This is a genomic window from Paracoccus sp. (in: a-proteobacteria), assembly GCF_032007265.1.
Taxonomy (GTDB): domain Bacteria; phylum Pseudomonadota; class Alphaproteobacteria; order Rhodobacterales; family Rhodobacteraceae; genus Paracoccus.
Genome location: NZ_DALZMB010000008.1, coordinates 1 through 56725, shown reverse-complemented (window position 1 = coordinate 56725; position 56725 = coordinate 1). Strand labels below are relative to the sequence as shown.

The following is a 56725-nucleotide window of genomic DNA, read 5'->3' as shown; positions in this document are numbered from 1 at the left end:
GCGCTTGCCGAAAGCAGTTCCTCGGACCATAAGTGACATGAAACGCGGGTTCAATCTGGTGTGGGCGATTATGCCTGCGGCAGGAAAGGAAAATGAATGCAATTTGAACCGATGGTTGCCGAATTCCGGCGTCTTGCCCTGCTGGCAGGCGAAAAGATCATGCAGATCTACGGCGCAGAAGATTTCGACGTACGCGCAAAATCCGATTCCTCTCCGGTCACCGAGGCAGATGAGGCCGCCGATGCGCTGATCTCTGCCGGTTTGCGTGCTGCATTTCCCGATATTCCGCTGGTAACCGAAGAGCAGGCCGCGACCCATGGTCAAAATGTCAGCACTTTCCTGATCGTTGACCCGCTGGACGGGACCAAGGAATTCGTGCAGCGCCGTGGCGATTTCACGGTCAATATCGCTTATGTCCGTGATGGCATCCCGGTTCTGGGCGTGGTTTATGCCCCGGCCAAGGGGCGCCTGTTCTATACTTTGGCCGATGGTGGCGCCGTCGAAGAGGTTGGCCCCTTTGGTCCGACCCCGGGGCAGACCCACCCGATTGGCGTGAACACAACGCCCGACAATCGCGCGCTGATGGTGGTGGCTTCGAAATCCCATCGCGATGCCGCGACTGACGACTATATCGGGCGCTATGGCGTCAAGGACATGACCTCGGCCGGATCGTCGCTGAAGTTCTGTCTGGTCGCGACGGGCGAGGCGGATCTTTACCCCCGTCTGGGCCGGACCATGGAATGGGATACGGCAGCGGGCGATGCGGTCTTGCGCGGGGCGGGCGGCAAGGTCGTGCGTTTCGATGATCACACGCCTTTGCTTTATGGCAAGCCGGGCTTTGAAAATCCGTTTTTCATTGCCTTCACCCCGGGTGTCTTGCTGGTGAAGGGCTAAGTCATGTCGGTCGTGATTGTCATTCCAGCGCGCTATCAATCCTCGCGCTATCCGGGCAAGCCCTTGGTCGAGCTGAAAGGCGCCTCGGGGCAGGCCCTTAGCCTGATCCGTCGCAGCTGGCAGGCGGCCAAGTCGGTCTCGGGCATTGACCGGGTTCTGGTCGCGACCGATGACGCGCGCATTCGCGATCATGCCGAGGCATTTGGCGCCGAGGTCGTGATGACCTCGCCCGAGGCACGCAATGGCACCGAGCGTTGCGCCGAAGCCATCAGCAATCTGGGCATCAACCCCGAGATTGTGGTGAACCTGCAGGGCGACGCCCCTTTGACGCCTGCCTGGTTCGTCGAGGATCTGGTCCAGGGCTTGCGAGGCGATGCTTCGGCCGACCTGGCCACGCCCGTGCTGCGCTGCAACGGTCAGATGCGCGCCGATCTGATTGCGGATCGCACGGCTGGGCGGGTTGGCGGCACGACGGCAGTCTTTGGCCATGACATGCGCGGGATGTATTTCTCGAAAGAGGTGATCCCCTTTGCAGCGGGCGATTTTGCTGCCGATGCGCCAACGCCGGTTTTTCACCATGTCGGCGTCTATGCTTATCGTCCCGCTGCATTGGCAGAATATCCGGGCTGGGGCGAGGGCCGCACCGAGGTTCTTGAAGGGCTAGAGCAGCTGCGTTTTCTGGAACGGGGCCGTAAGGTGCTTTGCGTCGAGGTCGAAGCTCGCGGCCGCGAGTTTTGGGAGCTGAACAACCCCTCGGATGTCGCCAAAATCGAAGAGATGATGCTGCGTATGGGGGCGGATTGACCGATAGCGGGGCATCTGCCCAAGGCGCGGGCCCGATTTCGTTAAGCATTATCGTCGTGTCGCGCCTGCGCCGCGGCCATCTGGGCTTTTGCCTGATGGCCCTGGCCGCCCAACGGCGTGCCCGAACGGAAATCATTCTTGTTACAGATCCGGCCTCGCTGGATCTGCGTCCTGACCTGGCGATCAAGCGCGTTCCCTTTGACGAGGCCAATATTTCGGCGGCGCGGAACGCCGGCATCGCCGTCGCATCCGGCGAGGTCATCGCTTTCATCGATGATGACGCGCTGGCCCTGCCGGGCTGGGCCGAGAGGATTTCAGCACCATTCAGCGATCCACAGGTCATCGCCGCAACGGGCTATACCCGGGGTCCAGACGGCTTTGGCTGGCAGGCGCGGGCCGAGCGTATCACGGCGGCGGGCACGACTATCCCGGTCGAGGGTGTGGCGACCGGGCTGAATTCGGACACGGGCATTTATAAATGCCCCGCAAAAGACGGCGCTCCGGTCAGCACGATTGGCACCAATTGTGCCTTTCGCAGCGCCTCGTTGCGCCAGATCGGCGGCTTTGATCCGGCCTTTCGCTATCATCTGGATGAAAGCGACGTGAATATGCGTCTTGCGCAGCATTTTCCCGATGGACTGACCGCGATCGTGCCGCAGGCCGAAGTGATCCACGGCGCAGCGGCAGGCCCGGTTCGCGCGCAGTCGGGTGTGCCATCTGATCTGACGCAGGTTGGTCGCTCGGCCGCGATCTTTGCCAGACGCCACGGCAATCCCGCTTTGCTTGCGGATGCCACGGCGGGGCTGATTGTATCTCAGCGCAAGCGATTGTTGCGGCTGATGGTGTCGGGGCGACTTGACCCGTTTCGGGTCGGGCCTTTGCTGGCGGGGCTCAAGCGCGGCATTGATCAGGGTCTTGAAACGGATCTGCCCGATCCGCCATCTGAGCCCATCGCACCCAGCCAGTCCCCGCTGTTGGCCTGGCTAGACCCGAAAGCGGCGGGACCGGACGATCAACCGCATTGCTATTTGTCGGGATGGCATTGGCAGGCTGCCCGCCTGCGTCGTCAGGCGGCACAGGCGGTGGCCGAGGGGCGAATCACCTATTTGGCGCTTTGGACCCCCTCGCGCTTGCCTGCACGGCTGAAACTGGCCGAGGGTGGCTGGTGGGAGCAAAAATCCGGCGTTTTTAACGATTTAAAGCATCGACATATTGGGTCGGAGCAGGCCAATCTGGCTGGCACTCGGCGATGGAATATGCCTATTCATGCGGCATTCTGCCGAAAAGATATTGCGGATTAACTTTGACCTGATTTTCAGACAGATCAGGAATATGTACAGATACGATAACTCTTCACTGACATGACGTAATGTTCAGTGATAAAGCACGAAAAAATTAACTCTATTGCAGTCAGGCGATAGGGCGCAGGAGTGAGATTATGACGCGTAAGGTCACCAAGGCTATTTTCCCGGTCGCAGGGCTGGGCACTCGTTTTCTGCCGGCAACGAAAAGTATCCCGAAAGAAATTATGACTTTGGTTGACCGCCCGCTGATCCAATATGCGATCGACGAGGCCCGCGCCGCTGGCATCACTGAATTCATCTTCGTGACCTCGCGCGGCAAGGGTGCGCTGGAAGATTATTTCGACCACGCCCACGAGCTGGAATCCAACCTCAAGAAAGCTGGCAAGACCGATCTGCTGGAGACCCTGCGCTCGACCAATATGGAATCGGGCGCGATTGCCTATATCCGCCAGCACAAGGCGCTGGGGTTGGGTCATGCCGTCTGGTGCGCGCGTCGCCTTGTCGCCGACGAGCCTTTTGCCGTGATCCTGACCGATGACGTGATCATGGGCGAGCCGCCCTGCCTGCAGCAAATGATCGAAGCCTATAATGAGACCGGCGGTAGCATGGTTGCGACCATGGAAGTGGCTCTTGAAAAGACCAAATCCTATGGCGTTCTCGACATCGCCGAAGATATGGGCGCTATCGTGCGCGCCAAAGGCATGGTTGAAAAGCCGCAGTCAAACCCGCCCTCGAACCTTGCTGTGATCGGCCGCTATATCCTTGCGCCCACCGTGATGCAGAACCTGAACAAGCTGCGTCAGGGCTCGGGTGGTGAAATCCAGCTGACCGACGCAATCGCTGACGAGATTGAAGAGGGGCGCGATGTCTTTGGCCTGCGCTTCCGTGGCCAGCGTTTCGATTGCGGCTCGAAGGCGGGCTTCTTGCAGGCGACGGTGGCCTTTGGTCTGGCGCGCGATGAGCTGAAAGACGAGTTCGGTGATTACCTGAACGATCTGGCTGCGATCCGCAAAGCGGCAGAGTAAGGGTTTCGACACATGGCAGACCGGGTTTTGGTCACGGGTGGCGCGGGCTATATCGGCTCGCACGCTTGTAAAGCATTGAAAGCGGCGGGCTTTGAGCCCGTCACTTATGATAACCTATGCACAGGCTGGCAGGATGCGGTCAAATTCGGCCCGTTCGAGCAGGGCGATCTAAGTGATCGCGCACGACTGGACGAAGTTTTGGCCAAGCATCGCCCCGTTGCCGTGATGCATTTCGCCGCGCTTAGCCAGGTTGGCGAAGCCATGCGCGAGCCGGGCAAATACTGGCGCGGCAACGTCTCGGCCTCGCTGGTGCTGATCGAGGCCGTGATCGCGGCAGGGATCCGCGATTTCGTCTTTTCCTCGACCTGCGCGACTTATGGCGATCATGATGGCGTTGTGCTGGATGAAAATACGGCCCAGACGCCCTTGAACGCCTATGGTGCCTCTAAGCGCGCCATCGAGGATATGCTCAAGGATTTCGGTGCCTCGGATGGCCTGCGTTCGGTGGTGTTTCGCTACTTCAACGTTGCGGGCGCTGATCCCGAGGGCGAGGTTGGCGAATTCCATCAGCCCGAAACCCATCTGATCCCGCTTATTCTTGACGCAGTTGACGGCAAGCGCGGCGAGTTGACGATTTTCGGCACGGATTACCCGACGCCCGATGGCACATGTATCCGCGACTATGTCCATGTCATGGATCTGGTCGATGCGCATGTCCTTGGGCTGAAGCATTTGCAGGCTGGAAAAGTCGGACCGGGCATCGAAGTGTTCTGCCTTGGCACGGGCAATGGCTTTTCCGTGCGCGAGGTCATTAACCAATCTCATCACGTCACCAACCGTCCGGTGCCGATCGTCGAGGGTCCGCGCCGCGCGGGCGATGCGGTCAAGCTGGTCTCGGGAAGTGAAAAGGCGATGACGCTGCTGGGTTGGGATCCGCGTCGTTCAACCATGGATCAAATGGTGACCGATGCATGGCGCTGGCACCAGAATGGTGGATATGAGCGCTGAGCGCGGGTTCCTGCTGGATGTCTCGCGCCTCGTCTCACGCCTAGGCGGAGGTCCCCTGACGGGGATCGACCGCGTTGAACTTGAATGGCTTTTGCACCTTCAGTCGCGTCCGCATCTGCTGTTATGCCGGGTTGCGGGCGGGCAGGCGCTTTTGCCTGCCGAAGCCGGCGCCGACATTCTGCGTTGGAGCGCGGGTGAGCTTGGCGATCTGCCCCAGCCCGGCCTTTTGGCGCGACTGACTGGCAAAGTGTCGCTGGCTGATCGCGCCGCCCAACAGCTTCGCAGTCGTGCGATCGCTTTCACGCGCGGGCGCGTCGAGCGGCTGGGCCAGATCGCGCAGGCCCGTCTGGGGCAGGGGGCAGCCTATCTGAACCTTGGCCACTCGAATTGGCGCAATGAGGTCTTTGCCGGTCTGTCGGCCTTACAAAGGGTCGTGTTGATCCATGACGTGATCCCGCTGGATTACCCCGAATTTACCCGGAGCGGCCAAAGCCAGAAATTCCGGGATCGCTTTTTGCAGGCGGCGGGATTGTCGGATCTGATTGTGACGATTTCACAAGCCAGCGCAGTTCAGATCAAGCTGTGGCGCAAGCGTTTGGCCATCCATCGCCGCGTGCCGGTTGTCGTTGCACCGATCGGGACCAGCCTAAGCGCAGCCGACCCCTCGCAAATCCCCGCGGGTCTCGCGCTGGATCGGCCCTTTTTCATCAGCCTTGGCACCATCGAGCCGCGCAAGAACCATGCTGTGCTGTTGGATGCTTGGGCGATCATGGCCCGACAAAGACCAGCCGCCGATCTGCCACAATTGTTCATCATTGGCCGGCGCGGCTGGGAAAACCACGACACTTTTGCACGGCTGGACAATCTCGCGCCATCGGATCCCATCCACGAGCTTTCGGGGCTGAAGGATGGGGCAGTCGCTGCATTGATGATGCAAAGCCAGGCGCTTTTGATGCCAAGCCGCGCCGAAGGCTTTGGTCTGCCGCTGACCGAGGCCGCGGCACGTGGTATCCCGGTTCTGGCAACTCCACTTCCCTCTACCCAAGAGCTGCTGGCAGAGGGGGCCGAGTATCTGGACCCCGACGATGCGGCGGCTTGGGCCAAGGCGATCTTGCGCCTTGCCGATGCACCCCCCAGACGTTTGCCGCCCTTGCAGGTTCCCGATTGGCCCGGCCACTTTGCCGTGGTCGAGGCCGCATTGCTGCAACGTCAGGTTTAGTCTATTCCTAAGCTCGGGAAGGGGCCGGTTTGTCGAAGATCATCAGGCAGTTGAAACGCAGAATCCGCTTGCGCACGATGCGGCAGTGGTTGCTGGCGCGCGCGATCAGGCGTCGGCGGCGGTTGCGGGTTTTGTCGGATCAAACCGCCAAGATCAGGCGCGGCAATATTCTGCTTTTCGTAACCTTGCGAAATGAACGGGTCCGGCTGCCGTATTTTCTGGAATATTACCGGAAAATGGGGGTTCAGCACTTCTTTGTGGTGGACAACAACTCGGATGATGGCAGCCGGGATTTCATGCTGGCACAGCCGGATGTGTCGCTGTGGCTGACCACCGCCAGCTACAAAGAATCGCGCTTTGGCATGGATTGGCTGAATTGGCTGCTGCGCCGTTATGGCGCGGGGCATTGGTGCCTGACTGTCGATCCCGATGAGTTTCTGGTCTATCCCCATTGCGACACCCGTCCGCTGCGCGCCTTGACCGATTGGCTGGACGCCTCGGCCATCCGTTCATTTTCATCGATGCTGCTGGATATGTATCCGCGCGGGCCGATTGCCGCGCAGCCCTATAAAGAAGGGCAAGATCCTTTTGAGATCGCGCGTTGGTTCGATCCGGCCAATTATGCGATCCGCAAGAATAACGAATTCGGCAATCTGTGGATTCAGGGCGGTCCGCGCGCGCGGGTGTTTTTCCCCGATGAGCCGGAAAAGGGTCCGGCGCTGAACAAGATCCCGCTTGTGCGCTGGGAAAAGTCTTATGCCTATGCCAGCTCGACCCACATGCTTTTGCCAAGGTCGCTGAACCTGGTTTACGATGAACATGGTGGCGAAAAGGCCTCGGGGTGCTTGCTGCACGCCAAGTTCCTGTCCACTTTCGTCGAAAAATCCGCCGAAGAGCTGGATCGCGGGCAGCACTATGCCAATAGTCAGGAATATCGCGCCTATCAGTCGGGCCTGCAGGAGGATGTCGATCTGTGGTGCGACTATTCGCGGGAATTGCATGATTGGCGCCAGTTGGAAGATCTGGGGCTGATCTCGAAAGGGAATTGGGCATGAGCATGCGCGTCAGGATGGGCGTGGTGATCTTGTGTCACGACGAACTGCATCTGGCCGCCCGAATGGTGCGGATCTGGGCTGACGGCGGTGCGGCGGTTGCGGTGCATATCGACGCGCGCGCCCCCGAGGTCGATGTCCAGAAAATGCACTCTGACCTTGCCGATCTGCCGGATGTGGTCTTTTGCCGCCGCAGGCCCTGTGAATGGGGCATGTTCGAGCTGGTCGAGGCAACTCAGGACGCCGCCAGCCTGCTGCTGGAGCGCTTTGACGATGTCACCCATGTCATGCTGGTTTCGGGGTCTTGTCTGCCGCTGCGTCCGGTGGCGGATCTGGTGGCCTTTCTGTCTCGCCATCCCAAACGTGATTTCATCGAAAGCGTTACCGCCGAAGATGTCGGCTGGACTGTGGGCGGGTTGAACGAAGAGCGTTTCACCCTGCGCTTTCCTTTTTCGTTTCGCCGAAAACGGCTGCTGTTTGACAAATATGTGGCACTTCAGCGCAAGCTAAAGCTGCACCGCAAGATCCCCGACGGGCTGGTCCCGCACCTTGGATCGCAATGGTGGTGCCTGACCCGAGAGACGATTTCCGCCATTCTGGAGGACCCGCGCCGGGCCGAATTTGACCGCTATTTTTCCAAGGTCTGGGTGCCCGATGAAAGCTATTTCCAGACCTTGGCACGTCGCCATTCGGTGCGGATCGAAAGCCGTTCGCTGACGCTGGCCAAATTCGACGGGCAGGGAAAGCCCTATATCTTTTATGACGACCATCGACAGATGCTTGAGGAATCGGGCTGTTTTGTCGCGCGCAAGATCTGGCCACGTGCAAGCGGGCTTTACGCCTATTTCCCGCGCCCGGTGATGGTCTGGCCCTCGGCTGCTGAGCCCCAGCCCGCACGTTTGGGCCGGCTGATCAACCGCGCGGTGTCGCGGCGAGACCTTGGGCGGGCGGGCCTTTACATGCAAAGCCGCTATCCGCTGAAAGATCGTGAAAACGGTAAAACCAGCGCCGCCTATGGCGTGCTGCACGGCTTTACCGATCTTTATCCGGATTTCGAAAGATGGCTTGGCAAACGTCTTGATGCGGATGTGCATGGCCATATCCTGGCCGAGGATCGCGTCGAATTCGCTGATCGCGCTACGGTTGGGCCGGGGGCCTTGGCCGATAGCGCAGCAATGCGCGATCTGGATCCGCGCGGCTTTTTGGCCAATCTGATCCGGGTCTCGCACCGGATGCAGGTATTTCAGCACAGCCCCCGCGACCGCGTCGAGCTGAACTGGTTCATGGCCACCGATCCCAATGCCCGTATTTTTGTGATTACGGGCGCTTGGGCGGTGCCGCTTTTGACCTCGGGGATGCCCTTCGACAATATCCGCCGCATCGCCGCGGTTTTGCAGCGCACCGAAGTCGAGCAGATCGCCACATTGCAATCGGTCTGGCTAAAGGCGCGCGTGCAGACCTGGGATCTGGCCGATTTTACCGCCCGCCCCGTTGGCGCGCTGCAATCGGTGCTGCAAGCTTTGGGCGGCGATCCCGCCCTTGTCGGCGCGCCACCTGCCGCGCGAGATCTGACCGGGATCGGACGTTTTTTCCAGCGCCTGCGCAATGCTGGCCTGCGACCACAGATGATGGGCGATTTCCCTGTCGATGAACCCAAAGAAAAGAACCAGCTTCAGTGACACAGAATCAGACTTTCAAGCGCTTTGTCATCTTCGCGGAAATGCGTACGGGCTCGAACTTCCTGGAAGCGACGCTGAACGGCATCCGTCGCGTCACCTGCTTTGGCGAGGCCTTTAACCCCTATATGATGGGCTGGCCCGACAAGACCGAGCTGCGCGGTGTCACCCAGGCCGAGCGTGACGAGAACCCCAAGCGCTTGCTGGATGCGCTTTTTGCGATCCCTGATCACCTGCCGGGTTTTCGTTATTTCCACGATCACGATCCGCGGGTTTTCGATTTGATCATGCAAGATCGCGAATGCGCGAAAATCATTCTTTCTCGCAATGTGCTGGATAGCTATGTCTCGACCGAGCTGGCGCGTACGACCAATCAGTGGAAGCTGAACGAGACCGAAACCCCAATTCCGGCCGCAATCCACTTTGATCGCGCAGAATTCACCCGTGTTCACGGCAAGATCAGCGAGTTTCAGCAGAAAATCCAAAGCGGCTTGCAGCGCACCGGTCAGACGGCTTTCTGGCTGGGCTACAGCGATCTGCGCGATACTGGGGTTATGACGGGCCTGCTGCACTGGTTGGGGCGCACTGATCTGGAGAAGGTCGAACTGGCCAAGGATCAGGTGCCGCAAAATCCGAGAGCCTTGTCGGAAAAAGTCACCAACTTTGCGCAGATGCAGCGCGATCTGGCCCGGATGGACCCCTTTGCCCTACATGAGGTCCCCAATTTCGAGCCCCGGCGCGGCGCCAATCTTGGCAATGTCATCGCCTGCGAGGCGGGGGCGGGTGTGCTTTATCTGCCGATGTCCAGCGGCCCGACGCGAACAGTCACCGACTGGCTTGCCGCGCGCGGCGCGCTATCGCGTGACTTTGCCCATCAGCCCTTGCGCAAATGGAAAATCGCCCATCCCGGTCACCGCAGCTTTACGGTTCTGCGCCACCCTCTGCATCGCGCCTGGGCGGTTTTCACCGAGGTTATTGAGGGCAATCGTGGAAAGCTGCGCCAGATCTTGCGTGACATCCATCGTGTGCCCTTGCCCGCCGAAGACGCATTGGCCGAGATGGATCAGGCGCTTTTGCTGCAATGTTTCGAAGCCTTCCTTGGCTTTTTACGCCGCAACCTGAACGGTCAGACCAGCTTTCCGGTCCAGCAATACTGGGCCTCGCAGGTGGATGTGCTGGCAGGAATGGGCAATTTCGTCAGCCCGGATTTCGTCTTGCGCGAGGACAGGCTGAACACCGGGCTGGGCTGGCTGGCGGCGGATGCCGGTCTGGGCACCGTGCCCGAATGTCCCGCCGAGGTTATGCCGGAATTTTTGGCTGATGAGGGGTTGGCCAAGATCGTGCGTCAGGTCTATGCGCGCGATTTCATGGCCTTCGGATTCACGTGAAGCGCGTGAGCCGGTGATCTGCCTTTGGGCATTTGGGCCCAAAGGCATCATTCACCCCTGTGGGGTCATGGCCTTGCGTTGGCGGGTCCGTTCAATGCCCAACTGTCGCTCGCGCAGAATGATTGCGATTCCGGCAGCGACCACAATGGCCGAGCCAAGCAGCATGGTCAGTGTCGGAACCTCGCCAAAATTCACATAGCCGATCAATAGCGCCAGGATGACCGAGGCATATTCAAAGGGTGCCACCACCGAGGCGGGTGCGAAACGGTAAGATGAGGTCAAAAGGATCTGCCCGACCCCGCCCAAAAGCCCGGTGGTGATCAGCAAAACCAGCGTCCAGCCCTGCGGCATGATCCAGCCAAAAGGCAGGGTGGTCAGCGACAGCAGCGCCGATGTGACCGAGAACCAAAAGACGATGACCGAGGTGCGCTCTTCCATCACCAGTTTGCGCACGAAAATCTGTGCCAGCGCGCTACAGGCCGCCCCGCTTAGGGCCAATACCGCGCCAAGCGTCTGGGCGGTGCTCAGCGCCTCGGCGCTGGCACTGAAGCGCGGCAACAGGACGATGACCACGCCGATCAGCCCGGTCAGCACGGCGATCAGGCGAAAGGCGCGTACATCTTCGCCCAGAAACATCGCGGCAAAGATGACCGTCAACAAAGGGGCGGCATAGCCAAGGGCAGTGACCTCGGGGAAGGGCAAAAGGCCAAGCGCCGCGAAGTTCAGCCCCATGGCCGTGGTGCCGATGAAGCCGCGATAGAAATGCTTGATCGGTCGTTGGGTGCGCAGGCCCGTGCTGACCTCGTGGCGCCAAAGCAGCCAGATCAGGATCACGGGAATGGCAAAGAAAGAACGGAAAAACACCTGCTCGCCGGGGGGCGTGACGTCGGCCGTCAATTTGATCAGCGCTGCCATGATCGTAAAGACCACGACGCTGCACAGCTTTAAAAGGATGCCGGTGCCTGGGTTCATTTCAAGCGGTCCAAAGCCCAACGGGCTGCATCCGCAACCGAAGGGTCCTCATCTGTGATAAGCCTTGCGGCATCGTCGCGCAATTCGGCGCGACCTGAATTGCCGATGGCATAAAGCACGTTTCTGACAAGTCGGTTCCGTCCGATCCGTTTGATCGGGCTGCCGGAAAATCGCTCGCGAAAGGTGGCGTCATCCAGACTTGCCAGATCGGCCAGATCCGGCGCGCGATGGGGGCCAAGATAACGCAGCTCGCTGGCCTCTTGGGCGAATTTATTCCAGGGGCATGCGGCCAGACAATCGTCGCAGCCATAGATTCGATTGCCCAGCAGGGGGCGCAAAGCCGGGTCGACTGGGCCTTTATGCTCGATCGTCAGGTAAGAGATGCAGCGCCGGGCATCCAGCTGATAGGGGCTGGGAAAGGCATTGGTTGGGCAGGCGTCAAGGCAGGCGCGGCAGTTGCCGCAATGGCTGACCTCGGCGGCGTCAATGGGCAGCTCGATGGTGGTAAAGATCGAGCCGAGAAAGAACCAGCTGCCCAGACGACGTGAAAGCAGATTGGTGTGTTTGCCCTGCCAGCCAAGCCCCGCCGCCTGCGCCAGCGGCTTTTCCATGACGGGGGCGGTGTCGACGAAAACCTTGATCGCCTCGCCCGGGGCCTGGTCCAGCAGCCAGCGACCAACCCGCTTTAAGCGTTTCTTCACAAGATCATGGTAGTCCTTGCCCTGAGCATAGACGCTGATCGCGCCTTTGTCGGGGATCTGCGTGACCGCCATGGGATCGTGAACGGGCGTATAAAGTTCGGCCAGCATGATCACAGATCTTGCCTCGGGCCAAAGGGCGGCGGGATTGGCGCGCCAATGGCTGCGCTCGGCCATCCACTCCATCTGGCCGTGGCGTTCTTCCTTGAGGAAGTGCTCAAGCCGCTCGGGCAGGGCGGGAACCGCGTCGGGGCGGCAGATGCCCATATCGGAAAAACCCTCGGCCAGCGCGGTCTGGGTCAGCCGCGCCTTGAGGGCTGCGGGATCAGAAGTCGAGTTCGGCATAATGCGGCGCAGGCGGCACGCCGGGCAGATGATCGGCCAGAAGGCTGCGGAAGGCCGGGCGCGACTTGATCGTCGCATACCATTCCTGCAGGGCGGCAGAGCGGTCCCAGTCGATGTCCGAGATGTAATCGAGGCAAGAGAAATGCGCCGCGGCCGTGAAATCGGCCAAAGACATCGTATTGCCCGCAAGCCAGCGCCGGGTTTCCAGCAGGCTGGTCATGTAGTCCATATGGTCCTTGATCGCCTTGAGGCCCGATTTGACCGCGCGGGAATCGGGATAACCGGCTTTCATGACCTTTTTCCAGACGCGCTCATACATGACCGGCTGGGTGGCTTCGGTGTTGAACTTATCGTCAAACCAAGCGCAAAGGCGACGAACCTCGTAGCGGTCAATGGGCGAGCTGGGCATCAGGGACGGCGTCGGCATGATCTCGTCCAGATATTCGCAGATTGCCTGGCTTTCGGCCATCAGGCGGCCATCCATGCGCAGGACCGGCAATTTTCCTGCGGGGTTACGGCGCAGCAGTTCGGAACCTGGTTCCCAATAGCGGTCTTCGACCAGCTCGATCTCGATCCGCTTTTCGGCCAGCACGAGGCGCACCTTTCGGCAGAAAGGCGACAGGGCGATGTGATAGAGGCGGATGGTCGAGGAGGGGGAAGGCGTGTTCATACGCGGACGGCTCGGGTCTTGTTGGCTTGCCTGGGGTGATACGACGCGCAGGCGCGCGTTTCAACTCTGTGCGGCCTCCGGCGGGGATATTTGGGCATGAAAGACGTCAATCGAGCCTGAGGCAGCTGTCGCGACCGTCGCGGGCGATTGTGGCCGCTCCATCCTGGATCGCGCGGGCGCGCCGTGAGCCGGGCTCGGGCTTGCGGGTCTTGGGCGAGGGCAGGATGGCGGCAAGGGCCGCAGACTGGCGCGCCGTGAGCTTGTCGGGGGTGGTTTTGTAATAGCGCTTGGCGGCGGCGTGGATGCCAAAGATGCCCGGTCCGAATTCCGCGACATTGAGATAGACCTCGATGATGCGGCGTTTGGACCAGAGCGCCTCGATCATCGGGGTATAGGCGGTTTCAAGCACTTTGCGTGGCCAGCTGCGACCCTGCCAGAGAAAGACATTCTTGGCCGTTTGCTGGCTAAGCGTCGAGGCGCCGCGCGATGAGCCCGCAGCAACCACCTTGCGGATCTCGTGCATGTCAAAGCCCCAATGGCTGCAGAAATTGGCGTCTTCGGCAGCGACGGTGGCGCGAATCATGGCAGGGGAGATCTCTCTGAGCGGGGTCCATTCATGCGGGGTCCCGGGGTAGGTCCGGCTTTCGCTGAGGATGGTCCAGGTCGTTGGCGGGTTGATGAAGGAAAAGATCAACACCAGCACGACCATCAGCGCCAGAAAGCGCAGCCCAAGCCAGCGCAACCAGCCACAGAGCCAAAAAAAGGCCCCTCGCAGCCAGTTCTGTCGGGGAGAGCTATCGTCGAGGTCCAGGATTTCGGGGCGTCGCGGCATGGGATGGCTCGTGTCATGCCCATGCCGCTTACGTCAAGTCTTGTCTGGCCTTTGGGTCAGAAAAACCGAAGTTATCAGCCAGCGGTGGTGCTGGGGGTGCTGGGTTCCTGAGGGGCTGACTGTACGGTTTCAGCCAGATTGCCACCGGCAAAGGCCTCGCGCAGGCGGGCCTCGTCGCTGTCCGATAGCGAGGTTTGCAGCACCCGGCCGCGCTTGTGGAAGGCATCGAGGCGGGCCAGCACTTTGTCGGCCGTCATCTTGCGCACCAAAATAAATACGGCCGAGCCGCCCGGAACGATTGCATGGCTGACATCGCGCATGAAATCATCATTGATGCCGATATCGGTGAAACGGCCAGCCAAGGCGCCGGAAGCTGCGCCCACCGCAGCGCCAATCAGCGGGTTCAGAAACAAAAGCCCGACGAGGGTGCCCCAGAAACCACCACCCAATGCGCCGGCTGCGGTCATGTTCATGGCCTGATGCAGTTTGATGTCATTTTCTGCACTGCGAGTGGCAACGACCACGTCTTCTAGCTCAAGAAGATATTCCTTTTGCATCTTTACCAGCTCGGCGCGCAGCTCGAATCCGGTGGCTTCATCCTCAAAGGCAACGACGATCAGGTCTGACATGGTTCAATCCTTTGCATATGCATATTGCAGCGCTAACGCGCTTGCGGCCCTGCCTGTTCCAAGGGGGCAGAGTGGCCACCAAGCGAATTTGTCACCAAAGAGCTGTGCTGTCCTTGATCCAAAACAGGATTGGGGGCTGCCCGTCGCATGTCATGCAGACGAAAAAGGGCGGCACATGGCCGCCCTTTGATGCTTTGTCAGGCCGGATTACTCGGCAGGAACTGCGGTTACATCATCGACCGGGGCGATCGGATGCTTGAGGTGGGGCAGCATTTCGCGCGGGCAGATCTGCAGGAAATGGGCGCGTTCTTGTTCCCAATTTTGCAAGATCTCGCAGGCGCGCTGCGAACCCGTTTCTTTCAAATGCTGCTCGAGCAGGCCTTTCAGCTCGGCCTCCCAATGCGGTTGGGTCACAGCACATAGGACCAGCGACTCGGCGTTGATATATTGGGGTGCAACGGCTTGGGGATCATAGAGATAGGCCATGCCCCCCGTCATCCCGGCACCAAAGTTTGCGCCGATCCGACCCAGAATCACCGCGACGCCGCCGGTCATATATTCGCAACCGTTCGTTCCGCAGCCCTCGATCACCACCTTGGCGCCCGAGTTGCGCACGCCGAAACGCTCGCCCGCGCGGCCTGCGGCGAACAGATAGCCATCGGTCGCGCCGTAAAGCACGGTATTGCCGATGATGGTATTATCGGCTGCGACCAGCGGGCTGCCCATTTGCGGACGCACAACGATCGTGCCGCCCGAAAGGCCCTTGCCAACATAATCATTGGCATCGCCTGAGACTTCGATCTTGAGGCCGGGGGCTGCAAAGGCGCCAAGCGACTGGCCCGCAGAACCGGTCAGGCGGATCGTCAGGTGGTCGCGCTGAAGCTTGTTCTTCATGCCGAATTTCTGGACGATCATCGATGAGGTCCGCGTGCCGACCGTGCGCAACGTATTGCGAACGGCATAGCTCAGCTGCATTTTCTCGCCCTCGCTGAAAAACCGCTCGGCGTCGCGGATGATTTCGGCATCCAGCGTATCGGGCACGGCATTTCGCGGCTTGGAGCGGTCGTAGACGATCTTGTCAGCACCATCGACCGTGATCAGCAGCGGGTTCAGGTCAAGATCATCCAGCCCCTTGTCGCCTCGGCTGACCTGGGTCAGCAGATCGGCGCGACCGATGATTTCATCCAGCGATCGGGCACCGATACTGGCCAGAATCTCGCGCACCTCGGTGGCATAGAAGGTGATCAGGTTCACGACCTTGTCAGCGCTGCCGGTGAACATCGCGCGCAGCTTTTCGTCCTGGGTACAGACGCCGACCGGGCAGGTGTTCGACTGGCATTGACGCACCATGATGCAGCCCATCGCGATCAGCGCGGCGGTGCCGATGCCGTATTCCTCGGCGCCCATCATCGCGGCCATGACGATGTCACGGCCCGTGCGAAGCCCTCCATCGGTGCGCAAGGTCACCCGCTCGCGCAGTTTGTTCATCGCCAGAACCTGATGCGCCTCGGTCAGGCCCATTTCCCAAGGCAGGCCCGCGAATTTGATCGAGGTCGCGGGCGAGGCGCCAGTGCCGCCGTTATGCCCCGAGATCAGGATGATGTCGGCTTTTGCCTTGGCCACGCCCGCGGCGATCGTGCCGACGCCCGAGGATGCCACCAGCTTGACCGTGATCTTGGCACGCGGGTTGATCTGCTTGAGGTCGTAGATCAGCTGCGCCAGATCTTCGATCGAATAGATGTCGTGATGCGGCGGGGGCGAGATCAGCGTGACGCCCTTGGTCGAATGGCGCAGGCGCGCGATCAGATCCGTCACTTTCATGCCCGGCAGCTGGCCGCCTTCACCCGGTTTGGCACCTTGGGCGACCTTGATCTCCAGCTCTTCGCAGGCATTTAGATATTCGGCCGTGACGCCGAAGCGGCCCGAGGCGACCTGTTTGATCTTGGCGCAGGGGTTGTCGCCATTCGGCAGCGGCACGGAATGCGCGGGATCTTCGCCACCCTCGCCACTGTCGGATTTCGCGCCGATGCGGTTCATGGCGATATTCAGCGTCATATGCGCCTCGGGCGAGAGGGCACCCAGGGACATGCCCGGCGTCACAAAGCGCTTGCGGATCGAGGTGATCGATTCGACCTCTTCGATCGGGACCGGGCGGCCAAGCGATTTGATATCCAGCAGGTCGCGGATATGGATTGGCGGGTTGGCCCGCATTGTGGCGGTGAATTGCTTCCAGATGTCATAGCTGGCTTTGTCGCAGGCCATCTGCAGCAGCTTCATCGTATTGGCTTCCCAGGCGTGCTTTTCCCCCGAGCGGCGCGATTTGTAAAAGCCGCCAACCGGAAGCAGCTCGACATGATCGGCGTTAAAGCCGCGCGCATGAGCCTCGATCAGCTTGGCTTGCAGGCCATGCAGGCCGATCCCTGAAATCCGGCTGTGCATGCCGGGGAAATATTCCGCGACCATGGCGCGTGACAGGCCGACTGCCTCGAAGTTCAGGCCGCCGCGATAGGACGAGACGACCGAAATCCCCATTTTGGCCATGATTTTGAGCAAACCACCGTCCACCGCTTCGCGGTATCGGGTCATGATATCGACCAGACTGCCTTCTAGCAGGCCGCGTTGGATGCGGTCGGCCAGCGTGTCCTGCGCCAGGTATGGGTTCACCGTGGTTGCACCGCAGCCGATCAGCACGGCAACATCATGGGGGTCGATACATTCCGACGACCGCACGTTCAGCGAACAGAAGGTGCGCAGCCCCTTGCGGGTCAGCCAGCTGTGCACGGCCGAGGTTGCCAGAATGATCGGCACGCCCGCGCGATGTGCCGATTGGCTCTCATCGGTCAGGATAATATGCCCCGCCCCCGAGCGAACTGCATCTTCGGCCTCATTGCGGATGCGGGTCAGCGCATCGCCCAAAGCATCGGCACTGCCATCCACCGCGAAGGTGCAATCGATGGTGGTGGCCTGATGCGCGAACATCCGGGTCAGCTCTTCGAATTCGCCATTCGCAAGAAACGGCGTTTCCAGCATGGTGATCTCGGTCTGCGACGAGCTTTCGTCCAGCATGTTCTTAAGATTGCCAAAGCGCGTGCGCAGGCTCATCACCCGCGATTCGCGCAAGGAATCGATGGGTGGGTTGGTCACCTGACTAAAGTTTTGGCGGAAATAATGCGACAGCGGGCGGTGCTGGCGCGACAGAACGGCGGGCGGCGTATCATCGCCCATCGAGGCCAGCGATTCCTTGCCGTCCTCGGCCATGGGGGCAAGGATACCCTCGACGATCTCGGTGGTGAAGCCCGCGGCAATCTGGCGGCGACGCAGCTCATCGCCGCTAAACAGCGCGGCTTCTGGCAGTTGCGCCATCAGATCCGAGGGCTGCACCACATTTTCGACCCAGTCGCCAAAGGGCTGGCTGCCTGCCAGGCGATCCTTGATTTCGCGGTCATGGTACAATTTGGCATTCACCATATCGACCGCGATCATCTGACCCGGTCCAAGTGCGCCTTTTTCGATCAAATTGGCCTCGTCCACCGGAACCATGCCGATTTCCGAACCCGCAATCAGCAGCCCGTCGCGCGTCACGACATAGCGCATTGGCCGCAGGCCATTGCGGTCCAGGCCGCCGCAAACCCAGCGTCCGTCGGTCATGGCCAGGGCGGCGGGGCCGTCCCACGGCTCCATGACCGAGTTGCAATAGGCATACATATCGGCCCATGCTTTTGGCATGTCGGTCGTGGCCTTTGACCAAGCCTCGGGGACCAGCATGGTCTTGGTCATCGGCGCCGAACGGCCCGAGCGCACCAGCACCTCAAAGACCGCATCCAGTGCCGCCGAATCCGACGAGCCTGCGGGTACGATCGGTTTGATTTCCTCGGCCATGGCGCCAAAGGCGTTCGAGGCCATGCGGATTTCGTGCGATTTCAGCCAGTTAAGGTTGCCCTTCAGGGTGTTGATCTCGCCATTATGGGCCAGCATGCGGAAGGGCTGCGCCAGCCACCATTGCGGAAAAGTATTGGTGGAATAGCGCTGGTGATAGATCGCAAAGGCCGATTCAAAGCGCTCGTCCTTGAGGTCGGGATAGAATTCCGCAACCTGCTCGGCCAGCATCATGCCCTTATAGATGATCGAGCGGCACGACAGCGAACACAGATAAAGCCCCGCGATTTGCGACGCGACGGCCGCGCGTTCGATCCGGCGGCGGATAATGTACAGGTCGCGCTCAAAGGCTTCCTGATCCATGCCCTTTTCGTTGCGGATCAGGATTTGTTCGATTTCGGGGCGCGTCGCATTGGCCTTTTCGCCCAGAACGGCAGTGTTCACCGGGACGTGGCGCCAGCCATAGATGTAATGGCCCATGCGCAGAACCTCGGTTTCCACGATGGTTCGGCAGCGCTCTTGCGCGGAAAAGTCGGTGCGCGGCAGGAAAATCTGGCCAACCGCGATCAGCTTGTCGGGATCAGGGTGGTGGCCGGTGCGGCGCACCTGATCGTAAAAGAAGGGCACCGGGATCTGCACATGAATGCCCGCGCCGTCGCCGGTTTTTCCATCCGCATCAACCGCACCGCGATGCCAGACCGCTTTCAGTGCATTGATACCGTTTTCGACGACCTGACGGCTGGCTTTGCCATTGATCGACACGACTAGGCCGACCCCGCAAGAGGAATGCTCATCCTCGGCGCGGTACAAGGAATTCTCGGCCATCCATGCGCGGCGGGCTTCTTCCTGGGCTTCCCAGTTCTGTTCGAAATCGCTCATTTTGGTTCCCTCGGTCAAAGAGGTGGGAAAGATCAGGACGGCGCTTGGTTGCGCGCGACCGGGGTGGAATAGGCCCGCACCATCTGCAGATCGCAGTCATAGGCGGGCTGGGTTTCGCCGAAACCGGGCTGGCCGGGGAACGCAAAGCGCACCGGGCTGTCGTTGCTGTCCTGGATCTGGCCGGTCCAATCCTCGGAATGTTCGACCCCGCCATAAAAGCGGCCCTGGGCACGGCTGATGAACTGATTGCCGCTGCGATGGATCAGCAGATCACCGCCCTCATTATAGGTTTTCAGGTCGAATTCGGTCTCTTCTAGCGGTTGGCCACCGATCTGAACGCTTTTGCCGGTCAGCTGGTCATGCCCGACATGGCGAAGGCGCTCTCCGTTGCTGGATTCGGTCCAAAAGTCGAATTCATCGCGACCTTGCGACAAAAGCGTTGCGAAAGAGGCGGGGTCGGCGGCCTCTGAGGACAGCCGATCGGTGAGGCCCGAGCGCAGGTCGGTGCTTTCAAGCCAGCGTGTTTCCTTGTCGATGCGCGATTCAAAGGTCGGGCCATCGGGGTCGAAATAGATGACACGCTGATCGCCGGGCGTGTCGGCGCTGCACCGAAAATGCTGCGAGACGGTGCAGCTGCGGTTCTGGATCGTCACCTCAAGCGTGCAGCCCTGCGGCGGGGTGAATGTGCCCGCATGGGCTGGCTGGTTCAGCAGGCAAAGCAGCATCAGGATGGACGCCGGCATGATCAGCGCCAGATGATCTTTCGGGCGGGGCCGACAGCTGATGTGGGTGCGTGATGATTGTGCCATGATGCTTTCCCCTATTCAGCAGCGACACGCGCCGAGTTGGTCAGATATTCAGCAATGCTGTCTGCGGCCTCGCGCCCATCGCGGATGGCCCAAACCACAAGGCTGGCGCCGCGTACGATATCGCCGACGGCGTAGACGCCAGTCAGGCTGGTGCGATGGGTTTGGAAATCGGCCTTGATCGTCCCCCAGCGCGTGACCTCTAGCCCATCGACCCCCCAAAGACGCGGGATCTCTTCGGGTTCAAAGCCAAGCGCTTTGATCACCAGCTCGGCCGGTTCGTGGTAGTCCGCCCCCGGGATCAGCTCGGGTGATTGGCGCCCCGAGACATCTGGCGCACCAAGGCGCATCTTCTGAATTCGCACCGAGGCGATGTGGTCAATGCCATCAACATCGCGTTCTTCCTGGATGGCGGCATCGCCCGTGATATGGCCCTGAAATGCGCCCGGTGCCGTCATCCAGACGAATTCGACGCCCTCTTCCTCGGCGTTTTGCACCTCGCGTTGCGAGCCGGGCATATTGGCGCGGTCGCGGCGATACAGGCATTTTACCGATTGTGCGCCTTGGCGGATGGCTGTGCGCACGCAATCCATGGCCGTGTCGCCGCCGCCGATGACGATCACGCGCTTGCCCTTGGCGTTCAGCTCGCCATCCTCGAAATCAGGAACGTCATCGCCCAGATCCACCCGGTTCGAGGCGGTCAGATAGTCCAGGGCCGCCACGACGCCGCGAGCATCGGCATTGTCGATGTCCAGGTTGCGGGTCTTATAGACGCCGGTCGCGATCAGCACGGCATCATGGCGCCCACGGATCGCGTCAAAGCTGATGTCTTCACCGATATTGGTATCCAGCACAAATTCGACGCCGCCATCGGCCAGCAGGCGATTGCGCCGCTCGACCACGTCCTTTTCCAGCTTGAAGCCGGGAATGCCATAGATCAGCAGCCCGCCCGCCCGGTCATGGCGGTCATAGACCGTGACCTGAAAGCCCATGCGCCGCAGACGGTCGGCCGCAGCAAGCCCGCCCGGACCAGCGCCAATGATGCCAATGGATTCGCCACGCTCTTTGATCGGAGCAATCGGGCGAACCCAGCCTTCCTCCCAAGCGGTATCGGTGATGTATTTCTCGATGGCGCCGATGGTGACGGTGCCATGGCCGGATTGCTCGATCACGCAATTGCCTTCGCACAAGCGGTCCTGAGGGCAGATGCGGCCACAGATTTCGGGAAACGTGTTTGTCTCTTGCGAGACCAGATAGGCCTCTTGGGTGCGGCCCTCGGCGGTCAGGCGCAGCCAGTCGGGGATATTGTTGTGCAGCGGGCAATGCGACTGACAATAGGGCACGCCGCATTGGCTGCAACGGCTGGCCTGCTCTTGGGCTTTGACCTCGGCAAATTCGCGATAGATCTCGTGGAAGTCCTGCGCGCGGTCGGCTGCGTCACGCTTGTCGGGCATCTGCCGACCCAAGGTGACAAACTTAAGCATCTTTTGCGTGGCCATAGCTGCGCATCCTTCCGGACAATGGGAACTGTCAGAAGGAATAAAACGAGCTTATTGCGATAAAAAGTCAGGCGCACTGACCTATTTTACGTTTTGTTTGGTGAGGCGCCTGAATTTGGCCTGCTTTGATCATTAATTAGGTCAGTTATACTTACCCAATCAACGTGAGAGCCAGCAAAGCCACGCTGCCGACGATGATTCGCCACCAGGCAAAGAAGCGATAGCCATGTGACGAGATGTAGCCCAACACCCATTTCACCACGATCAGCGCCGAGACAAAGGCGCATATGAAGCCGATCACGATATTCGACATGGCTGCGCCATCCAAAATATCGCGGTTCTTCATCAAATCGTAAGCAAAGGCACCGATCATGGTCGGCATGGACAGAAAGAAGCTGAATTCCGCAGCAGAACGTTTATCCGCGCCAAACGCCAGCGCACCGACAATCGTGGCGCCCGAACGTGAAACGCCGGGGATCATGGCCAGGCATTGGATCAGACCAATCGCCAGCGCCATGGGAAGGGGGAAATCCTCGGGGCGGTGATATTTGGGGTTCTTGGCCAGACGATCTGCCGCAAGCAAAATAAACCCGCCAATGATCAGCATGATCGCGATCAGCTTTGGCGTCTCGAACAGCACATTCTTGATGGTGTCATGGGCAAGAACGCCGATCACCACCGCCGGGATGAACGCCAAAAGCACGGCCAGAATAAAATGGCGTGATTTTGGGTCATGGGGTGCGCTGGAAAAGATCGACCACAGCCTGCCTGCGTAAACGCCAAGCACCGCCAGAATCGCGCCAAGCTGGATCAGCACTTCGAAGGCGCGACCCGGCGAGTCAAATCCAAGGAAATGGCCTGCCAAAAGGATATGGCCGGTCGACGACACCGGGATGAATTCGGTCATCCCTTCAAGCAGCCCCAGAATGGCTGCGACGATCGTATTATGCTCCATCAGCTGCGCCGCAGGTTTTTGGCGGATTCAGTGATGGCGGTATATTGGCCCGAGGGGCGGAAGCGCCAAAGGTATTCGGGGATGATCGCCATGGCGTTGGTGGGCTCGATCCCGAAATCTGCAAAGCCGCGGGCCTTGTCATCGGCGCGATTGTGCAGGCGCAGGGTGCGCGCCTGATCTTTGGTCAGCAGTCGGTTGGTGATCAGACCACCCGTCAGCGATTGGCCAAAATCCAGCGCCGAACCCGCAAGGGCTGCCATGAAATGCGGCATGCCAATGATGGCACGACGGCGACCGGTGACCTGCAGCACTTGACGCGCGACCTCGCGCATCGTCAGCACGTCGGGGCCGGCCAGCTCATAAATCCCGGCCTGCACTTTGCCTTCGACGGCCATGGCCGCGGCGCGCGCGACATCCATGACATAGACCGGCTGCACCTGTGTCGAGGCGCCGGGCACGAACAGCAGCGGGCCAAAGCGGGTCATGGCGCCGATGCGGTTGTAGAAGGTATCGTCCGAGCCAAAGATGATCGAGGGCCGCAAAATCACCGCATCGGGGCGATGCTCTAGCACAAGCTGCTCGCCACGCCCTTTCGAGGCGAGGTAATCGCTTTTGGCCTGCGGATCAGCGCCAAGCGCCGAGATATGGACGAATTGCTTGGTGCCCAGCTCGGCCGCCAGTCGCGAGACGCGTGCTGCGGCCTCGACATGGATGGCGTCAAAGGTGTTTTTGCCTTCGCGGACCATAATGCCCACGCAATTCACCACGGCATCGGCATCGGTCATGCTGGCGCGGACGGAAAGATCGTCGCGGACGTTGCACAGGACCGGATCGATCTGGCCCGGCACGCCATAGGTGCGAACCGCAATCGCCTCGTTCGGGCGGCGAACGGCCACACGGACACGCCAGCCCTGCGAGGCGAGTTGCCGGGCGATTTGCCGACCGAGGAAACCCGATCCGCCATAAATGGTGACAAGTTTAGCTGCAGACATCCGCCGCTCCTTCGGTAGGTGCTTACCCGTTCAATAGCTAAGCGGGCGGTCTGCGGCAAGCCGTGCTTGCAGCTGCTCGGAAATCCGCTCGGCGACGCGCAGCGCATTTGCAGCAATGGTCAGGCTGGGGTTCACGCCGTTGGATGTGGGCATGAATGAGGCGTCACTGACATAAAGGTTGGTAAGCCCATGCACTTTGCAGTCGCGGTCCAGCACGCTGGTCGTCGGGTCGTCGCCAAAGCGCAGGGTACCGCAGGGATGGGCGAAATTCAGTTGGGGCGCGCTGCCCATGAACATGCTGCGTTTGCCGCGAAAGGCGTGACGCATTTCGCGCCGAAAGGCCATGCGCCGCGACTTGAGCTCGTCCGAGATGTCATAACGAAAGCGCAGACGGTCGCTGTTGTCGTCCTTTTCGTGCAGCAGGCGATTGTCACGATAGGGCAGATCCTCAAGCACGCCGACAAATAGCTTGGCCGGGCCCAGCAGCCGTGCCGCCAGCATCGCGGGAATGCGCAAGCCGTGACGCAGCAGCTTGATGCCGCGCAGGCGCGAGCGGTCAAAGCGGCCCTGCATGGCATAAAGCACTTCACCATAACCCGCACTTAGGCCCATCGTCTGAATCAGGCCGAACCTTTGGCCCGCGCGGTAATACAGATCGCGCAGACTGATCGAGCGGTTCTCGGTATCCTCGGGGCGGTTTGGCGTTCCCGGCCATAGCGCCATGATCTCGCTGAGGTGGAACATCAGATTGCGCCCCACCAGATCGTGGCGGTTGCCCAGCCCCTCGGGCCAGATCTCATTGCGCGAGCGCAGCAGCAGGGCAGGCGAGCCAAGCCCACCCCCTGCAAGAACATAGGCACGGGCGGTCAGTGTGAATTCCTGATCGTCGCGTCGACATCGGATCGAAGTGACCTGATCATCGGCATCAATGGATAAAACCGTGCAACGGTCGATCAGCGCGGCGCGGCCGGTTTCCAATGCAGGCAAAACCCCCGCGCTGCGACCATCCATCTTGCAGCGCCGCGGGCAGCGCCTGCCAAAACACCCTTCGCAGCCGGGAACAAAGCGCGCGGCCATATGGGTCTGATAGGGATGCAGGCCGTTGTGGCGCAATGTGGTGAAAAGCGCCGTATCGGTGGCCGTAAAGGGTCGGGCAGGAAAAGGCAGGGCAGCGGCCTGAGCATCCAGCGGATCGGTTTGGCCACCGATATGCATATAGCGCTCTGCGCGATCAAAATAGGGCGCGAATTCGGCATAACCGACAGGCCAGCCCCCAGTTGGATGGGGTCGTTCGGCGCTGTGATCCAGATCGTGACGCTCGGGGCGCTCTAATGTTGCGGCATAATAAAGCGATGTGCCGCCGACTGCTGCGCCGATCATCCCCTCTAGCTTGGCGGCGCTGCCATCAAGCTGCGCCTCTAGCGGCTGGGGCCAAGCCCCGCTTTCCAGACGTTCTTGGGGATTTGTCGCAGTCGTCATGGGAAGGCCGGACCTTGTGTCGCCAAGGTCGGCGCCTTTCTCAATCATCAGGACGCTCAGACCCAATTCGCAGAGCCGTCTTGCGGTAAGTCCGCCACCGATACCCGTACCGATGACGATGACATCCCAAGACCCGCGTTGGAGATCTTCGATCATCCTAACCCTCGTTAACAAACGCACTTAACACAATCGCCCGGACTTCAGCGACACGAAGACAAACAGGGATAACACATTGATTTAACGATCAACAAAATGAAATTAACCTGTCTTAAGCGCCGCGGATAGTTGTCTGTTTGTTAGCTGACCTTTTGAACAGGTGGATTTTTCTAACACAACTCAAGATTGATATAATGCTATGTTTTAACAGGGAGTTGGGGTGTCCGATCTTTGCTATTCGACAAAAACTCGCGCTTTGGCGTGATGGCCGCTTTGTCTTTGGATCGGGCGGAAATTCGTGTAAGCAGCAGCGATGTTGATCGATCCCGAAAACCCGTTTTTTAACCGCCTCTGGGTTCGCCTGTTGTGCGTGGTGCTGCCCTTGATCTGGGCGGTCGTCGAATATTCCAATGGCGCGGTCGGCTGGGCCGCGCTGTTTGCTGCGGCAGGACTGTATTTGCTTTACGCGCTGTTCTGGCTCAGGCGCGGTGGTGAGTGATCCCGCGGATCAAAAAACCGCATCAAAACCCGTGATCTGAAAAAATTCGGGGGCAGGGCTGCCCTCGTGGCGCCATTTTCCAGCGTGCTTTCGGGACAGGTGAGCATGCTATCCCCCAATGATGGCACGAAATTTCCTGCAATTGCTGGCCCTGGCGCTTGGCCAATCCCATCCGACGAAAGTTTTCTTAATTTTTCTGCGGAACCTGTGTTGACACCCCCCATGGGCATCGGTAAATCCCCTCTCACAGCACCTGAGCCCAGGTGGCGGAATTGGTAGACGCGCACGGTTCAGGTCCGTGTGCCGCAAGGCGTGGAGGTTCGAGTCCTCTTCTGGGCACCATAAAACGATGGCAGCAATGTCATCCGGGGTTATCCCCAAACGAGATCAACCGTCGTCCCCTGGGACGGCGGTTGATCTCATTTCAGGGTCAGAAATCCGAACATTTCGCTGATTTCGTGCCTTCGCCCCTGCAAATGGCGTGGAAATGCGACATGCCGCGCGGGCCAACTGGTCCAGTTTCCTTGAAACCCCCACAAATCCCCGAAAATGCGACCCAGATTTTCCATCAGGCATGGGAAGGACGCTGCACAGATGTCGCTCGCTTCGCGGCAATGCCCAAGCCGCTGTCGAATGGCTGATCAAGCACCGAGCCGGATCTGACATCGCGAATATTCGCAGCTGGCGCAGCGTCATTAGGCTGAGATGGGACAATTTATAATTTACGCATTGGGAATATTGCGTTTAACATGATTGTGAACACCGCCGCTTGCCTGCGAAACACGGGAGGTTTCACCGGCGATGCGGCAGCGCAGAGGAGGCCAGGAAGTCTGACTGTTCGACATGCCGGTATGTGCCGCGCCGATCGAATGGAAATCCGGGCAGAGCAGATGTTTTGCGCAAAATCCGCATGGGTCTCAGCACTGCCGGGAAGAAGCATCGCAGCAACGGGTGCCGCAGGGCGGCTCACCACGGGAGTTTTCCGGTCGAAGCTCTCGGAGCTTTCCCAGTCAAGGCAAAAGGTTGCGCCAGCTGGACGGTGGCAAGGTTTGAGACAAACCGCCAACCCGTCCTGATCGGACGGCTTTTGCCTAGGCGGCAAGGTGACAAGCGGTGCGCAACAGACCGGGTCGGGACATGCGGAAATGCGCCATCTCGACAGGAATTTCGGAAAGGGAGGAAGGGACATAATGGCAATAGCACCCGCGTCGGAAAACGCGCGCGCCCGGCCCATGACAAAAGACGAGAAGAAGGTCATTCTCGCGTCATCGCTAGGCACCGTTTTTGAATGGTATGACTTCTATCTATATGGATCGCTGGCCGCGATCATCGGTGCGCAGTTCTTTACCGCGTTCCCCGAGGCCACCCGCAACGTCTTTGCGCTGCTTGCATTCGCTGCAGGCTTTATTGTGCGCCCGCTTGGCGCGCTGGTCTTTGGCTCGCTTGGCGATATCGTCGGGCGTAAATATACCTTTCTGATGACCATTTTGATCATGGGCATCTCGACCTTCATCGTCGGGCTTTTGCCGGGTTATGAGGCCTGGGGCGTCGCGGCACCGGTCATCTTGATCATCCTGCGCATGTTGCAGGGTCTGGCGCTTGGCGGGGAATATGGCGGCGCGGCAACCTATGTTGCGGAACATGCGCCCGCCAATCGTCGCGGCTATTACACCAGCTGGATCCAGACGACCGCGACGCTGGGTCTGCTGCTGTCGCTGGTCATCATCTTGATGGTTCAGTCCTATGTGAACGGCGCTTACGCACCCGTACCGCAATTCGCCAATGGTCAGCCTTTGCTGGGTCCGGATGGGGCGCAGGTCATGCTAGAGCCCTTCAAGGCCTGGGGGTGGCGCGTACCTTTCCTAGTTTCGGTCGTACTTTTGGCGGTTTCGCTGTATATTCGCCTGCAGATGGAAGAAAGCCCGGCCTTCAAGAAGATGAAGGAAGAGGGCGCGACATCGAAAGCGCCTTTGCGTGAGGCGTTTGGCCAGTGGAAAAACGCAAAAATTGCCCTGATCGCGCTTTTCGGTCTGACCGCGGGACAGGCTGTTGTCTGGTACTCGGGCCAGTTCTATGCGCTGTTTTTCATCAATAACGTGGTCAAGGTGGATACGTTCACCTCGAACGTGCTGATCGCATGGGCGTTGATTCTGGGTACGGCTGGCTTTGTCTTCTTTGGCAGCCTGTCGGACCGGATCGGGCGCAAGCCGATCATTCTGGGTGGCTGTCTGCTGGCGGCGCTGACCTATTTCCCGGTCTTTCATCAGATCACGGTCAATGCCAACCCGGCCTTGGCGCATGCTCAGGATGACACCACGGTGATCGTGACGGCGGATCCGAACACCTGTTCGTTCCAGTTCAACCCGACGGGTGCGTCGAAGTTTACCTCGTCTTGCGATATCGCCAAGGCGCTGCTGGCAAAGTCATCGGTCAACTATACGACCGAGGATGGCCCGGCGGGTTCGACCGCGACGGTGCAGGTCGGCGATCAGACCATCCACTCGTATGAGGGGACGCTGACCGGGGATGAGTTGAAAGCCGCCAAAGCCACCTTTGAGGGCGAGGTGAATGCCGCACTTAGCGCGGCTGGCTATCCGCTGAATGCTGCCGAGAATACGACCGTGGCCAAAGCCAACAACTTCTTTGACATCTTCACGGCGCAAAAGTTGAAGCTGGTGGCTTTGCTGACCTATCTGATCCTTTTGGTGACGATGGTTTACGGCCCGATTGCGGCCGCGCTGGTCGAGCTGTTCCCGACCCGCATCCGTTATTCCGGCATGTCGCTGCCCTATCACATCGGCAACGGCTGGTTCGGGGGATTGCTGCCTGCGACGGCATTCGCGATTTCGGCGCAAAGCGGCAATATCTATGCGGGTCTGTGGTATGCGATCATCATCGCAGGTGCGACCGTGGTCATTGGTGCGCTTTTGGTGCCAAGCGGTGGCCACAAACGCAGCCTGTTTGACGAGGGTGGCTTCTGATTCCGACAGCTGTCGCGAAAAACACCTGAAAATTGGCCAAGCCGCGCAGATGATGCGCGGCTTGTTCGCTCTGAAAGGGCCGTATCGTTCAAGGCGGCCCTCGTTTGCGCGTGATCGGGGCCTGCGGGGCGGGAATCGGGTATTGCGGTGATCAGGGGTAGCGAAAGCGATGGGAAAGCGTTTAGAGCAGGGTTAATTCTATTCCTGTGGATCTGGTAAGATGAGCATCAACCTTTATCAAAACGATCTGCCTGACGACCTGGATCTGGGTCCGATCGTGGCCATCGACACCGAGACGATGGGGCTTGATCCCCGGCGTGACCGGTTGTGTCTGGTGCAGCTTTCTGCGGGCGACGGCTCTGCTCATCTGGTTCAGATCGGCAAGGATCAGCGTCAGGCACCCAATCTGATGCGGCTGCTGACCGATGCCTCGGTGCTGAAGCTGTTTCACTATGGCCGCTTTGATATTGCCGCGCTGGAGGCCGCCTTTGGTGTTGTCACCTCTCCGGTGTGGTGCACCAAGATCGCCTCGCGCATGGTGCGTACCTTTACCGACCGCCACGGCCTGAAATACCTGCTATCCGAGATGGTGGGCGTTGATATTTCCAAGCAGCAGCAGACCAGTGATTGGGGGGCTGTCAATCTGAGCGATGCCCAGCTTGAATATGCAGCATCCGATGTCTTGTATCTGCATGCGCTGAAAGATGCGCTTGAGTTGCGACTAGAGCGCGAGGGCCGTCTGGGTCTGGCGCAGGCCTGTTTCGATTTCCTTCCTGCCCGCGCCCATCTGGATCTGCTGGGCTGGGGGGGTGAAAAAGACATTTTCCAACATTAGGTATCGGATATGAACGCTTATCTTGAAACCGCGAAACGCGTGATCCGTACCGAAGCCGAAGGTCTGGCTTTGTTGATCGACAGCCTTGACGACAGCTTTGCGGCTGCCGCAGATCTGATTCTGGCCGCGCGCGGCCGGGTCATCGTATCCGGCATGGGTAAGTCGGGCCATGTTGGACGTAAGATCGCGGCGACCTTTGCCTCGACCGGCACGCCCGCGCAATTCGTCCACCCGGCCGAAGCCAGCCACGGCGATCTGGGCATGGTCACCAAGGATGATGTCGTGTTGGTGCTGTCCAACTCTGGCGAGACCCCTGAGATCGCCGATATCGTTGCCCATACGCGGCGTTTCTCGATCCCGCTGATCGGGGTGGCCAGCCGCGCCGATTCCACGCTTTTGCGTCAGTCGGATGTTGCCCTTCTTTTGCCCACCGCCCCCGAGGCCTGCGGGTCCGGGATTGTGCCGACGACCTCGACTACGATGACTTTGGCGCTGGGTGATGCCTTGGCGGTCGCGCTGATGGAGCATCGCCACTTCACCCCCGAACATTTCCGCACCTTTCATCCCGGCGGCAAGCTGGGCGCGCGTTTGGCCAAGGTGGGCGATCTGATGCATGACGACATCCCCTTGGTGCGCCAAGATGCGCCCATGTCCGAGGCATTGCTGACCATCAGCCAAAAGGGCTTTGGCGTCACGGGCGTTGCCGATGAGGCAGGCCAGCTGGTCGGCATCATCACCGACGGCGACCTTCGTCGCCACATGGATGGCTTGCTTTCGCGCACCGCCGCCGAGGTGATGACCCGCAATCCGCGTACGATTTCGCCTCAGGCCCTGTCCGAGGCCGCATTGGCCGAGATGCAGGACCGCAAGATCACCAGCCTTTTCGTGGTCGAGAACGGCAAGCCCGTCGGATTTTTGCATATCCACGACTTTTTGCGGACCGGGGTGGTTTAAGTCATGTCTCGCACGCGCATCGTTCATTTGCTGCGCATTTTGCTTCCACTGGCGGCGCTGGTGCTGTTGTCGACGCTGTTCTTGTTCAGCGGAGATAAGGGCGATGACAGCAGCCTGCTTCCCTATGCCGAAGTTACACCCGAAAATATCGACCAGCGCCCGGTGATCGTGGCGCCGACCTATGCCGGTGTGTCGCGAGACGGCACCGAGATCAATATGACCGCCACCAGTGCCGATCCGGGCAATGAAACCCGGCCCGGCACGATCGAGACGGTCAATCTGACGCTGAGCGACCCGCAGGGCCTGCGCGCTGATCTGGTGGCTGGGGCAGGGGTGATGGATAGCACGACGATTCGCCTAAGCGATGGGGTCACAATGACCACCTCGACTGGCTGGACGATGACCTCCAAGGCCTTTTTGGCTGATGTCACCGAAGGGCGGGTCTCTTCAACCGATCAGGTTGATATTCACGGACCTTTTGGCGATTTGACTGCGCAGGCCATGGAGCTGCGCAGGCTTTCTGATGGCTCGCATGATCATGTTCTTGATTTCACAGGCGGCGTACGGATGGTATATCAACCATGACCCGCGTGGAGTTCTCCCTCTCCGACGATCACAGAGGATGTCCGATGTCCCGACTGCTTCGCGCTGCCTGCACCGCTTTGCTTGTGCTGATGCCGCTTGCCGCTGCCCCTGCTTTGGCCCAAAGCGTGAAGTTCGGCCAAAGGGCCGATCCCAAATCAGCGGTCGAGGTGAATTCCGAACAGCTGAGCGTGGATCAGAAAACCGGCCATGCGGTCTTTAGCGGCAATGTCGTCGTCGGGCAGGGGGATATGCGCTTGTCTGCCGATAAGGTCACGGTGATCTATGCGCAGGGCCCAAATCGCAAGATTGAACGCCTTGAGGCACGTGGAAATGTCACCCTGGTCAATGGCCCCGACGCCGCCGAGGCGCAGGCGGCGGACTATAGCGTTGGCAGCGGCAAGGTTCTTTTGACCGGAGATGTCATCTTGACCCAAGGCCCAAGCGTGCTTGCCGGCGAAAAGGTCGAGGTGGATCTGGCGACCGGATCAGCCCAAGTCAGCGGGCGGGTGCGGACCGTGCTGCAACCGGGCAGCCAGTGATGAGCACGACTCAGACTTCTGTCAATCCGGCCCCCAAACAGGTGACGCGGGCGTCCTTGGACACGGGGCTAGAGGTCCGTGGGCTGCGCAAATCCTATCGCAACCGTCCGGTGATCCGCGATGTCTCGATGGATCTGGGCGCGGGCGAGGTGGTGGCGCTGCTGGGGCCGAACGGCTCGGGCAAGACCACCTGTTTTTATTGTATCGCCGGGCTGATTGCGCCTGATTCCGGGCAGGTCCGTATTGACGGTCGCGATGCTACGACCCTGCCAATGTATCGCCGTGCTCAGCTAGGAATCGGCTATCTGCCGCAGGAAATGTCGATTTTTCGCGGGCTGACGGTCGAGCAGAACATTGCAGCGGTTCTGGAAGTTGTGACCCGCGATGCCCATGATCGTCGCGATCGTCTGGAAGAGCTGTTGGGCGATTTCTCGATCGGCCATCTGCGCAAGGCGCCTGCCATGGCCCTGTCGGGCGGGGAACGCCGCAGGGTCGAGATCGCACGCTGTCTGGCATCCAATCCGCGCTATCTGCTGCTGGATGAACCCTTTGCCGGGGTCGATCCGATTGCCGTGGGCGAAATTCGCGGGCTGGTGCAGGACCTGAAGGGGCGCGGCATCGGCGTTTTGATCACAGATCATAACGTTCGCGAGACGCTTGGCATCGTTGATCGCGCTTATATCTTGCATGATGGGCATGTCCTGCGGTCGGGCTCACCAGAAGAAATCGTCGCAGATCCACAGGTTCGCCGTGTCTATCTGGGTGAAGGATTCACTCTGGGCTAGGGCTGGCGGACTGTTTGCAACAACTGTGCCTTAGGCCCGTTGACAGAAGCGCATTGCTATCCACAAATAGGTGTATGGCGCAGGCGAATAGGCGTCCTGCGTCACCACCCCAGACCGGCATGTCCGGCATGGCGTGTCGGAGTGGGGCAACCGAAAGGACGGACCAGCATGCGCTACCAGATCAGCGGAAGGCAGATGGACATTGGCGAGGCCCTTGCCTCTCACGTCAAGACCGAGCTTGGTGAGACGATTGAAAAATACGCTCAACGTCCGACTGATGCCACCGTCGTTTTTTCCCGCAGCGCGCATGAATATCTTTGTGATACGGTTGTACATCTTTCCACTGGGCTGACTGCACAGGCTCAGGGCCGCGCCACAGAGGTATATGCCGCGTTTGAGCAGTGCCGCGAACGCATGGACAAGCAGCTTCGCCGCTACAAACGCCGCCTGAAAGATCACTATAAGGACCGTACGGAACCCGTTGCCTTCGGTACGGCAGACCTATATGTGCTCGCCTCTGATGATGATCAATGGGAAGCGCAGGGCGACGGCCAGCCGCAACCGATGATCATTGCGGAAATGGAAGCGCGCGTGCCGACTCTTTCGGTGGGTGAGGCCGTGATGCAGATGGAACTGGCCGGCAAACCGCTTTTGGTCTTCCGGAACGAAAAACATGGGGGCGTGAACGTCGTTTATAGCCGCGATGACGGAAACGTCGGCTGGATCGACCCTCGCAGTTTGGCTCAATAGGGCCATCGGCACTGAGCCGATCAATTGTCCCGGTTGCTTTATGCAGCCGGGACTGGGATAATAAGATATGCAAATTGGCGACATCCTCTTGCCGGCGGCAGTGAAAACTCTCGCACAGACCACCAGCAAGAAACGGCTCTTTCAGGAAATTTCAGAACTCGCGCGCTCGGTTTATCGAGTAGATGCCGCTCAAACGCTGGATGCCTTGCAAGAGCGTGAAAGCCTTGGCCCGACGGGCGTTGGTCACGGGGTAGCCTTGCCCCATGCGCGACTGCATGGGCTTGACCGCGTCGTCGGGCTGTTCCTGCGCCTTGAAAAGCCCTTGGATTTTGACGCTGTTGATCGCCAGCCTGTCGATCTGATTTTCGCCTTGCTTGCGCCCAAAAGCACGGGCGTCGACCACCTTAAGGCGCTTGCGCTGGTGTCACGGACGTTGCGTGATCAGGATCTGCGCAATAAATTGCGTGCCAATGACGACCCGGTCGCGCTGCATGCGCTGCTGGTTGGCGCGCCGGGCGCAAAAGCGGCATAATTCTTCTGCTTCATCATGGGAAAATGGCTATACTGGACCTGCCATAGGTCCAGGAAAGGCATTTTCTATGACTGATCAATCTGCAAAGCAGGCCCAGCCCCATTCGAGCGCGCGCCTTGAAAGCTATTTGCGTCAAGAGCGCGAGGGCGGCGTGCATCCCGCGATCAAGGCTCTGCATTCCCGACCCAATTCGCGCTCGCAAGAGACCAACCATCGCGCCGTTGAGTTCACCAGAATCGCGCGTGGCCGCGAGGTCTGATCCCGTATTCGCGCAAGCCGCGCAAATAAACTGCGTGATTTCATAGAAAAAGCCGACCGGGCGGATGCCACGGTCGGCTTTGTGACAAATGTCGGGATCAGGCGCGCACAAGCTTTTCGTAGCTGTCCGAGGTCTGGCGCGCGATCGGGCCGATTGCGAATTTCCAATCGCCGATCTGGGCAACCGGGGTGACCTCGGCTGCGGTGCCGGTCAGCCAGCATTCATCGAAATCGGCCAGCTCTTCCGGGCGAATGCGACGCTCATGGACCGTAACCCCCGCATCTTTCAGCAGGCCGATGACTGTCTGACGCGTGATGCCGTTCAAAAAGCGGTCGGCCAGCGGCGTATGCACTTCGCCATTTTTGGTAAAGAAGATATTCGCGCCGGTGGCCTCGGCGACATTGCCTTCCCAATCCATGAACAAAGCATCCGAGCAGCCTTTGGCTTCGGCGGCATGTTTGGACATGGTGCAAATCATATAAAGACCCGCGGCCTTTGCGGCGACCGGAATGGTTTCCGGGTCAGGACGCTTCCATTTCGCAACATCCAGCTTGGCGCCATCCCATTTCGCATCGCCATAATAGGCGCCCCATTCCCAGGCCGCGACCGCCATGCGAACCGGGTTGCCCTTGGCCGAAACGCCCATTTCGGTGCCCGAACCACGCCACATCAGCGCGCGGACATAGGCGTTTTCAAAGCCGTTGGCGCGCAGAACCTCGGCTTTTGCAGCATCGATTTCTTCGGCCGTATAGGGCGAGGGCATATCCAGCAGACGTGCCGATTCGATCAGGCGCAGAGAATGCTCGTGACCCTTAAAGATCTTGCCGTTGTAGCAACGCTCTCCTTCAAAGACCGAGCTTGCGTAATGCAGGGCATGGGTCAGGATATGGACCTGCGCATCGCGCCAATCCACCAGCTTGCCGTCCATCCAGATCTTGCCGTCACGGTCATCATATGCGCCTGCCATAATACACTCCACCTGCTATCCGGTAATGATTGTTGCGAAACTGAAGCCTCAAGGCAAAGAAAGTTGCGCATCTTGGCGGATCATTATCCATTTATGATTGGAAAGTCAACAAAGCTGACGTAATAATCAGCAAGATGATGCAGGAGGGGGCCCATGCAGGACAAGCCGAATGTGAGCGGGATCAACAGCGAAAGCTTGTTGTTTCTGACAGATGAGCAGATCCGCCGCGGGATCGAGGCGATCTATTTTTCCTATCGCGCCTTCACCTCGGACCCGGACCAGATCCTGAACGAGATTGATTATGGGCGCGCCCATCACCGCGCTTTGTATTTCATTGGCCGCGAGCCGGGGCTGACAGTCTCGGCGCTTTTGGATGTGTTGCAAGTCACCAAGCAATCGCTGAACCGGGTGCTGCGGGCGCTGCTCGAGGCCAAGCTGGTGGAAAGCCGCGTGGGCCGGCGCGACCGCCGCGAGCGGCTTTTGTACCTGACAGATGCCGGGACCGCGCTGGAGCGCCGCCTGTCCGAGCCCCAACGCACCCGTTTGCGCAATGCCTATCGCACCGTCGGCCCGCAGGCCGTCGCGGGCTTTCGGCAGGTCATGGAAGCGATGATGGACCGCGACACGCTTCGCCAGTATCGTGCGATGAAACCCGAAAACGAAGCGTGATCCTGTGACCGAAGCCCATATCCTAATCGTTGATGATGATGAGCGTATCCGCACATTGCTGCGGCGCTTTTTGATTCGCAGCGGCTATCTGGTCAGCACGGCCGCAGACGCGGCCCATGCCCGGCGGTTGCTGGCGGGGCTGGATTTCGACCTGATCGTTTTGGATGTCATGATGCCGGGCGAGGATGGGGTCACGCTGACGCGCGATCTGCGCAAACGCATGAGCACGCCGATCTTGTTGCTGACCGCCAAAGGCGAGATCGGTGACCGGATCACCGGGCTGGAAAGCGGTGCCGATGACTATCTGGCCAAGCCCTTCGAGCCGCGCGAATTGCTGCTGCGGATTGCCGCGATCTTGCGCCGGATGCCAGCATCCGAGGCGCGCGGGCCAAAGTTCCTGACGCTTGGCGCGCTGCGGTATGACATCGATAAGGGTGAGCTGTGGCAGGGTGACACCATCATGCGGCTAACCGGAACCGAGCAGGTGTTGATGCGCAGGCTGGCCGATACGCCGGGCGAGCCGGTCAGCCGCACCGAGTTGATCGAAGAGCTGGGGCGCACCCCTTCGGATGAGCCAAGCGAGAATTTCGAGCGCGCGATCGACGTGCAGATCACCCGGTTGCGCCGCAAGATCGAAGCAGATCCAAAAGAGCCGCGCTTTTTGCATACCGTGCGTGGCACCGGCTATATGCTGGTCGCCGATTAACCAAATCAGATTTTGCTTGCACCACCCCAATCGGGGCAACAATTGAAAAAGGCGGCCATAATGGCCGCCTTTTTGAGTCTGATCAGCATTTCCGTCGCGGGCTTAGGCCAGACGGCCGTGGCAATGTTTGAACTTTTCACCCGAACCGCAAGGGCAGGGGGCATTGCGCGAGGGATTGCCCCAGGTCGTTGTGTCCTCGGCATCAAAGCCCGGCACGCGACCCGCAACGGGGACAACCTCGGCATCCTCATGTTCAGGCTGCAGCGACTGCTGGGCCTCGGCCTGCTGCTGGGCGTATTCACGCATCATCTGCTCGCGTTCCTCATCGGTCAGCGGGCGGATGCGGGCAAGCTGTTGGGTTACGTCAGAGCGCATCCCTTCAAGCAGCGATTCGAAAAGCTGGAAGCTTTCGGTCTTATATTCCGACAGCGGATCGCGCTGCGCATAGCCACGGAAACCGACGACCGAACGCAGATGCTCGAGCTTGATCAGATGTTCGCGCCATTTCGCGTCGATCTGCTGCAGCAGGACCTGTTTTTCGATCTGGTTCATATTATCGGCGCCGAACTGCTCGACCTTCTGGGCCATGTATTCGGCCGTCGCGGTTTCGATCCGCTCGCGGATGACATCTTGATCGACGCCATCTTCGGAAACCCAATCGGCGATGGGCAGGTCCATGTTCAGCTGCTCGACCGTCGCGGCCTTCAAGCCCTGAATATCCCACTGCTCGGCATAGGACTTGGGCGGAAGGTATTGATCGACCAGATCGGCAATGACCTGTTCGCGCATATCGGCAGTGATCTCGGCGACCTCTTCGGCCTCCATGATCTCGCGGCGCTGCGCAAAAATGGCCTTGCGCTGGTCGTTCATCACATCGTCGAATTTCAGCAATTGCTTGCGAATATCAAAGTTGCGGCCTTCGACTTTGGCCTGGGCGCGTTCCAGCGATTTATTCACCCAAGGGTGAATGATCGCCTCGCCTTCCTTCATGCCAAGCGTCGACAGAACCTTTTCCAGACGCTCCGAGCCGAAGATGCGCATCAGGTCATCTTCAAGCGACAGGAAGAACAGCGAACGACCGGGATCGCCCTGACGACCCGAGCGGCCGCGCAGCTGGTTGTCGATCCGGCGGCTTTCGTGGCGCTCGGTCGCAAGAACGAACAGACCGCCCGCTTCCTGGACCTCTTTCTTCGAGGCAGCGACCTCGGCTTCGACGGCGGCGCGCACCTCATCGGGTTCGGCGTCGGGGTTGGCGGCCAGGGCCTCCATGACCTTCATGTCGACGTTGCCGCCCAGCTGAATGTCGGTCCCGCGACCTGCCATGTTGGTGGCAATGGTGACGGCGCCCATCTTGCCGGCTTCGGCGACGATAAAGGCCTCGCGCTCGTGCTCGCGGGCGTTCAGCACATTATGGGGGATGCCGGCTTTGGTCAGCATCTCGGACAGCATTTCGGACTTTTCGATCGAGGTCGTGCCGACCAGCATCGGCTGGCCCTTGGCATGTGCTTCTTTGATCGTCTCAAGAACGGCCGCATATTTTTCATTCGCGGTGCGATAGACGCGGTCGTGTTCGTCGATGCGCTGGATCGGACGGTTGGTCGGAACCTCGACCACGCCCAGCTTGTAGATTTCGGCAAATTCTTCGGCCTCGGTGGCCGCAGTACCGGTCATGCCGCCCAGTTTTTCATAAAGGCGGAAGTAGTTTTGGAAGGTGACCGAGGCCAGCGTCACGTTTTCTGGCTGGATCTGGACATCTTCTTTGGCCTCGATCGCCTGATGCAGACCGTCCGACAGGCGGCGACCCGACATCATGCGGCCGGTGAATTCGTCGATCAGAACGATTTCGCCATCGCGAACGATGTAATGCTGGTCACGCTGGAACAGCGTGTGGGCGCGCAAGGCCTGATTGACGTGGTGAACGATCGTCGTGGATTCGGGATCGTAAAGCGTCTGACCGGCGGGCAGAACGCCTGTCTCGGTTAGGCGCTGCTCCAGATATTCGTTGCCCTCTTCGGTGAAGGTGGCATTGCGGGTCTTTTCGTCCAGCTTGTAATGCTCGGGCGTCAGCTCGGGGATATATTTATCCAGCACACGGTAAAGCTCCGAGCGATCCTGCGACGGACCCGAAATGATCAAAGGCGTGCGTGCCTCGTCGATCAAAATCGAATCGACCTCGTCGACGATGGCGTAGAAATGCCCACGCTGGGACATTTGCTCGACCGAGCCCTTCATATTGTCGCGAAGGTAGTCAAAGCCCAGCTCGTTGTTGGTCGCATAGGTCACGTCGGCGCGATAGGCTTCGCGCTTTTCGTCGTCGGGCTGGAACGGATAGACGACGCCTGTCGTCATGCCCAGCTGGCCATAGACCTTGCTCATCCAGCCCGCATCGCGCTTGGCCAGATAGTCGTTGACGGTGACGATATGCACGCCCTTGCCTGCCAGGGCGTTCAGATAGGCCGGGAAGGTGGCCATCAGGGTCTTGCCCTCGCCGGTCTTCATTTCGGCGATATTGCCCTGATGCAGAAAGATCCCTGCCATCAGCTGCACGTCAAACGCACGAAGGCCAAGCGCACGACGCGCGCCCTCGCGGCAGTTGGCAAAAGCTTCGGGAAGAAGCTTGTCCAGCGACTCGCCAGATTGGGCGCGACCCTGAAGTTCACGGGTTTTGCCGATAAGGTCCTCGTCAGACATCGCCTGGAATTTTGGTTCCAAAGCGTTGATCTGTGCGACGATAGGACGGGTTGCCTTTACCTTGCGGTCATTGGGCGTACCAAAGACCATTTTCGCCAGAGATCCGAAGCCGAGCATATGAGCCTTCAAAATTCGTGTATCGGGGAAGCGCACAGCCCTAACGGCCACTTGCCCGAACCATTGCCCATGCCCTATCTAAAGGACCGGAATAACGGCGGCGGGCGCGCATTATCGGTTGAGCCGGATGTATGCTTCGCCTGCCCATCTGTCAACGCTTGCGCCGTTTTACCCTCGGGGATCGGCCTGTCCCGCAAAGGGGAAATCCATGCTGAAACCTGCCCTTGTCCTGGCGATTCTGGCCACAACACCTGTATTTGCCCAGGCGGCAGAGGCCACAGCCGATACGGTTGTCGCCAAGGTGAATGGCGAAGATATCACGCTTGGTCAGATGATCGCGATGAAAGACGGCATGGGCGAGGACGCGGTTGCGAACCTTCCGCCTGTTGCGCTTTGGGATCTGATGCTGGATCAAATGATCCGCCAGACTGCCGTTGGACAGAAAAAAGCCGATAAATTGACCGCACGTGATACCGCGGTGCTTGAGCTGGATCGCCGCGCCTATCTGGCGGGCGCGGTTTTGGAACAAGTTGCCGCGAGCGAACCCAGCGACGAAGAGCTGCGGGCCGTGTATGAAAAGGCCTTTGGCGCAGAGACTGCCCCCAAAACCGAATTCCACGCCGCTCATATTCTGGTGAAGACCGAGGATGAGGCCAAGGCAATCGAGGCCGATCTGGCCAAAGGCGAGGATTTCGGCAAGCTGGCCGAAGAAAAATCCACCGATCAGGCCTCGGGTCCGAACAAGGGCGAATTGGGCTGGTTCCAGCCCGAACAGATGGTCGCGCCTTTTGCCGAGGCCGTGAAAACGCTGAAGGCGGGCGAGATTTCCAAGCCGGTTGAGACCCAGTTCGGCTGGCATGTCATCAAGCTGATCGAGACGCGCCAGCTTGAGGCTCCGAAATTCGAAGAGGTCAAAGACCAGCTGGCCGTTCAGGTCCGCCGTGACCGCGTCGAGGCTGAAATCCAAAAAAGCGTAGCGGATGCCAAGATCGAGAAAACCCCCGATCTTAGCCCCGAATTGCTGAACAAAACCGACCTGCTGGAGAAGTGATCCATGGCTAGCGATGATAAAAAGAACAAGAAGCTGACCGATGCCGAAAAGGTGAAGTCACTTAAGAAAAAGATCAAAAAGCTGAAAGCAGCGCGGGTCGTTGCAGAGGCGGCACCGGTGGCGGCACCCGGGGCGGCATCGGGGTCGGTACTGGGGGCTGCGCCCTTGGCTCAGGCTTCGGCTGCGGTTCCCACCGCCAAGACCAAGATCATCTCGCCGCTGGCACCTGTTTCCTTCCCTGACCTTCCGGTCATCGATGGGGTCGAATTTGCCGCCGGTGCGGCTGGGGTGAAATACAAAGGTCGCACGGATGTCATGCTGGTCAAGTTGGCACCGGGCACGGCGATCGCGGGCGCTTTCACGAAATCCTCGACCCGCGCAGCCAGCATTCTGGACTGTCAGGCCAAGCTGGCGGGCAAGCAAGACACCACGGGCGGTGCCGCGATTGTGGTCAACTCGGGCAATGCCAATGCGTTTACCGGCGCAGCTGGTCAGGCCTCGGTTGATGCGGTGACGGCTGCGGTGGCACAGCAGCTGGGCGTGGCGCAAGCGCGCGTCTTTTCGTCCTCGACAGGCGTCATTGGCGAGCCCTTGCCACATGATCGCATCGTGGCGGCGATTGGCGCCCTGGCGGCTGATCTGGACCCTGCGGCCATCGACGGCGCTGCCGAGGCCATCATGACCACGGACACCTTCCCCAAGGGGTCGGCGGCCGAGATCATGGGCGAGGGCGGCCCGATCCGCATCGCGGGCATCGCCAAGGGCTCGGGGATGATCGCGCCTGATATGGCAACGATGCTGGTCTATATCTTTACCGACGCAAAAATCGCGCCGGATGCGTTGCAAAAGATCGTCTCGCGCCAGTTGGATCAGACCTTCAACGCCATCACGGTCGATAGCGATACCTCGACCTCTGATGCTTTGATCGTGGCGGCGACTGGGAAATCCACCGCGGCGGCCTTGACCGATATGCGCAGCAAGGTCGTGCGCGACTTTACCAAAGCCCTGACCAATGTGATGCAGGATCTGGCCAAGCAGGTCGTGCGCGACGGCGAGGGCGCCACGAAATTTGTCGAGGTCAAGGTCACGGGGGCGGCCAGCAAGCTGGATGCCCATCGCGTGGCAATGGCAATCGCCAATTCCCCCTTGGTCAAAACCGCCATCGCAGGCGAAGATGCCAACTGGGGCCGCGTGGTCATGGCGGTCGGCAAATCCGGTGCGCAGGCGGACCGCGATCTGCTGACCATTCGCTTTGGCGATATGGTTTTGGCGGAAAAAGGGTGGCGTTCGCCTGATTACGACGAGGTCAAGGCCAGCGCCTATATGAAGCGCTCGGAGCTGGTGATCGGGGTGGATCTGGGGCTTGGCCGCGCCACCAAGACGGTCTGGACCTGCGATTTGACCCATCGCTATATCGACATCAACGCGGATTATCGCTCGTGAAAATCTTGCTGGTGGCGGCCGTGGCGCTGATTGATGCTGACGGCCGCATTCTCTTGGCCCAAAGACCCGAGGGGAAATCCCTCGCCGGTCTTTGGGAGTTTCCGGGCGGTAAAGTCGATCCCGGTGAGACGCCCGAACAGGCGTTGATCCGCGAGCTGCAAGAGGAATTGGGCATCGATACCTGGGCGTCCTGCCTGGCGCCCTTGTCTTTTGCCAGCCATAGCTATGACGATTTTCACCTGCTGATGCCGCTTTACGCCTGTCGGCGCTGGAACGGTATCCCGCAGCCGCAAGAGGGGCAAAAGCTGGCTTGGGTGCGCGCTCAGGACCTGAGCAGCTATCCTATGCCACCGGCCGATCTTCCGCTGATTCCTGTGCTAAGAGAGTTGCTTTAGTGCCACACGCCCCCTCGATCCCGAGGAATTAATCTGACCCCTCAGCAGAAGTTAACGAAACATTATTAACTTCCTGATTTTTTTATGTCGAAATTAAGACATCAGAGGAGAGGAGAATGGGCATGATTCGCACGATAACCATCGGCAGCTGTATTTCAGTCCAGGGCATCTTCGAGCGTCAGGTTTCCAATGGAAATATCGTCGTTCGGGTCGGCAACAACACCTATGTTGGCAAGCCAGTCGTCTAAGACTTGATCGATACGGTCCAATGAAACCGAAAGGGACGCGGCGGGAGGCTGCGTCCCTTTTCTTTTGCCCATTTGCGCGATCAGGCAGCGATGGGGTGGACGTCGCCAAGGGAAATGCCCATGGGATGTCATCCGGGCAAAGGCCGTCTCAATAGACCGTATATGAAAAAGGGCGCCACAAGGGCGCCCTTTTTGTGTCTTGCGACTTGGGGATCACAGCTTGCGCTGGACCTCTTCGCGCTCGAAGATCTCGATGACATCGCCTGCGCGAATGTCGTCGTAGTTCTCGAAGGCCATACCGCATTCCTGACCCGACTGGACCTCTTTGACTTCATCCTTGAAGCGCTTGAGGGTCTTAAGCGTGCCTTCGTGGATAACCACGTTGTCACGCAGCAGACGCACACCAGCCGAACGGCGGGCGACACCTTCGGTAACCAGACAGCCTGCGACCTTGCCGATCCCCGAGACCTTGAAGACCTCTTTGATCGATGCATAGCCGATGAAATGCTCGCGCACTTCGGCCGACAGCAGGCCCGAGGCCGCCGCTTTGATATCATCGACCAGATCGTAGATGATCGAGTAATAGCGGATCTCGACGCCTTTTTGGTTCGCCGCTGCACGGGCAGGGGCGTTCGCACGGACGTTGAAGCCAATGACAGGTGCGCCCGAAGCTTCGGCCAGACCAATATCGCTTTCGGTAATCGCACCGACACCCGAGTGCAGAACGCGCACGCGGACTTCGTCGTTGCCGATTTTTTCCAGCGCCTGCACGATGGCTTCGGCAGAACCCTGCACGTCGGCCTTCATGATCACCGGCAGTTCCGAGACGCTTTGGTCGGCCTTGGCTTTCGCCATCAGCTGTTCCAGCGTGGTTGCAGCACCAGCCGCAGCACGTTTGTCTTTGGACTGCTGGATGCGGTAATCCGCGATCTCGCGTGCCTGTGCCTCGGTCTCGACGACGTTCAGAACATCGCCGGCTTCCGGCGTGCCGTTCAGACCCAGAACCTCGACCGGAACCGAAGGGCCAGCTTCTTCAATGCGCTCGCCTTTGTCGTTGATCAGCGCGCGGACCTTGCCCCACTGCTCGCCGACGACGAAGATATCGCCGCGCTTAAGCGTGCCGTTCTGAACCAGAACCGTCGCAACCGGACCACGGCCAACGTCAAGCTGAGCCTCGATCACAGCGCCCAATGCGGCGCGGTTGGGGTTCGATTTCAGCTCGAGGATCTCTGCCTGAAGCGCGATTGCTTCAAGAAGTTGATCCAGGCCCTGACCGGTTTTCGCCGAAATCTCGACATCCTGCACATCGCCTGACATCGCTTCGACAACGACTTCGTGCTGCAGCAGATCGGTGCGGACCTTCTGCGGATTCGCAGCCGGTTTATCGACTTTGTTGATCGCCACGATCATCGGCACTTTTGCCGCTTTAGCGTGGTTGATCGCTTCGACCGTCTGCGGCATCACGGCGTCATCAGCCGCAACCACCAGAACCACGATATCCGTCACCTGCGCGCCACGGGCCCGCATCGAGGTGAAGGCCGCGTGGCCGGGGGTGTCGAGGAAGGTCAGGATCGAGCCATTCTTGGCTTTGACCTGATAGGCCCCGATGTGCTGGGTAATGCCGCCCGCTTCGCCCGAAACGACATTCGCATTGCGAATCGCGTCCAAAAGCGAGGTTTTTCCGTGGTCGACGTGGCCCATGATCGTGATGACCGGGGGACGCGACTGCAGGTCTTCGGCTTTATCCTCGACCGTGTCGATGACTTGTTCCACATCCGAATCCGACACGCGGATCGTCTTGTGGCCGAATTCCTCGATCACCAGCTCGGCGGTATCAGCATCGATCGACTGGTTGGCCGTGACCATCAGACCCATGCGCATCAAGGATTTGATGACATCCGGGGTGCGCTCGGCCATGCGGTTTGCAAGTTCCGAGATCACGATGGTTTCCGGCAACTGAACGTCGCGGACCTGTTTTTCAGCCTTGAGCGCACCGCCCATGGCCTTTTGACGTGCCTTTTCTTGCTTGCGCTTCATCGCAGCAAGCGAGCGCTGGCGGCCACCTTCGCCGTCACCCAAAGCCTGGGTCAGCGACAGCTTGCCAGTGGTGCGACGGTTGTCATCGCGCGCCTTGTTGCGGCTGTCGCGATCGTCTTGGGTGCGCTCACGCTCGGTCTTGGCGCGCGGACCAACGGTGGACACACCTTTGGTCTCGGCGCGCGCAGCGGCGATTTCTGCAGCAGCGCGGTCAGCCGGGGTCACGGGACGGGCTTCGGCCGGTTTCGCGCGGGTTTCCTCACGCTTTTGGGCACGCAGCTCGGCCTCGCGGGCGCGGCGGGCGTCTTCTTCTTCTTTCAGGCGCAGCGCTTCAACGCGCTCACGCTCTTCGCGTTCTTTGGCTTCCAGCTCGGCGCGGCGGCGCTCACGCTCTTCTTCGCGAGCTTTTTCCTCGGCCACACGGGCTTCAGCCTCAGAGGCCTCGCGCGCTTTTGCAGCGGCAAGAGCCTTCAGGCGGCGCTCCATTTCGGCTTCGGAGATGCCTGCGGGACGCTTGGAGGGGTCGCTGGCCAGAGCCGCTGGCGAACCCGGACGTGCCGTCGAGGCTGCGCCAGGCTTAGCCGGCACAACAACGCGCTTGCGTTTGGTTTCAACAACCACATTATGGGTCCGACCGTGGCTGAAGCTTTGCTTCACGTGGCCCGAACGGCCCGCACCACCACCAACGCCAAGGGGTTTTTTTCCGTCAGTATCGCTCATTCCGATTTTCATTCCTTCCCGGCAGGTGTCCCGCCGTCATGCCCCCGCAGACCTTGCAGTCTGCTCGCGTCCCTGATCACGTTGCGGGTCAGGCCCCCAGGCGCAAGCGCGCTGTGTATGACATGATCACGCCCAAAGGACAAACCCAATTCTGACGCGGTCATACAGCCAAACCATCGACCACCTTCCGGTGTCCATAGCTTGCCCTTTCCGCGATCCGATCCGTCTGATGCTTGAAGCAAGACTTTCGCCTTACCAAGCGCCAGCCAGCCCTTCACCTTCTCAAATCCGGCGACCGCATTGCCTGTCTTTCTGCTTAGCGAGATCAGCTCGACGACACGTCGTGCAAGTCCGGCCTCGATAAGATCAAGAAGGTCGTCGGGAGCGGTGACGGGGGCTTTCGCGCCACGCGAGAACAGTCCCTTGGCCATCGCTCTGGTCAATATAGTACGATCGGCCGTGACCCAGAAGCCCCGGCCGGGCAATTTTTCTGCGAGATCTGGTACTACGTCCCCGTCAGGGCTTGCCACGAAGCGGATCAGCCCAGTTTTGGGCTGCACCTCTCCGGTGACGATGCAGCGCCGTTCGGGCGTCTCGCGGTCCTTGGTTTGGCCCCCGCGTGTCATGCAGTTCCCGGGGCGTTACACCCCGGCCTCCTCTTCGTTGTCGCCATCAGTCTCTTCATCATCGATCGCGCCTTCGTTTTCGGTCGGATCGACCCAACCCAGCATTACGCGGGCGGTCATGATCAGGGACTGGGCAGTTTCCAATGTGACGCCAAGGCCTTCCAGCAGGCCGTCATCCTTGACGCGCTGACCGTTCTGCGAGGTCCAGCCACCGGCCAGTTCCCAGTCGGCGCAGGTCGCGAAATCTTCCAGCGTCTTGATATCGTCTTTTGCCAAAGCCTCGACCATCTGCGGGGTCAGACCCTCGAAGTTGATCAGGCTATCCTCGGCACCCATGGCGCGGGCATTGTCTAGAGCAGCCTTGTTGGCGGCTTCCAGATGTTCGCGGGCACGGGTTTGCAGCTCGTCTGCGGTCGAAGCGTCCACGCCCTCGATCGAAAGCAGCTCGTCCAGATCGACGTAAGCGACTTCTTCCAGGTTGGTGAAGCCTTCGGCGACCAAAAGCTGTGCAAAGAACTCGTCCAGATCCAGCGCATTCACGAACAGCTGCGTGCGGGCGTTGAATTCGGCCTGACGGCGCTTGGATTCTTCTTCTTCGGTCAAGATGTCGATGTCCAGACCGGTCAGCTGGCTGGCCAGGCGCACGTTCTGGCCGCGACGGCCGATGGCCAGCGACAATTGCTCGTCAGGAACCACGACCTCGATCTTGTTGGCTTCTTCGTCGAAGACAACTTTTGCGACTTCGGCGGGCTGAAGCGCGTTGACCAGGAAGGTCGCGTGATCATCCGACCACGGAATGATGTCGATTTTCTCGCCCTGAAGCTCGCCGACAACAGCCTGCACGCGCGAGCCGCGCATGCCGACGCAAGCGCCAACCGGGTCGATCGAGTTATCGTAAGAAATCACGGCAATCTTGGCGCGCGACCCCGGATCACGGGCGCAGGCTTTGATCTCGATCACGCCGTCATAGATTTCCGGAACTTCCATCTTGAACAGTTCCGCCATGAATTGCGGATCGGTACGCGACAGGAAGATCTGCGGGCCACGGGTTTCGCGGCGAACATCTTTGACATAGGCGCGGATGCGGTCGTTGGGGCGATAGCTTTCACGGCCGATCTTTTCGTTGCGGCGCAGGATGGCTTCGCCACGACCCACGTCCACGATAATATTGCCGTATTCCTCGCGCTTGACGACACCGTTGATGATCGTGCCTGCGCGGTCTTTGAATTCTTCGTACTGACGATCACGTTCTGCTTCGCGCACGCGCTGCAAAATGACCTGCTTGGCCGATTGCGCGGCGATGCGGCCCAGCTCGACCGGGGGAACCTCGTCCACGATTTCGTCGCCGACTTGCGGATTGGCCATATAGGGTTTGGCCTGCTCGACGGTCAGTTCAGCCTGATAGTTCTCGACCGCGTCATCTTCGACAACGGTGCGCACGCGCGTAAAGGTCGCATGGCCGGTCTTGCGGTCGATCTTGACGCGAATATCCATTTCGGCGCCGTAGCGCGACTTGGCTGCCCGGGCGAGGCTGTCTTCCATCGCCTCGATGACGAGCTCGGGCTCGATCATCTTTTCGCGGGCGACCGCTTCGGCTGTCTGCAGCAGTTCAAGCTGGTTCGCAGAGGTGATTGCCATTGCTCACTCCTTCGAGTCGCCGGCTTCGCCGGGATCGGTTTCGATTTCGTCGAAAGCATCTTCGTCAAGATTATCGATCTCGATGCCCGCTTCTTTTTTCTGACGCAGCATTTCGGCGATCAGCTCTTCGGTCAGAACGAGCTTGGCATCGCTGAGCCAGTCGAAGTTCAGCCCGATCGTGCCTTCTTCGACATTGATCAGAACTTCATCGCCCTCGATTCCGGCAAGCATGCCCTTAAAGCGCTTGCGGCCATCGATGGCCTGATTCGTTTCCAGCCGGATCTCATAGCCTTCGAAGGTTTCGAAATCCTTGAGGCGAGTCAGCGGGCGGTCAATGCCCGGGCTGGATACTTCCAGATGATAGGCGTCTTCCAACGGGTCTTCGACATCCAGCGTCGCGCTGATTGCCGTGGAAATAACGGCGCAATCGTCGACGTTGATACCGCCTTCGGGACGGTCCGCCATGATCTGGAGCGTCGCGGTCTTGCCACCTTGCAGGCGAACTCGAACCAGCTCGAAACCCAGATCCTCGATCACCGGCTGAATGATGTCAGCCAAACGCCGGTCGATAGCCGTCTTGGCAACGAGGTTGCTCATATGGTCTCCAAATACGAAAAACGGGCCGAGCGGCCCGTGCGAATTTTGGGATGGGCAGGGGGTGGAAGCCTGCGCCGCTGTTGGCTAGCATATAGCGCAACTGGCCTGCTGGCGCAAGGCTGCCGTGGTGCAGGCCAAGAAAAACCCGTCGCAAGCCAGAGTTATCGGCCCCGGCGGATCTGCGGTTCCGCACGGCGCGAACTGCGCAGCAAGCTAGCGCATGGCATCCATGACACGCACCAGTTCGGCGGTGATTCGCGGCTCGGACAGGGCGTGCCCTGATGCCGGAACCAGCCGCAAATCGCAACCGGGCCAGTTTTGCGCAAGCTCATAGGCGCTTTGGGGCGGGCAGACCATGTCATAGCGCCCCTGCACGATTACGGCCGGCAAATGAGCGATGCGGTGCAGATTGCGCAGAAGCTGACCCTCGGCAAGAAAGCAGTTGTTGAAGAAATAATGGCTCTCCAGGCGGGCAAAAGTGCGGGCGTAATCGGGCGGTGCATGGCCCGAACTGGTGATTTCCAAGCCCGCCAAAGCATTTTCCCAGTTGATCCAGGGCAGGGAAAAGCGAATCTCGCGGGTCAGATCGCCGCAAAACAGGCGCTGATGATAGGCCGCGATCGGATCGGCATGCTCGCTTTCGGGAATGGGGGCCAGAAAATGCGCCCAACGATCCGGGAAAAAGCGCGCGGCGCCGCCCCGGTAGAACCAATCCAGCTCTCGTTTCATGCCCAAAAAGACGCCGCGCAGCACAAGAGCCGTCACCGCCTCGGGGTGGGCCTGAGCATAGGCAAGCGCCAGCGTTGCCCCCCAGCTGCCACCAAACAGAACAGCCGGGCCAATTCCCAATGTGGCGCGGATGGTCTGGATGTCTGCGATCAGGTGCTCGGTGGTGTTGGCCTCGACGCGGGCACGAGGGCGCGAACGTCCGCAGCCACGCTGATCGAAAAGGATGCAGCGGTAATGATTGGGGTCAAAAAAGCGGCGCATGAACGGGCTGCAACCACCGCCCGGCCCACCATGCAGCACGATGACCGCAGGCCCATCGGGATTGCCACATTGCTCGACGTAGATCTGATGACCATCGCCCACATCAATCACGCGCTGGTCGTAAGGGTCGACCTGCGGATGAAGCCTGCCATGCGACGGATAGCCGCCGATTTGCCCTGCCAATCTGTCCATGAGGTGACTATACAATGCCTTGCGCGCGCCCGCCACAGCAAGGACGGCAAGATGACATCGCCCCAATATCAAAGCAGCATCGACCCCGCCGAGGTCGCCAAGTTTCAGGCAATGGCCCGTGACTGGTGGGACCCCAACGGCAAGTTCAAACCGCTGCACATGCTCAACCCGACCCGGCTGGACTATGTCGTGACCCAGATTGCCGCCGAGTTTTCGCTGGACCTGCGCGCGGATCAGCCCTTCGCGGGGCTGCGCATTCTGGATATCGGCTGCGGCGGTGGGCTGATCTCGGAGCCCCTGGCGCGCTTGGGTGCCAAGGTGACGGGCGCGGATGCCGCGCCGGGCAATATCGCCGTCGCATCCCTGCATGCACAAGAGCAGGGCCTTGAGATCGAATATCTCAACGTCACCGCCGAGAGCCTGGCCAGCGAGGGACGTCAGTTCGATGTCGTCGTCGCGCTGGAGATCGTCGAACATGTTGCCGATCCGGCCGCCTTTGTGCAGACCTGCCATGATTTGCTGCGTCCGGGCGGTCTGTCCGTCATCTCGACGCTGAACCGCACCGCCAAAAGCTTTGCCGTGGCAATCTTGGGGGCGGAATGGGTGATGCGCTGGTTGCCCAAAGGCACCCATGACTGGCGCCGTTTCATCACGCCAGATGAGCTAAGTGCGATGGCCGGCGGCGCGGGCTTTCTGGTCGCCGATCGCATGGGGATGGTCTTTAATCCCTTGGGCTGGAGCTGGTCGCTGTCGCCGCGCGATCTGTCGGTCAATTACGCCATGACCGCCTTGCGGCACGGCTAAGAAAATCGGCGCGCAGGTGGCGCGCCATTCCTTGGCTTAGGGGCTTAGCTGCCTGATTTGTCGGTTTCTTCCAAGCGCTTGCGCAGCATCCTGAGCACAGGAAGCGTGGTGCGGATCTGATCTGCACCCACGTCGCGCACGACCTCGGCGATCTGGGGCATCAAAGAGGCCAATGCAGCATCTCGTGCGGCGCGACCTGCCGGGCTGATGCCCACGAACTTGCGGCGGGCATCATCCCAATCGGGGCGGATATGGATATGCCCCGCCCATTCCAGCTTGGACAAAGTATTGGTCATCGCGCCGCGGGTGACGTGGAACGCCTCGGCCAGTTCGGCTGGGGTGCGCTCGACATTGAGATGGGCCAAAAGGTTCAGCACCGAAAAATGCGAAATACGCATCCCGCCGGGCAAGGCACGGCTGACCAGTTCACGGGCAAGCTGGTCGGCAATGAATACCTCGGAAAACAGGCTTGCGGCCAATGCATCTGTCGAAGCGGCGCTCGCCGAGGTGATACGCGGAGGGCTGTCGGTTGTATTGGTCATGGGCCAGTAAAATCGCGGTCATGCGTCAGGGAAGGGACGCGGGACCGTGCCCTATCAGCTGCGCCAAGGTCAAGGGCCACAACAGTCGCGCCCGGGTTGTTTCCGCCATCGGCCAAAACCTCTCCCCAGGGAGCGACCGCCAGCGAATGTCCCCAGGTCCGGCGCGCGGGCGCATCGGGCGTATGTGGCGTCGCATGGGTCCCACATTGCGCGGGTGCCAGCACGAAAGAGCCGGTTTCGATGGCGCGTGCGCGCAAAAGCACCTCCCAATGTGCGGCGCCCGTCGTGTCGTTGAAGGCGGCAGGAACTGTCAAAATCCGTGCCCCGGCCTTGGCCAGACGACGGTAAAGATAGGCAAAACGCACGTCATAGCAGATCGAAAGGCCGATCGGCGCCGTAGCCCCCGCCGGACCTTGTACAACCACCGCCTGTGCTCCGGGGCGGAACGAGGCAGATTCGCGATAGGATTCGCTTTCTGAAATCGTCACGTCGAACATGTGGATTTTGTCGTAGCGCGCCAGAATGGCGCCATCCGGCCCGATCATCAGGCTTCGGTTGATTGAGCGCGGATCCGAAGGATCATCCGAGCGCAGCGAAAGCGAGCCGATCAATAGCCAGATCCCTAGCTCGGCGGCCAAAGCGCGCAAGGCCGCAAGGGTGGGGTCCTCGGCCTCGGTGCGCATGACGCGCTCTTTCCAGCTGCGATCCGGGCTAAGCAGATTGGTCGCCTCGGGGGTCAGCACGAAGCGCGCGCCCCGCGCGGCGGCATCACGGATAAACGAGATGGTGATGGGCAGATTTGCGGCCGGATCATCGCCCACGCAAAGCTGGATCAGCCCGGCTTTAAAAGTTTCGTCTTGCAGCATCAGCCGTTCCTTGCACCAAGTTTTTTGCACCGTGTCCCGGGCGCGCAGGTGCGGCCCAACTTGCACGAGCTGGTGCCAAATGAAGGCAGAGCGCGCGTGCCGGTATGTTGACCCGGACGCGCGCATTCTTGCAAGGCCGCTAACGCGAGGTGCCGAAACTGGCGCGTCGCAGGTAGGATAGGGGATATCGCAGCAAGGCGGGCCCAGACCAGATTGGCGACGGCCCAACCTCAAAACGACGCGCTGGAAGGGCGCTAGCGGCGGTTATTCTGGCGGTTACAGGCCCAAAAGCGCGTCAAGTTCACCGCGCATTTCCAAAGCCTGGATGTTGTCGTTGCCGCCGATATGTTTGTCGTCAATGAAGATCTGGGGCACGGTATAGCGGCCGTTGGCGCGATCTGTCATGGCAGCGCGCAAATCGGGGTCGCCTGCAACGTTGATTTCCTCGAACGGGACGCCCTTTTTCACCAATAGGGCCTTGGCGCGGGTGCAAAACGGGCAGGTGGGGGTCAGATAGATTTCGACTTTGGCCATAATGGCTCCTTAAGGGATTGCTGCATCGGCGGCGCAGGCAGTGGTTTGAATGGGTATTTAGGTGTCCTTGACGGCGCGCGCCAGAACCGCAACCGAAATTGGCCCTGCGCCCGCCGCGATCAGGCAATTCGTGACCGCCGTCAGCGTTGCCCCCGAGGACATGACATCGTCGATGACCAGAACGGGGCGGTCTTTGAGCAAAGCTAGATGCCGAGACGGCAGGGTGATGCTGTCCGCTTGGTTGGCAAAGCGCGCAGCCGCGTCGCGGCGATCTTGGGGTGGGCTATAACGGCTGCGCTTTAGCAGGTCAGGGTGATGAGGCAGGGCATGGGCACGGGCGACCCGCGCAGACAGCTGTGACGCCTGGTTGTATTTGCGCTTGAACAGCCTGCGCAGATGGATCGGTACGGCGGTCACGATCATCCCGGGGACGATCAGCGGGGCCGCGGCCCGCGCCAGCCAATCACCCAGATGAGGCGCAAGATCCAGCCGATCGCCGTGTTTGAGCATCAGACACAAATTTCGCCCGACGCCGCTATAGACCACGGCGGCACGCCCACCCACCCAGGGGCGGGGCTGGCGCAGGCAGTCGTCGCAATAAACCGGATCTGGCTGGGATGCGCGGGCGGGATCTGGGGCCTCTCCCGGCAGGGGGCAGCCACAGGCTGTACAGGCCAGACCCGAGATAAAGTCGGTCTCGCGCCAGCAGTTGGGGCAAAGCGCGCCATCACTGCTGATCGTTTCGCCACAGCCCATGCATTGGGGTGGAAAAACCAGATGTAAAGTGCCTTTCATCAGGCCCTTCAGCCCATTAAGATAAGCCACCATGAATTCGCGTTCGCCATCCCCCCCGCCACATCCGTCCCATTGCCTGACCGACCGCAAGGCGCTGGTGCAACACCGCGCGCGCGCGTGGTCCGGCGAGCCGGTTGATTTCCTGCATCGAATCGCCCTCGACGAGATTCAGGATAGACTTGCAGATATTAACAAGCCGTTTAGCGACGTCGCGATTGTCACCGGATTCCCGCAATTCTGGCAGGCGGCGATGCCCGATGCCCAGGTGGTCCCAGATAATGAGACTTTGGCGCTTGAGGCGGGCGCTTTTGACCTGGTGATCCATGTATTGGCGCTGCATTGGGCCGATGATCCGGTCGGGCAGATGATTCAATCTGCGCGCGCGCTTAGGCCGGACGGGCTGTTGTTGGTGGCTTGTCTGGGCGGTGAAACGCTTGGCGAGTTGCGCGACAGCCTGACGCGTGCCGAGGTCGAGGTGACCTCGGGGCTGTCGCCTCGGGTCTTGCCCATGGGCGAGATTCGCGATCTTGGCGCGTTGCTTGGCCGGGCTGGTCTGGCCTTGCCGGTTGCCGACCAGCTGCATCAACGTGTCAGCTACCGGGGGTTGTTTCACCTTGGCGCTGATTTGCGCGGGATGGGGGAAACGAATGCCTTGGCCGGAAGGCTGCGCCATCCAACGCGGCGAGATGTCCTGATGCGGGCGGCCGAGATATACGCTAAAGATCATGCCGACCCCGCCGATCCTGCGCGGGTGCTAGCTACCTTTGATCTGGTGTTCCTGACCGGATGGGCGCCCGCAGATAACCAGCAGCAGCCATTGAAGCCCGGCTCGGCACGTATGTCGTTGGCCGAGGCACTGGCCAGCAAGAGGAAAGAAGAATGAGCAAGATCCCAGCACAAGCCCCGGCCGACCATCCCGCCATTGCCAAGCCGCGCATAGGCGTGCTGATCGCCAATCTGGGCACACCAGATGCCACGGATTACTGGTCCATGCGCCGCTATCTAAGCGAGTTTCTGTCCGACAAGCGCGTCATCGACTATCCGGCATGGAAGTGGCAGCCGCTGTTGCAGGGCATCATTTTGACAAAGCGCCCCTTTACCTCGGGGGCCAACTACCGCTCGATCTGGAACAACGAGGCCAATGAAAGCCCGATGATGACCATCACCAAGGCCCAGCTTGCCGCATTGAAGGTGCGGGCCGAGGCACTTTGGGGTGATCGTGTCATGGTTGATTTCTGTATGCGATACGGCAATCCCTCGACGCCGGATGTGGTGGATCGCATGGTCAAGGCGGGCTGCGACAAGATCCTGTTCCTGCCGCTTTATCCGCAATATGCGGGGGCGACCTCGGCCACGGCCAATGACCAGTTCTTCCGCGCGCTGATGACGCAGAAATGGCAGCCCGCCGCGCGCACGGTTGCGGCCTATTTCGACCGTCCCGAATATATCGACGCATTGGCGCAATCGGTCGAGCGCAAGCTGGGCGGGCAGGTGCCGCGCAAGCTGGTCGTCAGCTATCACGGCATGCCCAAACGCTATTTGATGGAGGGCGACCCCTATCACTGCCAATGTCAAAAAACTTCGCGGTTGCTGAAAGAGCGGCTGGGCTGGGCAGATGGCATCATTGACACCACCTTCCAATCGGTCTTCGGTACCGAGGAATGGCTGCGGCCCTATACGGTCGAGCATGTCGCCGAGCTTGCCAAACAGGGCATCACCGATATTGCGATCATGTCACCGGCCTTTGCCGCCGATTGCGTCGAAACGCTTGAAGAGATTCAGGGCGAGATCCAAGAGGCCTTTGTTCACGCCGGGGGTAAGACCTTTACCTATATCCCCTGCCTCAACGATGATCCGGCGCATATTGATATGCTGGCGACGCTGATCGGTGAGAACTTAGGGGGCTGGCTATAGGGCCAGCTAGCCGGGGCAGATCACGCCCCAAAGGACAATGACAAAAGAAAAAGGCCCCCAATTGGGGGCCTTTCTTATTTACGCCGTCAGATCAGCTTAAATGATCATGACCTGCGTGCCGACTTTGGTCAGATCGTACATCTGCTTGATATGCTCGTTATACATGCCGATGCAGCCGTTCGAGGATTTGCGGCCGATCTTGCGCGTGTCATGCGTGCCGTGGATGCGGTAATACTGCCAGCTAAGCCACAAAGCATGGGTGCCCATCGGGTTGAGGGGGTCGCCCGGCGGAACGAATGCCGGCCATTCCGGGTTGCGCTCGCGCATCGAAGGGGTGGGCGCCCAGCTTGGGCCCTCGACCTTCTTGATGATCTCGGTCCGGCCGGTCCGGGTCAGCTCGGGGCTGACGGGAACCGAGGTCGGGAACAGCTTGTAGGTCTGACCGTCCTCGCCCCAGAAATGCAACGCGCGCGAGTTCAGATCGACCAGGATGGCGCCATTGGTCAGATTGTTGAAATAGGGCTGCCAATCCTGCATGTGGAAGCTCGAGGTGTTACGGCGCGAATCCTGATTCGCGTCATATTGCACCATGCCCGCATCCGGCGTGGCACCGGTTGGGCCGACCGTTTGCAGCACCTGACCGGTATAGGCGTCAACCGCCTGCGCAAAAGCTGGGGCAGCAAGGCCACCAGCAGCACCAACGGCCACCGCCGAGGTCAGAAAATTCCGACGCGACAGCGTCGGCCGGTTGGGAGAGGACATGTTTCGCTCCTGCTAACTTTGGGCCGTGTAGCGCGGCCTTCTTGCGCGATGGTTGCCTAAGAATTCTACCTTGCCTTTAGGGCCGCCGCGCGAGTCGCGCAATTCAAACTGGCGTCATTGCCACATGGTTGTTACGCTGTGTGGCCTTCACGCAATCTTTGGTTTGAATGGTGCGGGCCGCTTCGCTATGGCTGGGGCAAAGTAAAATCAGGGACAGTTTCCATGCTGAATCTTCGAATTCTGGCGGTTTTTTCAGCCCTCGCTTTGGCTGCATGTCAGCCGATGGGCGGACAGCCGCAGCTGGGGCCGGACGGCAAGCCGCTGCCCGTTGCCTATACGATCACCCCGCGCGAGGCGAACGCCATCCCAAGCCGCATTCTGGGTCAGGTCAACACGCTGCGCAGTACGCAGGGTGCGGTGCCGATGATGCAGAACCCGCAGCTGGATGCAGCAGCCGTTGCGCATGCGCGCGACATGTCCGCGCAAAACCGCGCGTGGCATTTTGGCTCGGACGGATCCTCGCCCCTCGACCGGATTCAGCGTCAGGGCTATATGGGCCATCTCGTCGGCGAGAATATCTCGGAAACCTATGAGAATGACATCGCGACGCTGGGCGCCTGGATGCAGTCGCGCGATACCCGCGACAACATCATGGACCCCCAAGCCAGCCAGCTTGGTCTTGGTTGGTACCAAGAGCCGGGCGGCAAAATCTGGTGGGTCATGCTGACCGGCCGCTAAGCACGAATTTCCCCAAAAGGGATGCGACCCGCCGTTGTTGGGACAACGGCGGGTTTTTTGTAAAGGAACCACAAGATGGAGCGGATAACCCCGCGGCATTCGGTGCGGGCGATCCTGCTCACGCCGCAAAACGAGGTCTTGCTGATGCGCCTCAGCCTGGAAGGCCGCTCGTTTTGGATCACTCCGGGCGGCGGGGTCGAACCGGGTGAGACGCTCACGCAGGCCTTGTCGCGCGAATTGCACGAAGAGGTGGGCCTGACCGATCCCAAGATCGGGCCGCAGCTGTGGAAGCGTCAGCATACTTTGACGCTGTTCCGTCGGCGGTGGTGCCAGTCCGAGGATTACTTTCTGGTCAAAACCGCGCGTTTCACACCCGAAATGGCCGATCCGATCGAAGCCCGTCTGGTCCGCGAGTTTCGCTGGTGGCGACTTGAGGATCTGGCAACAACGACCGAGGTGATCACCCCGCTGCCTTTGGCGCAAATCGTTGCCGATTACCTGGAGCACGGCGCACCCGACCCGCTGCCGCCTACGGAAATCATTATCGATTGACCAGCCCCGGCCCTTCGCCACGATCCCAAAGCCGTCCACCCCGGCCCTTTATCACGAGCGCATAAAAAAAAGGCCCCGAACCGGGGCCTTTGGCATTTTGCGCGGTGGCGATCACATTGCCCAAAGCAGCGAGGTCATCAGGGATAGATGAAGACCGGAACGCCGGTTTTGCCCGTGCCATTGCGCGCCAGCATGGCATAGATTTCTTCGATCTCTTCGTCATTGACGGCGATGCAACCCGCAGTCCAGTCCGC

The 56725-nt window shown here is 60.0% G+C and carries 53 protein-coding genes and 1 tRNA gene; 31 read left to right on the top strand and 23 right to left on the bottom strand.

Annotated features, from left to right (window positions below; all coding sequences use genetic code 11):
- Positions 1-96: 96 nt before the first annotated feature.
- From cysQ to RTS12_RS03350, 9 genes are all read left to right on the top strand, one after another.
- Positions 97-894, top strand: a complete 798-nt coding sequence (gene cysQ / locus RTS12_RS03390) for a 3'(2'),5'-bisphosphate nucleotidase CysQ (protein WP_312525493.1) — start codon at positions 97-99, stop codon at positions 892-894.
- A 3-nt stretch (positions 895-897) separates the two neighbouring features.
- The gene (locus tag RTS12_RS03385) at positions 898-1698 is read left to right on the top strand and encodes a manno-octulosonate cytidylyltransferase (RefSeq protein ID WP_312525491.1); all 801 of its coding nucleotides are present in this window, start codon (positions 898-900) and stop codon (positions 1696-1698) included.
- Entirely contained in the window at positions 1695-2999 is a 1305-nt protein-coding gene (locus RTS12_RS03380) for a glycosyltransferase (RefSeq protein WP_312525489.1), read from the top strand. Before RTS12_RS03385 ends, RTS12_RS03380 begins: the two co-directional genes overlap by 4 nt.
- 137 nt (positions 3000-3136) lie before the next feature.
- Complete coding sequence (locus tag RTS12_RS03375; protein ID WP_312525488.1) at positions 3137-4027, top strand: UTP--glucose-1-phosphate uridylyltransferase; 891 nt, start codon at positions 3137-3139, stop codon at positions 4025-4027.
- Between the two features lie 12 nt (positions 4028-4039).
- Positions 4040-5035, top strand: a complete 996-nt coding sequence (galE, locus tag RTS12_RS03370) for a UDP-glucose 4-epimerase GalE (RefSeq protein ID WP_312525486.1) — start codon at positions 4040-4042, stop codon at positions 5033-5035.
- Complete coding sequence (locus RTS12_RS03365) at positions 5025-6254, top strand: glycosyltransferase family 1 protein (RefSeq protein WP_312525484.1); 1230 nt, start codon at positions 5025-5027, stop codon at positions 6252-6254. The genes galE and RTS12_RS03365 overlap by 11 nt, the downstream gene beginning before the upstream one ends.
- A gap of 77 nt (positions 6255-6331) precedes the next feature.
- Positions 6332-7309, top strand: coding sequence for a glycosyltransferase family 2 protein (locus tag RTS12_RS03360; RefSeq protein WP_409455661.1), 978 nt, complete (start codon positions 6332-6334; stop codon positions 7307-7309).
- A gap of 2 nt (positions 7310-7311) precedes the next feature.
- Positions 7312-8985: a beta-1,6-N-acetylglucosaminyltransferase gene (locus tag RTS12_RS03355; protein ID WP_409455660.1), complete on the top strand. Its 1674-nt coding sequence runs from the start codon at positions 7312-7314 to the stop codon at positions 8983-8985.
- Entirely contained in the window at positions 8982-10370 is a 1389-nt protein-coding gene (locus tag RTS12_RS03350) for a hypothetical protein (RefSeq protein ID WP_312525478.1), read from the top strand. The genes RTS12_RS03355 and RTS12_RS03350 overlap by 4 nt, the downstream gene beginning before the upstream one ends.
- A gap of 51 nt (positions 10371-10421) precedes the next feature.
- Here RTS12_RS03350 and RTS12_RS03345 read toward each other — a convergent pair whose 3' ends face one another.
- The 11 genes from RTS12_RS03345 to RTS12_RS03295 all read right to left on the bottom strand — a co-directional run bounded on the left by RTS12_RS03345 (position 10422) and on the right by RTS12_RS03295 (position 25158).
- The gene (locus RTS12_RS03345; protein ID WP_312525476.1) at positions 10422-11342 is read right to left on the bottom strand and encodes a DMT family transporter; all 921 of its coding nucleotides are present in this window, start codon (positions 11340-11342) and stop codon (positions 10422-10424) included.
- On the bottom strand, positions 11339-12385 hold the full coding sequence (gene queG, locus RTS12_RS03340; RefSeq protein ID WP_312525474.1) for a tRNA epoxyqueuosine(34) reductase QueG: 1047 nt from the start codon (positions 12383-12385) through the stop codon (positions 11339-11341). The genes RTS12_RS03345 and queG overlap by 4 nt, the downstream gene beginning before the upstream one ends.
- On the bottom strand, positions 12366-13055 hold the full coding sequence (locus tag RTS12_RS03335; protein WP_312525472.1) for a glutathione S-transferase family protein: 690 nt from the start codon (positions 13053-13055) through the stop codon (positions 12366-12368). Before RTS12_RS03335 ends, queG begins: the two co-directional genes overlap by 20 nt.
- Positions 13056-13161: 106 nt before the next feature.
- The gene (mtgA, locus tag RTS12_RS03330) at positions 13162-13887 is read right to left on the bottom strand and encodes a monofunctional biosynthetic peptidoglycan transglycosylase (protein ID WP_312525470.1); all 726 of its coding nucleotides are present in this window, start codon (positions 13885-13887) and stop codon (positions 13162-13164) included.
- Between the two features lie 74 nt (positions 13888-13961).
- Positions 13962-14516, bottom strand: coding sequence for a DUF1269 domain-containing protein (locus tag RTS12_RS03325; protein WP_312525468.1), 555 nt, complete (start codon positions 14514-14516; stop codon positions 13962-13964).
- Between the two features lie 207 nt (positions 14517-14723).
- Positions 14724-19271, bottom strand: coding sequence for a glutamate synthase large subunit (gltB, locus tag RTS12_RS03320; protein ID WP_312525466.1), 4548 nt, complete (start codon positions 19269-19271; stop codon positions 14724-14726).
- 32 nt (positions 19272-19303) lie between these two features.
- Entirely contained in the window at positions 19304-20080 is a 777-nt protein-coding gene (locus RTS12_RS03315; protein WP_312525465.1) for a hypothetical protein, read from the bottom strand.
- A gap of 11 nt (positions 20081-20091) precedes the next feature.
- Positions 20092-21576, bottom strand: coding sequence for an NAD(P)-dependent oxidoreductase (locus RTS12_RS03310; RefSeq protein WP_312525464.1), 1485 nt, complete (start codon positions 21574-21576; stop codon positions 20092-20094).
- 151 nt (positions 21577-21727) lie between these two features.
- Positions 21728-22531: an undecaprenyl-diphosphate phosphatase gene (locus RTS12_RS03305; protein ID WP_409455659.1), complete on the bottom strand. Its 804-nt coding sequence runs from the start codon at positions 22529-22531 to the stop codon at positions 21728-21730.
- A complete protein-coding gene (locus tag RTS12_RS03300; RefSeq protein WP_312525462.1) occupies positions 22531-23523 on the bottom strand; it encodes a complex I NDUFA9 subunit family protein in 993 nt (330 codons plus the stop codon). Before RTS12_RS03300 ends, RTS12_RS03305 begins: the two co-directional genes overlap by 1 nt.
- Before the next feature lie 30 nt (positions 23524-23553).
- The gene (locus RTS12_RS03295; RefSeq protein WP_312525460.1) at positions 23554-25158 is read right to left on the bottom strand and encodes a GMC family oxidoreductase; all 1605 of its coding nucleotides are present in this window, start codon (positions 25156-25158) and stop codon (positions 23554-23556) included.
- A gap of 316 nt (positions 25159-25474) precedes the next feature.
- Here RTS12_RS03295 and RTS12_RS03290 point away from each other — a divergent pair, with 316 nt between their 5' ends.
- The 11 genes from RTS12_RS03290 to RTS12_RS03240 all read left to right on the top strand — a co-directional run bounded on the left by RTS12_RS03290 (position 25475) and on the right by RTS12_RS03240 (position 33877).
- Positions 25475-25657 (top strand): hypothetical protein, encoded by a 183-nt coding sequence (locus RTS12_RS03290; RefSeq protein ID WP_409455658.1) that lies wholly within the window; start codon positions 25475-25477, stop codon positions 25655-25657.
- Positions 25658-25914: 257 nt separating this feature from the next.
- Positions 25915-25999: transfer RNA gene (locus RTS12_RS03285), tRNA-Leu, on the top strand.
- Positions 26000-26847: 848 nt separating this feature from the next.
- The gene (locus tag RTS12_RS03280; protein WP_312525456.1) at positions 26848-28638 is read left to right on the top strand and encodes an MFS transporter; all 1791 of its coding nucleotides are present in this window, start codon (positions 26848-26850) and stop codon (positions 28636-28638) included.
- Between the two features lie 220 nt (positions 28639-28858).
- A complete protein-coding gene (locus RTS12_RS03275) occupies positions 28859-29473 on the top strand; it encodes a ribonuclease H-like domain-containing protein (protein WP_312525454.1) in 615 nt (204 codons plus the stop codon).
- 9 nt (positions 29474-29482) lie between these two features.
- Complete coding sequence (locus RTS12_RS03270; RefSeq protein ID WP_312525452.1) at positions 29483-30427, top strand: KpsF/GutQ family sugar-phosphate isomerase; 945 nt, start codon at positions 29483-29485, stop codon at positions 30425-30427.
- Between the two features lie 3 nt (positions 30428-30430).
- On the top strand, positions 30431-31012 hold the full coding sequence (gene lptC, locus RTS12_RS03265) for an LPS export ABC transporter periplasmic protein LptC (protein WP_312525451.1): 582 nt from the start codon (positions 30431-30433) through the stop codon (positions 31010-31012).
- A 44-nt stretch (positions 31013-31056) separates the two neighbouring features.
- Positions 31057-31551 (top strand): lipopolysaccharide transport periplasmic protein LptA, encoded by a 495-nt coding sequence (gene lptA, locus RTS12_RS03260; protein ID WP_312525449.1) that lies wholly within the window; start codon positions 31057-31059, stop codon positions 31549-31551.
- On the top strand, positions 31551-32336 hold the full coding sequence (gene lptB, locus RTS12_RS03255) for an LPS export ABC transporter ATP-binding protein (RefSeq protein ID WP_312525446.1): 786 nt from the start codon (positions 31551-31553) through the stop codon (positions 32334-32336). Before lptA ends, lptB begins: the two co-directional genes overlap by 1 nt.
- A gap of 168 nt (positions 32337-32504) precedes the next feature.
- On the top strand, positions 32505-33086 hold the full coding sequence (hpf, locus tag RTS12_RS03250) for a ribosome hibernation-promoting factor, HPF/YfiA family (RefSeq protein WP_312525444.1): 582 nt from the start codon (positions 32505-32507) through the stop codon (positions 33084-33086).
- A 67-nt stretch (positions 33087-33153) separates the two neighbouring features.
- Positions 33154-33618 (top strand): PTS sugar transporter subunit IIA, encoded by a 465-nt coding sequence (locus RTS12_RS03245; RefSeq protein ID WP_312525441.1) that lies wholly within the window; start codon positions 33154-33156, stop codon positions 33616-33618.
- A gap of 67 nt (positions 33619-33685) precedes the next feature.
- Positions 33686-33877, top strand: coding sequence for a hypothetical protein (locus tag RTS12_RS03240; protein WP_312525439.1), 192 nt, complete (start codon positions 33686-33688; stop codon positions 33875-33877).
- Between the two features lie 97 nt (positions 33878-33974).
- On the opposite strand, the gene RTS12_RS03235 is transcribed toward RTS12_RS03240, so the two are convergent.
- Positions 33975-34844 (bottom strand): branched-chain amino acid aminotransferase, encoded by an 870-nt coding sequence (locus RTS12_RS03235; RefSeq protein ID WP_312525437.1) that lies wholly within the window; start codon positions 34842-34844, stop codon positions 33975-33977.
- A gap of 153 nt (positions 34845-34997) precedes the next feature.
- Here RTS12_RS03235 and RTS12_RS03230 point away from each other — a divergent pair, with 153 nt between their 5' ends.
- Together RTS12_RS03230 and RTS12_RS03225 are read left to right on the top strand one after the other, a co-directional pair.
- Positions 34998-35513, top strand: a complete 516-nt coding sequence (locus RTS12_RS03230; RefSeq protein ID WP_312525435.1) for a MarR family transcriptional regulator — start codon at positions 34998-35000, stop codon at positions 35511-35513.
- A 4-nt stretch (positions 35514-35517) separates the two neighbouring features.
- A complete protein-coding gene (locus RTS12_RS03225; protein WP_312525433.1) occupies positions 35518-36219 on the top strand; it encodes a response regulator in 702 nt (233 codons plus the stop codon).
- A gap of 102 nt (positions 36220-36321) precedes the next feature.
- Here the strand turns inward: RTS12_RS03225 and secA are convergent, their stop codons facing one another.
- On the bottom strand, positions 36322-39027 hold the full coding sequence (gene secA / locus RTS12_RS03220) for a preprotein translocase subunit SecA (RefSeq protein ID WP_312525432.1): 2706 nt from the start codon (positions 39025-39027) through the stop codon (positions 36322-36324).
- A 208-nt stretch (positions 39028-39235) separates the two neighbouring features.
- Here secA and RTS12_RS03215 point away from each other — a divergent pair, with 208 nt between their 5' ends.
- From RTS12_RS03215 to RTS12_RS03200, 4 genes are all read left to right on the top strand, one after another.
- Positions 39236-40078: a peptidylprolyl isomerase gene (locus RTS12_RS03215; RefSeq protein ID WP_312525430.1), complete on the top strand. Its 843-nt coding sequence runs from the start codon at positions 39236-39238 to the stop codon at positions 40076-40078.
- A 3-nt stretch (positions 40079-40081) separates the two neighbouring features.
- A complete protein-coding gene (gene argJ, locus RTS12_RS03210; protein ID WP_312525428.1) occupies positions 40082-41521 on the top strand; it encodes a bifunctional glutamate N-acetyltransferase/amino-acid acetyltransferase ArgJ in 1440 nt (479 codons plus the stop codon).
- Positions 41518-41916: an 8-oxo-dGTP diphosphatase MutT gene (gene mutT, locus RTS12_RS03205; RefSeq protein WP_312525426.1), complete on the top strand. Its 399-nt coding sequence runs from the start codon at positions 41518-41520 to the stop codon at positions 41914-41916. Before argJ ends, mutT begins: the two co-directional genes overlap by 4 nt.
- A 122-nt stretch (positions 41917-42038) precedes the next feature.
- Positions 42039-42164 (top strand): hypothetical protein, encoded by a 126-nt coding sequence (locus RTS12_RS03200; RefSeq protein WP_312525424.1) that lies wholly within the window; start codon positions 42039-42041, stop codon positions 42162-42164.
- A 213-nt stretch (positions 42165-42377) separates the two neighbouring features.
- Here the strand turns inward: RTS12_RS03200 and infB are convergent, their stop codons facing one another.
- The 5 genes from infB to pip all read right to left on the bottom strand — a co-directional run bounded on the left by infB (position 42378) and on the right by pip (position 48964).
- Positions 42378-44921 carry a translation initiation factor IF-2 gene (gene infB / locus RTS12_RS03195; protein ID WP_312525422.1) on the bottom strand — a complete coding sequence of 848 codons (2544 nt, stop codon included), beginning with the start codon at positions 44919-44921 and terminating at the stop codon, positions 42378-42380.
- A gap of 8 nt (positions 44922-44929) precedes the next feature.
- A complete protein-coding gene (locus tag RTS12_RS03190; protein WP_312525420.1) occupies positions 44930-45547 on the bottom strand; it encodes an RNA-binding protein in 618 nt (205 codons plus the stop codon).
- Positions 45548-45562: 15 nt separating this feature from the next.
- Positions 45563-47185, bottom strand: a complete 1623-nt coding sequence (gene nusA, locus RTS12_RS03185) for a transcription termination factor NusA (RefSeq protein ID WP_312525418.1) — start codon at positions 47183-47185, stop codon at positions 45563-45565.
- A gap of 3 nt (positions 47186-47188) precedes the next feature.
- Entirely contained in the window at positions 47189-47782 is a 594-nt protein-coding gene (rimP, locus tag RTS12_RS03180) for a ribosome maturation factor RimP (RefSeq protein ID WP_312525417.1), read from the bottom strand.
- 213 nt (positions 47783-47995) lie between these two features.
- Positions 47996-48964: a prolyl aminopeptidase gene (gene pip / locus RTS12_RS03175; protein WP_312525414.1), complete on the bottom strand. Its 969-nt coding sequence runs from the start codon at positions 48962-48964 to the stop codon at positions 47996-47998.
- A 51-nt stretch (positions 48965-49015) separates the two neighbouring features.
- On the opposite strand from pip, the gene ubiG reads away from it, so the two are divergent.
- Positions 49016-49768, top strand: a complete 753-nt coding sequence (gene ubiG, locus RTS12_RS03170) for a bifunctional 2-polyprenyl-6-hydroxyphenol methylase/3-demethylubiquinol 3-O-methyltransferase UbiG (protein WP_312525412.1) — start codon at positions 49016-49018, stop codon at positions 49766-49768.
- Positions 49769-49812: 44 nt separating this feature from the next.
- Here the strand turns inward: ubiG and RTS12_RS03165 are convergent, their stop codons facing one another.
- The 4 genes from RTS12_RS03165 to RTS12_RS03150 form a co-directional block, all read right to left on the bottom strand.
- Positions 49813-50310, bottom strand: a complete 498-nt coding sequence (locus RTS12_RS03165) for a MarR family winged helix-turn-helix transcriptional regulator (protein WP_312525409.1) — start codon at positions 50308-50310, stop codon at positions 49813-49815.
- Positions 50307-51176: a carbon-nitrogen hydrolase family protein gene (locus RTS12_RS03160; protein ID WP_312525406.1), complete on the bottom strand. Its 870-nt coding sequence runs from the start codon at positions 51174-51176 to the stop codon at positions 50307-50309. The genes RTS12_RS03165 and RTS12_RS03160 overlap by 4 nt, the downstream gene beginning before the upstream one ends.
- A 276-nt stretch (positions 51177-51452) precedes the next feature.
- Positions 51453-51710, bottom strand: coding sequence for a glutaredoxin 3 (gene grxC / locus RTS12_RS03155; protein ID WP_312525404.1), 258 nt, complete (start codon positions 51708-51710; stop codon positions 51453-51455).
- A gap of 57 nt (positions 51711-51767) precedes the next feature.
- A complete protein-coding gene (locus tag RTS12_RS03150; RefSeq protein WP_312525402.1) occupies positions 51768-52538 on the bottom strand; it encodes a double zinc ribbon domain-containing protein in 771 nt (256 codons plus the stop codon).
- Here RTS12_RS03150 and RTS12_RS03145 point away from each other — a divergent pair.
- Together RTS12_RS03145 and hemH are read left to right on the top strand one after the other, a co-directional pair.
- Entirely contained in the window at positions 52537-53388 is an 852-nt protein-coding gene (locus RTS12_RS03145; protein ID WP_312525400.1) for a methyltransferase domain-containing protein, read from the top strand. The two genes, RTS12_RS03150 and RTS12_RS03145, sit on opposite strands and share 2 nt — an antisense overlap.
- Positions 53385-54419 carry a ferrochelatase gene (gene hemH / locus RTS12_RS03140; RefSeq protein ID WP_312525398.1) on the top strand — a complete coding sequence of 345 codons (1035 nt, stop codon included), beginning with the start codon at positions 53385-53387 and terminating at the stop codon, positions 54417-54419. The genes RTS12_RS03145 and hemH overlap by 4 nt, the downstream gene beginning before the upstream one ends.
- A 96-nt stretch (positions 54420-54515) precedes the next feature.
- Here the strand turns inward: hemH and RTS12_RS03135 are convergent, their stop codons facing one another.
- Complete coding sequence (locus RTS12_RS03135) at positions 54516-55181, bottom strand: L,D-transpeptidase (RefSeq protein WP_312525396.1); 666 nt, start codon at positions 55179-55181, stop codon at positions 54516-54518.
- Positions 55182-55403: 222 nt separating this feature from the next.
- On the opposite strand from RTS12_RS03135, the gene RTS12_RS03130 reads away from it, so the two are divergent.
- A complete protein-coding gene (locus tag RTS12_RS03130; RefSeq protein WP_312525394.1) occupies positions 55404-55919 on the top strand; it encodes a CAP domain-containing protein in 516 nt (171 codons plus the stop codon).
- Positions 55920-55994: 75 nt separating this feature from the next.
- Positions 55995-56471, top strand: a complete 477-nt coding sequence (locus tag RTS12_RS03125; protein ID WP_312525392.1) for an NUDIX hydrolase — start codon at positions 55995-55997, stop codon at positions 56469-56471.
- The last annotated feature ends 254 nt before the right edge of the window (positions 56472-56725 follow it).

What these genes read in the sequence shown, in the direction of transcription:
- cysQ (WP_312525493.1), top strand. Translation starts at nt 97, where the DNA reads ATGCAATTTGAACCGATGGTTGCCGAATTCCGGCGTCTTGCCCTGCTG.
- RTS12_RS03385 (WP_312525491.1), top strand. Translation starts at nt 898, where the DNA reads ATGTCGGTCGTGATTGTCATTCCAGCGCGCTATCAATCCTCGCGCTAT.
- RTS12_RS03375 (WP_312525488.1), top strand. Translation starts at nt 3,137, where the DNA reads ATGACGCGTAAGGTCACCAAGGCTATTTTCCCGGTCGCAGGGCTGGGC.
- galE (WP_312525486.1), top strand. Translation starts at nt 4,040, where the DNA reads ATGGCAGACCGGGTTTTGGTCACGGGTGGCGCGGGCTATATCGGCTCG.
- RTS12_RS03365 (WP_312525484.1), top strand. Translation starts at nt 5,025, where the DNA reads ATGAGCGCTGAGCGCGGGTTCCTGCTGGATGTCTCGCGCCTCGTCTCA.
- RTS12_RS03360 (WP_409455661.1), top strand. Translation starts at nt 6,332, where the DNA reads ATGCGGCAGTGGTTGCTGGCGCGCGCGATCAGGCGTCGGCGGCGGTTG.
- RTS12_RS03355 (WP_409455660.1), top strand. Translation starts at nt 7,312, where the DNA reads ATGCGCGTCAGGATGGGCGTGGTGATCTTGTGTCACGACGAACTGCAT.
- RTS12_RS03345 (WP_312525476.1), bottom strand. Translation starts at nt 11,342, where the DNA reads ATGAACCCAGGCACCGGCATCCTTTTAAAGCTGTGCAGCGTCGTGGTC.
- queG (WP_312525474.1), bottom strand. Translation starts at nt 12,385, where the DNA reads ATGCCGAACTCGACTTCTGATCCCGCAGCCCTCAAGGCGCGGCTGACC.
- RTS12_RS03335 (WP_312525472.1), bottom strand. Translation starts at nt 13,055, where the DNA reads ATGAACACGCCTTCCCCCTCCTCGACCATCCGCCTCTATCACATCGCC.
- mtgA (WP_312525470.1), bottom strand. Translation starts at nt 13,887, where the DNA reads ATGCCGCGACGCCCCGAAATCCTGGACCTCGACGATAGCTCTCCCCGA.
- RTS12_RS03325 (WP_312525468.1), bottom strand. Translation starts at nt 14,516, where the DNA reads ATGTCAGACCTGATCGTCGTTGCCTTTGAGGATGAAGCCACCGGATTC.
- gltB (WP_312525466.1), bottom strand. Translation starts at nt 19,271, where the DNA reads ATGAGCGATTTCGAACAGAACTGGGAAGCCCAGGAAGAAGCCCGCCGC.
- RTS12_RS03315 (WP_312525465.1), bottom strand. Translation starts at nt 20,080, where the DNA reads ATGGCACAATCATCACGCACCCACATCAGCTGTCGGCCCCGCCCGAAA.
- RTS12_RS03310 (WP_312525464.1), bottom strand. Translation starts at nt 21,576, where the DNA reads ATGGCCACGCAAAAGATGCTTAAGTTTGTCACCTTGGGTCGGCAGATG.
- RTS12_RS03305 (WP_409455659.1), bottom strand. Translation starts at nt 22,531, where the DNA reads ATGGAGCATAATACGATCGTCGCAGCCATTCTGGGGCTGCTTGAAGGG.
- RTS12_RS03300 (WP_312525462.1), bottom strand. Translation starts at nt 23,523, where the DNA reads ATGTCTGCAGCTAAACTTGTCACCATTTATGGCGGATCGGGTTTCCTC.
- RTS12_RS03295 (WP_312525460.1), bottom strand. Translation starts at nt 25,158, where the DNA reads ATGATCGAAGATCTCCAACGCGGGTCTTGGGATGTCATCGTCATCGGT.
- RTS12_RS03280 (WP_312525456.1), top strand. Translation starts at nt 26,848, where the DNA reads ATGGCAATAGCACCCGCGTCGGAAAACGCGCGCGCCCGGCCCATGACA.
- RTS12_RS03275 (WP_312525454.1), top strand. Translation starts at nt 28,859, where the DNA reads ATGAGCATCAACCTTTATCAAAACGATCTGCCTGACGACCTGGATCTG.
- RTS12_RS03270 (WP_312525452.1), top strand. Translation starts at nt 29,483, where the DNA reads ATGAACGCTTATCTTGAAACCGCGAAACGCGTGATCCGTACCGAAGCC.
- lptC (WP_312525451.1), top strand. Translation starts at nt 30,431, where the DNA reads ATGTCTCGCACGCGCATCGTTCATTTGCTGCGCATTTTGCTTCCACTG.
- lptA (WP_312525449.1), top strand. Translation starts at nt 31,057, where the DNA reads ATGTCCCGACTGCTTCGCGCTGCCTGCACCGCTTTGCTTGTGCTGATG.
- lptB (WP_312525446.1), top strand. Translation starts at nt 31,551, where the DNA reads ATGAGCACGACTCAGACTTCTGTCAATCCGGCCCCCAAACAGGTGACG.
- hpf (WP_312525444.1), top strand. Translation starts at nt 32,505, where the DNA reads ATGCGCTACCAGATCAGCGGAAGGCAGATGGACATTGGCGAGGCCCTT.
- RTS12_RS03245 (WP_312525441.1), top strand. Translation starts at nt 33,154, where the DNA reads ATGCAAATTGGCGACATCCTCTTGCCGGCGGCAGTGAAAACTCTCGCA.
- RTS12_RS03240 (WP_312525439.1), top strand. Translation starts at nt 33,686, where the DNA reads ATGACTGATCAATCTGCAAAGCAGGCCCAGCCCCATTCGAGCGCGCGC.
- RTS12_RS03235 (WP_312525437.1), bottom strand. Translation starts at nt 34,844, where the DNA reads ATGGCAGGCGCATATGATGACCGTGACGGCAAGATCTGGATGGACGGC.
- RTS12_RS03230 (WP_312525435.1), top strand. Translation starts at nt 34,998, where the DNA reads ATGCAGGACAAGCCGAATGTGAGCGGGATCAACAGCGAAAGCTTGTTG.
- secA (WP_312525432.1), bottom strand. Translation starts at nt 39,027, where the DNA reads ATGCTCGGCTTCGGATCTCTGGCGAAAATGGTCTTTGGTACGCCCAAT.
- RTS12_RS03215 (WP_312525430.1), top strand. Translation starts at nt 39,236, where the DNA reads ATGCTGAAACCTGCCCTTGTCCTGGCGATTCTGGCCACAACACCTGTA.
- argJ (WP_312525428.1), top strand. Translation starts at nt 40,082, where the DNA reads ATGGCTAGCGATGATAAAAAGAACAAGAAGCTGACCGATGCCGAAAAG.
- RTS12_RS03200 (WP_312525424.1), top strand. Translation starts at nt 42,039, where the DNA reads ATGATTCGCACGATAACCATCGGCAGCTGTATTTCAGTCCAGGGCATC.
- infB (WP_312525422.1), bottom strand. Translation starts at nt 44,921, where the DNA reads ATGAGCGATACTGACGGAAAAAAACCCCTTGGCGTTGGTGGTGGTGCG.
- RTS12_RS03190 (WP_312525420.1), bottom strand. Translation starts at nt 45,547, where the DNA reads ATGACACGCGGGGGCCAAACCAAGGACCGCGAGACGCCCGAACGGCGC.
- nusA (WP_312525418.1), bottom strand. Translation starts at nt 47,185, where the DNA reads ATGGCAATCACCTCTGCGAACCAGCTTGAACTGCTGCAGACAGCCGAA.
- rimP (WP_312525417.1), bottom strand. Translation starts at nt 47,782, where the DNA reads ATGAGCAACCTCGTTGCCAAGACGGCTATCGACCGGCGTTTGGCTGAC.
- pip (WP_312525414.1), bottom strand. Translation starts at nt 48,964, where the DNA reads ATGGACAGATTGGCAGGGCAAATCGGCGGCTATCCGTCGCATGGCAGG.
- ubiG (WP_312525412.1), top strand. Translation starts at nt 49,016, where the DNA reads ATGACATCGCCCCAATATCAAAGCAGCATCGACCCCGCCGAGGTCGCC.
- RTS12_RS03165 (WP_312525409.1), bottom strand. Translation starts at nt 50,310, where the DNA reads ATGACCAATACAACCGACAGCCCTCCGCGTATCACCTCGGCGAGCGCC.
- RTS12_RS03160 (WP_312525406.1), bottom strand. Translation starts at nt 51,176, where the DNA reads ATGCTGCAAGACGAAACTTTTAAAGCCGGGCTGATCCAGCTTTGCGTG.
- grxC (WP_312525404.1), bottom strand. Translation starts at nt 51,710, where the DNA reads ATGGCCAAAGTCGAAATCTATCTGACCCCCACCTGCCCGTTTTGCACC.
- RTS12_RS03145 (WP_312525400.1), top strand. Translation starts at nt 52,537, where the DNA reads ATGAATTCGCGTTCGCCATCCCCCCCGCCACATCCGTCCCATTGCCTG.
- RTS12_RS03150 (WP_312525402.1), bottom strand. Translation starts at nt 52,538, where the DNA reads ATGGTGGCTTATCTTAATGGGCTGAAGGGCCTGATGAAAGGCACTTTA.
- hemH (WP_312525398.1), top strand. Translation starts at nt 53,385, where the DNA reads ATGAGCAAGATCCCAGCACAAGCCCCGGCCGACCATCCCGCCATTGCC.
- RTS12_RS03135 (WP_312525396.1), bottom strand. Translation starts at nt 55,181, where the DNA reads ATGTCCTCTCCCAACCGGCCGACGCTGTCGCGTCGGAATTTTCTGACC.
- RTS12_RS03130 (WP_312525394.1), top strand. Translation starts at nt 55,404, where the DNA reads ATGCTGAATCTTCGAATTCTGGCGGTTTTTTCAGCCCTCGCTTTGGCT.
- RTS12_RS03125 (WP_312525392.1), top strand. Translation starts at nt 55,995, where the DNA reads ATGGAGCGGATAACCCCGCGGCATTCGGTGCGGGCGATCCTGCTCACG.